General features: G+C 54.8%; 45 protein-coding genes and 1 riboswitch (1 of these 46 only partly in view). Of the genes, 30 read left to right on the forward strand and 15 right to left on the reverse strand.

Annotation, left to right across the window (positions count from 1 at the left end):
- Nucleotides 1-556: 556 nt before the first annotated feature.
- Nucleotides 557-991 (forward strand): hypothetical protein, encoded by a 435-nt coding sequence (locus tag KE671_RS19795; protein WP_206164271.1) that lies wholly within the window; start codon nucleotides 557-559, stop codon nucleotides 989-991.
- 157 nt (nucleotides 992-1,148) lie between these two features.
- Here the strand turns inward: KE671_RS19795 and KE671_RS19800 are convergent, their stop codons facing one another.
- A complete protein-coding gene (locus KE671_RS19800; protein ID WP_206164272.1) occupies nucleotides 1,149-1,982 on the reverse strand; it encodes a YadA C-terminal domain-containing protein in 834 nt (277 codons plus the stop codon).
- A gap of 507 nt (nucleotides 1,983-2,489) precedes the next feature.
- Nucleotides 2,490-2,587, forward strand: a riboswitch (TPP riboswitch).
- Nucleotides 2,588-2,618: 31 nt separating this feature from the next.
- Between KE671_RS19800 and thiM the strand changes: the two genes are divergently transcribed.
- From thiM to KE671_RS19815, 3 genes are read left to right on the forward strand one after another with little or no spacing between them, the layout of a single operon-like run.
- Nucleotides 2,619-3,407, forward strand: coding sequence for a hydroxyethylthiazole kinase (thiM, locus tag KE671_RS19805; RefSeq protein WP_206164273.1), 789 nt, complete (start codon nucleotides 2,619-2,621; stop codon nucleotides 3,405-3,407).
- Nucleotides 3,404-4,204, forward strand: coding sequence for a bifunctional hydroxymethylpyrimidine kinase/phosphomethylpyrimidine kinase (gene thiD, locus KE671_RS19810; protein ID WP_206164274.1), 801 nt, complete (start codon nucleotides 3,404-3,406; stop codon nucleotides 4,202-4,204). The genes thiM and thiD overlap by 4 nt, the downstream gene beginning before the upstream one ends.
- A gap of 41 nt (nucleotides 4,205-4,245) precedes the next feature.
- The gene (locus KE671_RS19815; RefSeq protein ID WP_206164275.1) at nucleotides 4,246-4,992 is read left to right on the forward strand and encodes a GntR family transcriptional regulator; all 747 of its coding nucleotides are present in this window, start codon (nucleotides 4,246-4,248) and stop codon (nucleotides 4,990-4,992) included.
- Here KE671_RS19815 and KE671_RS19820 read toward each other — a convergent pair.
- The 3 genes from KE671_RS19820 to KE671_RS19830 are packed head-to-tail and all read right to left on the reverse strand — an operon-like array spanning nucleotide 4,966 to nucleotide 8,200.
- Nucleotides 4,966-5,931, reverse strand: a complete 966-nt coding sequence (locus KE671_RS19820) for a PfkB family carbohydrate kinase (protein ID WP_206164276.1) — start codon at nucleotides 5,929-5,931, stop codon at nucleotides 4,966-4,968. The genes KE671_RS19815 and KE671_RS19820 overlap by 27 nt on opposite strands.
- Nucleotides 5,928-6,932 (reverse strand): ADP-ribosylglycohydrolase family protein, encoded by a 1,005-nt coding sequence (locus KE671_RS19825; protein ID WP_206164277.1) that lies wholly within the window; start codon nucleotides 6,930-6,932, stop codon nucleotides 5,928-5,930. Before KE671_RS19825 ends, KE671_RS19820 begins: the two co-directional genes overlap by 4 nt.
- Entirely contained in the window at nucleotides 6,929-8,200 is a 1,272-nt protein-coding gene (locus KE671_RS19830) for a nucleoside permease (protein WP_206164278.1), read from the reverse strand. Before KE671_RS19830 ends, KE671_RS19825 begins: the two co-directional genes overlap by 4 nt.
- Before the next feature lie 250 nt (nucleotides 8,201-8,450).
- Between KE671_RS19830 and fbaB the strand changes: the two genes are divergently transcribed.
- Nucleotides 8,451-9,503 carry a class I fructose-bisphosphate aldolase gene (gene fbaB / locus KE671_RS19835; RefSeq protein WP_206164279.1) on the forward strand — a complete coding sequence of 351 codons (1,053 nt, stop codon included), beginning with the start codon at nucleotides 8,451-8,453 and terminating at the stop codon, nucleotides 9,501-9,503.
- Here the strand turns inward: fbaB and yegS are convergent.
- The 8 genes from yegS to KE671_RS19875 form a co-directional block, all read right to left on the reverse strand.
- Nucleotides 9,500-10,399: a lipid kinase YegS gene (gene yegS / locus KE671_RS19840; RefSeq protein WP_206164280.1), complete on the reverse strand. Its 900-nt coding sequence runs from the start codon at nucleotides 10,397-10,399 to the stop codon at nucleotides 9,500-9,502. The two genes, fbaB and yegS, sit on opposite strands and share 4 nt — an antisense overlap.
- Nucleotides 10,400-10,794: 395 nt before the next feature.
- A complete protein-coding gene (gene yegQ / locus KE671_RS19845; protein WP_206164281.1) occupies nucleotides 10,795-12,156 on the reverse strand; it encodes a tRNA 5-hydroxyuridine modification protein YegQ in 1,362 nt (453 codons plus the stop codon).
- A gap of 166 nt (nucleotides 12,157-12,322) precedes the next feature.
- A complete protein-coding gene (gene baeR / locus KE671_RS19850; protein WP_206164282.1) occupies nucleotides 12,323-13,045 on the reverse strand; it encodes a two-component system response regulator BaeR in 723 nt (240 codons plus the stop codon).
- Entirely contained in the window at nucleotides 13,042-14,445 is a 1,404-nt protein-coding gene (gene baeS, locus KE671_RS19855) for a two-component system sensor histidine kinase BaeS (RefSeq protein ID WP_206164283.1), read from the reverse strand. The genes baeR and baeS overlap by 4 nt, the downstream gene beginning before the upstream one ends.
- Nucleotides 14,445-15,857, reverse strand: coding sequence for an MFS transporter (locus KE671_RS19860; RefSeq protein WP_206164284.1), 1,413 nt, complete (start codon nucleotides 15,855-15,857; stop codon nucleotides 14,445-14,447). The genes baeS and KE671_RS19860 overlap by 1 nt, the downstream gene beginning before the upstream one ends.
- Nucleotides 15,854-18,934 carry a multidrug efflux RND transporter permease subunit MdtC gene (gene mdtC / locus KE671_RS19865; protein ID WP_206164285.1) on the reverse strand — a complete coding sequence of 1,027 codons (3,081 nt, stop codon included), beginning with the start codon at nucleotides 18,932-18,934 and terminating at the stop codon, nucleotides 15,854-15,856. The genes KE671_RS19860 and mdtC overlap by 4 nt, the downstream gene beginning before the upstream one ends.
- Nucleotides 18,935-22,057, reverse strand: coding sequence for an MdtB/MuxB family multidrug efflux RND transporter permease subunit (mdtB, locus tag KE671_RS19870; RefSeq protein WP_206164389.1), 3,123 nt, complete (start codon nucleotides 22,055-22,057; stop codon nucleotides 18,935-18,937).
- Nucleotides 22,057-23,304 carry an MdtA/MuxA family multidrug efflux RND transporter periplasmic adaptor subunit gene (locus tag KE671_RS19875; protein WP_206164286.1) on the reverse strand — a complete coding sequence of 416 codons (1,248 nt, stop codon included), beginning with the start codon at nucleotides 23,302-23,304 and terminating at the stop codon, nucleotides 22,057-22,059. The genes mdtB and KE671_RS19875 overlap by 1 nt, the downstream gene beginning before the upstream one ends.
- Nucleotides 23,305-23,582: 278 nt before the next feature.
- Here KE671_RS19875 and KE671_RS23125 point away from each other — a divergent pair, with 278 nt between their 5' ends.
- Nucleotides 23,583-23,642, forward strand: coding sequence for a type I toxin-antitoxin system Ibs family toxin (locus KE671_RS23125; RefSeq protein WP_125368594.1), 60 nt, complete (start codon nucleotides 23,583-23,585; stop codon nucleotides 23,640-23,642).
- A 98-nt stretch (nucleotides 23,643-23,740) separates the two neighbouring features.
- Here KE671_RS23125 and yegD read toward each other — a convergent pair whose 3' ends face one another.
- Entirely contained in the window at nucleotides 23,741-25,093 is a 1,353-nt protein-coding gene (gene yegD, locus KE671_RS19885; RefSeq protein ID WP_206164287.1) for a molecular chaperone, read from the reverse strand.
- A gap of 136 nt (nucleotides 25,094-25,229) precedes the next feature.
- Between yegD and alkA the strand changes: the two genes are divergently transcribed.
- Complete coding sequence (gene alkA, locus KE671_RS19890) at nucleotides 25,230-26,099, forward strand: DNA-3-methyladenine glycosylase 2 (protein WP_206164390.1); 870 nt, start codon at nucleotides 25,230-25,232, stop codon at nucleotides 26,097-26,099.
- Here the strand turns inward: alkA and KE671_RS19895 are convergent.
- Entirely contained in the window at nucleotides 26,067-29,396 is a 3,330-nt protein-coding gene (locus KE671_RS19895; RefSeq protein WP_206164288.1) for a diguanylate cyclase, read from the reverse strand. The genes alkA and KE671_RS19895 overlap by 33 nt on opposite strands.
- 326 nt (nucleotides 29,397-29,722) lie before the next feature.
- Here KE671_RS19895 and udk point away from each other — a divergent pair, with 326 nt between their 5' ends.
- The 3 genes from udk (at nucleotide 29,723) to asmA (ending at nucleotide 32,912) form a co-directional block, all read left to right on the forward strand.
- Complete coding sequence (gene udk / locus KE671_RS19900) at nucleotides 29,723-30,364, forward strand: uridine kinase (RefSeq protein WP_042318055.1); 642 nt, start codon at nucleotides 29,723-29,725, stop codon at nucleotides 30,362-30,364.
- A 91-nt stretch (nucleotides 30,365-30,455) separates the two neighbouring features.
- Nucleotides 30,456-31,037 carry a dCTP deaminase gene (dcd, locus tag KE671_RS19905; RefSeq protein WP_043000174.1) on the forward strand — a complete coding sequence of 194 codons (582 nt, stop codon included), beginning with the start codon at nucleotides 30,456-30,458 and terminating at the stop codon, nucleotides 31,035-31,037.
- A 21-nt stretch (nucleotides 31,038-31,058) separates the two neighbouring features.
- On the forward strand, nucleotides 31,059-32,912 hold the full coding sequence (gene asmA, locus KE671_RS19910; protein ID WP_206164289.1) for an outer membrane assembly protein AsmA: 1,854 nt from the start codon (nucleotides 31,059-31,061) through the stop codon (nucleotides 32,910-32,912).
- 105 nt (nucleotides 32,913-33,017) lie between these two features.
- Here asmA and KE671_RS19915 read toward each other — a convergent pair whose 3' ends face one another.
- The gene (locus tag KE671_RS19915) at nucleotides 33,018-34,601 is read right to left on the reverse strand and encodes a TerC family protein (protein WP_206164290.1); all 1,584 of its coding nucleotides are present in this window, start codon (nucleotides 34,599-34,601) and stop codon (nucleotides 33,018-33,020) included.
- A 675-nt stretch (nucleotides 34,602-35,276) separates the two neighbouring features.
- Here KE671_RS19915 and KE671_RS19920 point away from each other — a divergent pair.
- The 20 genes from KE671_RS19920 to wcaM all read left to right on the forward strand — a co-directional run.
- Nucleotides 35,277-36,413 (forward strand): polysaccharide export protein, encoded by a 1,137-nt coding sequence (locus KE671_RS19920; protein ID WP_206164291.1) that lies wholly within the window; start codon nucleotides 35,277-35,279, stop codon nucleotides 36,411-36,413.
- 5 nt (nucleotides 36,414-36,418) lie between these two features.
- On the forward strand, nucleotides 36,419-36,865 hold the full coding sequence (gene wzb, locus KE671_RS19925) for a low molecular weight protein-tyrosine-phosphatase Wzb (RefSeq protein ID WP_206164292.1): 447 nt from the start codon (nucleotides 36,419-36,421) through the stop codon (nucleotides 36,863-36,865).
- Entirely contained in the window at nucleotides 36,865-39,027 is a 2,163-nt protein-coding gene (gene wzc, locus KE671_RS19930; protein WP_206164293.1) for a tyrosine-protein kinase Wzc, read from the forward strand. The genes wzb and wzc overlap by 1 nt, the downstream gene beginning before the upstream one ends.
- 135 nt (nucleotides 39,028-39,162) lie before the next feature.
- A complete protein-coding gene (gene wcaA, locus KE671_RS19935) occupies nucleotides 39,163-40,005 on the forward strand; it encodes a colanic acid biosynthesis glycosyltransferase WcaA (RefSeq protein ID WP_206164294.1) in 843 nt (280 codons plus the stop codon).
- Nucleotides 40,006-40,007: 2 nt separating this feature from the next.
- The gene (gene wcaB / locus KE671_RS19940; protein ID WP_206164295.1) at nucleotides 40,008-40,496 is read left to right on the forward strand and encodes a colanic acid biosynthesis acetyltransferase WcaB; all 489 of its coding nucleotides are present in this window, start codon (nucleotides 40,008-40,010) and stop codon (nucleotides 40,494-40,496) included.
- Complete coding sequence (wcaC, locus tag KE671_RS19945; protein ID WP_206164296.1) at nucleotides 40,493-41,710, forward strand: colanic acid biosynthesis glycosyltransferase WcaC; 1,218 nt, start codon at nucleotides 40,493-40,495, stop codon at nucleotides 41,708-41,710. Before wcaB ends, wcaC begins: the two co-directional genes overlap by 4 nt.
- Nucleotides 41,685-42,902 carry a colanic acid polymerase WcaD gene (wcaD, locus tag KE671_RS19950; protein WP_206164297.1) on the forward strand — a complete coding sequence of 406 codons (1,218 nt, stop codon included), beginning with the start codon at nucleotides 41,685-41,687 and terminating at the stop codon, nucleotides 42,900-42,902. Before wcaC ends, wcaD begins: the two co-directional genes overlap by 26 nt.
- A gap of 5 nt (nucleotides 42,903-42,907) precedes the next feature.
- Complete coding sequence (gene wcaE / locus KE671_RS19955) at nucleotides 42,908-43,654, forward strand: colanic acid biosynthesis glycosyltransferase WcaE (RefSeq protein WP_206164298.1); 747 nt, start codon at nucleotides 42,908-42,910, stop codon at nucleotides 43,652-43,654.
- A gap of 16 nt (nucleotides 43,655-43,670) precedes the next feature.
- Nucleotides 43,671-44,237: a colanic acid biosynthesis acetyltransferase WcaF gene (gene wcaF, locus KE671_RS19960; RefSeq protein WP_206164299.1), complete on the forward strand. Its 567-nt coding sequence runs from the start codon at nucleotides 43,671-43,673 to the stop codon at nucleotides 44,235-44,237.
- 11 nt (nucleotides 44,238-44,248) lie between these two features.
- Nucleotides 44,249-45,370, forward strand: coding sequence for a GDP-mannose 4,6-dehydratase (gene gmd, locus KE671_RS19965; protein WP_061074652.1), 1,122 nt, complete (start codon nucleotides 44,249-44,251; stop codon nucleotides 45,368-45,370).
- Nucleotides 45,371-45,372: 2 nt separating this feature from the next.
- Nucleotides 45,373-46,338: a GDP-L-fucose synthase gene (gene fcl, locus KE671_RS19970; protein ID WP_206164300.1), complete on the forward strand. Its 966-nt coding sequence runs from the start codon at nucleotides 45,373-45,375 to the stop codon at nucleotides 46,336-46,338.
- A gap of 2 nt (nucleotides 46,339-46,340) precedes the next feature.
- Nucleotides 46,341-46,820 carry a GDP-mannose mannosyl hydrolase gene (locus tag KE671_RS19975; RefSeq protein ID WP_206164301.1) on the forward strand — a complete coding sequence of 160 codons (480 nt, stop codon included), beginning with the start codon at nucleotides 46,341-46,343 and terminating at the stop codon, nucleotides 46,818-46,820.
- Nucleotides 46,817-48,043 (forward strand): colanic acid biosynthesis glycosyltransferase WcaI, encoded by a 1,227-nt coding sequence (gene wcaI / locus KE671_RS19980; protein WP_206164302.1) that lies wholly within the window; start codon nucleotides 46,817-46,819, stop codon nucleotides 48,041-48,043. Before KE671_RS19975 ends, wcaI begins: the two co-directional genes overlap by 4 nt.
- Before the next feature lie 125 nt (nucleotides 48,044-48,168).
- Complete coding sequence (gene cpsB, locus KE671_RS19985; protein WP_206164303.1) at nucleotides 48,169-49,605, forward strand: mannose-1-phosphate guanyltransferase; 1,437 nt, start codon at nucleotides 48,169-48,171, stop codon at nucleotides 49,603-49,605.
- Between the two features lie 147 nt (nucleotides 49,606-49,752).
- Nucleotides 49,753-51,123, forward strand: coding sequence for a phosphomannomutase/phosphoglucomutase (cpsG, locus tag KE671_RS19990; protein WP_206164304.1), 1,371 nt, complete (start codon nucleotides 49,753-49,755; stop codon nucleotides 51,121-51,123).
- 54 nt (nucleotides 51,124-51,177) lie between these two features.
- Nucleotides 51,178-52,572, forward strand: coding sequence for an undecaprenyl-phosphate glucose phosphotransferase (gene wcaJ / locus KE671_RS19995; protein ID WP_206164305.1), 1,395 nt, complete (start codon nucleotides 51,178-51,180; stop codon nucleotides 52,570-52,572).
- A gap of 9 nt (nucleotides 52,573-52,581) precedes the next feature.
- Nucleotides 52,582-54,060 (forward strand): MOP flippase family protein, encoded by a 1,479-nt coding sequence (gene wzxC, locus KE671_RS20000; RefSeq protein ID WP_206164306.1) that lies wholly within the window; start codon nucleotides 52,582-52,584, stop codon nucleotides 54,058-54,060.
- A 109-nt stretch (nucleotides 54,061-54,169) separates the two neighbouring features.
- The gene (gene wcaK, locus KE671_RS20005; RefSeq protein ID WP_206164307.1) at nucleotides 54,170-55,450 is read left to right on the forward strand and encodes a colanic acid biosynthesis pyruvyl transferase WcaK; all 1,281 of its coding nucleotides are present in this window, start codon (nucleotides 54,170-54,172) and stop codon (nucleotides 55,448-55,450) included.
- Complete coding sequence (gene wcaL, locus KE671_RS20010) at nucleotides 55,447-56,667, forward strand: colanic acid biosynthesis glycosyltransferase WcaL (RefSeq protein ID WP_206164308.1); 1,221 nt, start codon at nucleotides 55,447-55,449, stop codon at nucleotides 56,665-56,667. The genes wcaK and wcaL overlap by 4 nt, the downstream gene beginning before the upstream one ends.
- Nucleotides 56,668-56,678: 11 nt before the next feature.
- Nucleotides 56,679-57,671 carry the 5' portion of a colanic acid biosynthesis protein WcaM gene (gene wcaM / locus KE671_RS20015; RefSeq protein ID WP_206164309.1) on the forward strand. The gene runs 411 nt beyond the window's last position, so only the first 993 of its 1,404 coding nucleotides appear in the window; its start codon is at nucleotides 56,679-56,681; its stop codon lies off the right edge, out of view.

A 57,671-nucleotide genomic window follows, 5' to 3' on the forward strand; every position in this document is an offset into this window, starting at 1 on the left:
CGGACCACTGGCTACCAGTGCCACGATCCCCAGATGCAGAAATGCAGGCGTTCGGCATACATCACGCCGGCAATGAAGCCCACAGAAATCAGAACGGAATACAGAAAAAAATAAAGGATGATTAACGTTAATGAGATGGATTTCATTTGCAAATACGCATGGTAAAATTGACCGCTAGAAAATGGATATAACAATTAATTAATGTCAGCATATAAATAATCTTGCACGGATACTATGGCGGAGTGAACGCTTTTCAATGTTGATAAATATTATATTATTAAATCTATTTAATAGCAGGAAACCAATAATAATTGATGACATTGTGTTTATGTACTGTCTACGTTAATTTTTTGCTAACTTAAGCTATCCAGAGTAAAGAGATTGCCAGGAGTACTCTTAATATTAACGGTAAGACCGTCTGTTTATCCCGGTAATACAGAAATTATATTGACAGGATGAAAGGGTAAAAATATCCTGCTCGTTCAGTATTGATATAAAATTCACGGCTAGCCAGCTGTGTTATTCTTTTTGTTAATTAATGATGGTGATGGTAGTTATGAAATGGTTAAGCATAAAAAAGAGTGTTTATGTTCTGGTTATAGCCAGCGTATTGTCTGGTTGTGCTTCGGAAAAAGAACGTCTCGCGCGCTGTGAAGCAAAAGGCGTGAGCCGCGATGTATGTTATCAGGTCGATCAGGCTAATCAGCAGACGATCATCAACAACGCGCAACAAAACGCTTATGCGAACGCGCGTGAAGCGGTAAAACAGCATGCGCAGACAGCGAAGAAAAAAACAGTATATTCCTTTGAAGGAATGGAAATTAAAAAGGTCAATACCGGTATAAATATTAACGGGTTGCCCGCTGCTGTTGTGGAGAAAGAAGAAAATGCGACGGTGTATCAGCAGGGGTTACATTATTTTATCGTATATAAAACGGGACGATTAGCGGTACTTAACGAGCAGCGTCAGATGCTGGGCTGGGCAAAATAAAAAATCATTGCCTCCTAATCTGCTGTTCTTACCCCGGATAAGACAATGTTGATATCTGCCGCGCCAGGAATAAGCTAATAAACGCCGACGGTATCATTATTCATGTGGCGCTTCAGGTTGAAGCGCCACCGTTTTAACCGATACCTTAGCGTCGTTCTTACCAGCCTAATGAAGCAGAAGCCGCTACGACGGAATCACCATCAGACGTTCCGGCATAGCTAACCGTTGCAGCGACATTCTCTGCGAATTTATGGCGATAGCCCATCGCATAACCTTGTTCACTTTTAAAGTCAGCAGCGCCAACAGCAATAGCATTATCAGTATCTACATAGTGAAGCCCGGCGATAGACGCGGCCCCTGCAATGCCACTACGATATTCTTTACGATCGTCGTTTTGCTGTTTTTCCATCGAAGAGAAGCGCGAATTATTTTGATTTTCCAGGGTTGTAATACGCGTTTCATGGTTAGCTAACTGCGTGGTGTGAGTCTGAATGACGCCATCTTGCGCTTTTTGTTTAGTTTGCACGTTAGTCACAGCGATCTGATTAGTCGCTGCATGCTGTAAAGCCGTGTCTGCTTTACTACCATTAGTGCTAATTAACACGTTTTGATCGTTATCGACAATTTTCTGGTTTGCTTTGTTAGTGGCAATATCATCACGATTTTTAATGATTGCCTGACCGTCATATTGTTCATCCAGAGTGACACGTTGTACCAGGTTATCATGATCGGTACGAATTTGTTGTGCATAAGCGGCAACATTATTCACCTGAGTTACATCCGCTTTACCCGCTTCCAGAGCGGATATTTGCCCTTCATGCTTTTGTAAATCATACGTAGCGCCATCAATACCAGAGACAAAAAAAGCCCCTTGGGTCGTGGGATTCGTGACCACTGCTTCAACGTTAGCCGCCTGGGCTGCAGGGGCAAGGGAAGCAAACAGAGCAGAGAAAACGGCAACAGCAATAATGGATTTATTTACAGATTTCATTTCAAAGTCTCACATTCAAAACACGATATAAAAACAGCGATCTCCACTCTATTTAATGGTGAGTGTGATTTAACAGTTGTTAATAAAAATGGATGTCAACATTAATAATACGTTCAGAGCATCCTGATTGAGAATTACCTTAATTCGTGAGGCGAACTATCCACTAATGGCAGTCGAATAATCTTGACTTGGATCACATTTGAATTTAATAAGTAAAGAGGTGTTTCGAGTTATAGTTGGATTATTTTAATGTAAACATTAATAACCCATGCGGCGTAAGGCATCGTCAGGAAAAATATAGTTATGAAGAGGCGCAAATATTTTTCATGCTCGGTTCAAATAATGGATTTCTTACATTAATAAAGATTGCACTGCTTATAAGCGTTTGGCGCCTTTTGTTATGAAGATGCTGTTGCTGTTACGCACTGAAAAACTCCTTGCACCAGCTCGGTACAGGCGGTTACACTAAATATCGATATTTTGAAATGTAATTTATTGTTTTATAAGTAATTTGACTCGGGGTGCCCCTTTTCACGAAGGGCTGAGAAATACCCGTACCACCTGATCTGGATAATGCCAGCGTAGGGAAGTCAGACACTGCTCGTGTCCCTTCTTCACGCGGGCAGGAGCGTAGATATGCAACCTGACCTGCTCAGTCGCAACCTTGCGGCGCGTACTCTGAAACATTTTCGAACCCTTTCTCCGTTAACCCACTGTATGACGAATGACGTTGTTCAGGGTTTTACCGCCAATACGTTGCTGGCGCTGGGCGCGTCCCCGGCAATGGTGATAGAACCTGAAGAAGCCCGGCAATTTGCTGCCATTGCCGGCGCGTTACTCATCAACGTCGGTACGCTAACCCAGCCCCGGGCGCAGGCAATGCGCGCGGCGGTTGAGCAAGCGAACAGCGCCAAAACGCCCTGGACGCTGGACCCTGTTGCCGTGGGGGCGCTCGAGTACCGCCGCCGTTTTTGTGTTGAACTTCTTGCCTTAAATCCGGCCGCTATTCGCGGTAACGCCTCCGAGATCCTGGCATTAGCCGGTGAAAGCGCCGGGGGACGTGGAGTGGATGCCACTGATGCGGTCGCAACGGCCCTGCCAGCGGCAAAGATTCTGGCACGTCAGACTGACGCTATTGTGGTGGTCACCGGCGAAGTGGATTACATCACGGATGGCGCACGCACTCTTCGTGTCACCGGAGGCGATCCGCTAATGACGAAAGTTGTTGGCACTGGCTGCGCGCTTTCAGCAGTCGTCGCCGCCAGCAGCGCATTAACCGGAAACCGGCTGGAAAATGTGGCATCAGCCTGTTCATGGATGAAACAAGCGGGAGAACGCGCTACGCAAATTAGTCACGGACCTGGCAGTTTTATGCCGGCGTTTCTCGACGCGCTCTACACCCTGGATACGGAGGTCGCAGCATGAAGCGGATTAACGCCCTGACCATTGCCGGTACCGATCCCAGCGGCGGCGCTGGTATTCAGGCCGATCTGAAAACTTTCTCGGCGCTCGGCGCTTACGGCTGTTCGGTGATTACCGCGCTGGTGGCGCAGAATACGCGTGGCGTGCAGTCGGTATATCGCATTGCGCCGGATTTTGTCGCCGCGCAGCTCGATTCGGTGTTCAGCGATGTGCGCATTGACACCACCAAAATCGGCATGCTGGCGGAAACCGATATCGTCGAGGCGGTAGCGGAGCGACTGGAACGCCATCAGGTACAGAATGTGGTGCTCGACACGGTGATGTTGGCGAAAAGCGGCGATCCGTTGTTGTCGTCCTCCGCCGTTGAAACCTTGCGCAATCGACTGCTGCCACAGGTTTCTCTGATTACGCCCAACCTGCCTGAAGCGGCGGCGCTGCTGGATTGCCCGCACGCGCGGACGGAAAAAGAGATGCTGGAACAGGGACGGGCGCTGCTGGCGATGGGCTGTGGTGCCGTGTTGATGAAAGGTGGTCATCTGGACGATGCGCAAAGCCCTGACTGGCTCTTTACCGCGACCGGCGAGCAGCGTTTTACCGCACCGCGGGTGATGACCAAAAACACCCACGGCACCGGTTGCACGCTCTCTGCGGCGCTGGCCGCGCTGCGTCCACGGCATACTGACTGGGCCAAAACGGTGCAGGAGGCGAAAATCTGGCTGTCGGCGGCGCTGGCACAGGCGGATACCCTGGAGGTCGGGCACGGCATTGGGCCGGTTCATCATTTCCACGCGTACTGGTAGCGTATATACTGGCAGCAGACTGGCTGTCAGGAAAAAGACTCATGGAACAAGCGCATACCCAGCTTATCGCGCAACTGAACGAACGTATTTCAGCGGTGGATAATACGCCGCTCTATATTAAGTTTGCCGAAACGGTGAAAAATGCCGTGCGCAGTGGTGTGCTTGCACATGGCAACATTTTGCCCGGCGAGCGCGATCTCAGCCAGTTGACCGGCGTTTCACGCATTACGGTACGTAAAGCGATGCAGGCGCTGGAAGAAGAGGGCGTCGTGACGCGAGCGCGTGGCTACGGCACGCAAATCAACAACATCTTTGAATATTCGTTAAAAGAGGCGCGTGGATTTTCTCAGCAGGTGGTCTTGCGGGGGAAAAAACCGGACACCTTATGGGTCAACAAGCGGGTCGTTAAGTGTCCGGAAGAGGTGGCGCAACAGCTGGCGATTGCCGCCGACAGTGACGTATTTCTGCTTAAGCGCATCCGCTACGTTGATGAGGATGCGGTTTCTATCGAAGAGTCGTGGGTACCTGCACATCTTATTCATGATGCCGATGAGATTGGCATTTCGCTGTACGACTATTTCCGCAGTCAGCACATCCATCCCCAGCGCACCCGCTCGCGGGTAAGTGCCACAATGCCGGATGCCGAGTTCCAGTCGCATATCCAGATGGACAGCAAAGTGCCGGTGCTGGTGATCAAACAAGTGGCGCTTGACCAGCAGCAGCGGCCTATCGAGTACAGCATCAGCTATTGCCGAAGCGATTTATACGTCTTTGTGTGCGAGGAGTAACTCCTCGCGAAACGGCGCGCAGTCGCCGCCGCGATGTCCAACTACCCACGATGCCACAGCGTTGCCGAGCAACACGGCATCCGCCAGCGACCAGCCCGACGCCAACCCGGCCAGCATGCCGCCCGCGTGGCTGTCACCGGCCCCGATCGTATCAACGACCGTGGTCGGGAAGGCCGGAACATGTCCCGAGGCATCCGGGCTGAAATACCACGCGCCTTCTTTGTCATGGCGAACGATTAATGGCGCAGCAAATTGCGCCACCCATTGTGCACCTAAGCTTTCCACATCCTGGCTCAAACCAAACCGTTCCGCCGCGATTTCGGCTTCCTGACGATTGAGCGACACCAACGGGCGACAGGCCAGAATCCGTGACATCAGCGCATCAGGAATATCGCCGATGCGCGGGCCAAAATCGATAAACGCCATCACGCGATCCAGACCTTCCAGCCACTGCACCAGCAGCTCGCCGCAGGGCGAAGACAGTTGATAACCCGAGAGATAAATCAGGCTGTCACGCGGGATGGTCAACTGAGACAGCCAGTCGGTATTCCATTGGTTCTCTACGCCGCTAAATGACATGAACGTGCGCTCACCATCCGGTTCGACCAGCGCCAGGCACCAGCCGTTATCAGCTTGGGCGGTCTCAATGAGGCTGTGTAATCCTTCTTTCGCCATCCGGTTACGAATGATCTCCGCCCACACGCCCTGGCCCAGCGGCAGGGCATTTCCGGCATCAATGCCCAGCCGTTTCAGTGCCACGGCGATATTCAGCGCACAGCCGCCGACGTTAACGCCTTGCTGTTTCAGCTCAATGTCACAACCGCGCCAGGGTAGGGCATAGGCATCAGCGATGACATCGATGACCGCCGCGCCGACAACCGTGACCGGCTGGCGAGTCGTTAAACCCGGTAACAGTTCGGCTAAACGTGAAGTGTTCATGACGCCTCCCGACGTTGGCGCAGACCGGCAAGCGCCGTAGCATAGCGGCTGAAATCGAGCTGATTGACCGCATCCAGCGCCTGTTTCCATTCCGTATTGATGGCGCTTACTCCCCGCAATGCGCCGCATATGGCCGTTGCCATCGCCCCAATGGTATCGGTATCGCCGCCAAGATTGGCACACAAAATGGCGCAGCGATTGGGGTCCGTTTGCGCCAGTTCGACCATCGCGATGGCGCAGGCCACCGATTCGATCGTGCTGGTTCCGGCGCCGATCACCTGATACAACTGTTCGCTGGCTGCTTCGGCACCGTCCGCATTGCGCACAATTTTCAGCGCAATCTCCAGACGCGCACAGAGCGATGCGCTAAAGGTGGTGATCCGCTTCTGTTGGGCGTGCAATGCGATAGCGGGAAGCGAGTCAACAATCGCGGTCCAGGAGTCACCCTCGATCGCCCGTGAAATCGCCCATGCCACCACCACCGCACCGGCGATAGCCAGATCCGATTTATGCGTCGGGCTGGAGGCCAGCGCAACGTCATCAATAAACGCATCCAGGTCACGGGCGGGCAGCAGACATCCTAACGGCGATACGCGCATGGCCGCGCCGTTGGTGACGCCGTTATTTTCCAGTTCCGCCACCGGTTTCCCGTTGCGAATCGCGTTCAGGGCGATTTTCGACGTCGGTCCGAGGACATTTTTATTGAAGGCGTCAAAGCGCAACGCCCACGCGAGAATATTACGTCCAATCAGATCCGGGTCGATCTCGCCGTCGCGCTCCAGCAGTGCATCCGCCAGACAGAGCGCCATTGAGGTATCGTCGGTAAATTCTGCGCGGCCAAAATAACAGGCCGCATTATTGTCTTTTGGCCCCGGCAGAAAGCGGTCAATCCAGCCAAAGTGTGCTTTGACGCGGGTTCTTGGCCACAGTTCTGACGGCATACCCATCGCATCCCCTAACGCCTGCCCGTAAAGAGCACCGAGAATACGTTCTGCTTTCATTTTACTTCCCCTTGTGTCAACGCAGTCTCGCGAACCTCAATAGCGGTAATGTCTTTATCCGATTCGCGAAAGAAAATCATAAATAGTACGGCTATCACGGCGATCATCACCGCCCCGAATGTCCACATGCCAGCCCAGTTAAAGGTCAGGCCATTGACCGGCTCCGGATAAGCAAACATTTTTTCCATCATCACGCCGCCGAGGCGGTAGCCCAGCAGGCTGCCGAAACCCTGACAGCAGAGTGTAATCAACCCCTGTGCGGCGGTACGCATATGTACTGGCGCTTTTTTATCGACGTAGATATAGGCCGTGACGTAGTAGAAGTCATAGCTCACGCCGTGCAGCAATATACCGAGGAACAGCAGGGCATAAGTGAAGTATTCGTCTGCGCCGCCGTAGATGAAAAAGCCGTAGCGGATCGCGGCAGTGATAAGACCAAGCAGCAATACCTTTTTGATACCAAAGCGTTTCGTAAAGAAGGGCAGCGCCAGCATAAAGAAGATTTCGGAGAACTGGCCGAGGGTCATCCAGCCGGTGGCGTTTTTCATCCCAACTTCGGTCAGATACCCATTGGCGAAGATGTAATAGAACGCCAGCGGCATCGCGAACAGGAACGAGCAGAAGAAAAAGACGAGAAAGTTTTTATCACGTAGCAGGATAATCGCGTCCAGCCCCAGCATGACTTTGACATCCATCTTGCCGGTGCTTTTCGGCGGGGTATCCGGCAGGAAGAAGGCAAACACGCCTAACAGGGCGGAACTACCTGCGGTTATCAGAAGCGGAATATTAGTTGGCGAGATATCGCTGTAGCCCAACATCTGCGGCAGGAATCCGCAGGCGAGACCAGAGGCGATCCAGCCGATAGTGCCCATCACGCGGATGCGCGGGAAGTCACGTTCCACGTCCGGCACGTTGGCAAAAGCGATGCTGTTGGTCAGCGCAATGGTGGGCATATAGGTGAGCGAGTAGGCCAGCAGCAGCGGGAAGAATCCACCGAACGTCGTCTGCTGAGCGGCAAAATACATCAGCACCGCACCGGCGAACATCAGAACTGCCAGCACTTTCTGTGCCGAGAAGAAGCGGTCGGTCAGCGAGCCCACGAGGATCGGCGACAGAATCGCAGCGATCGCCGTACAGGCATAAGACCAGCCAATTTCACCGGCGGTAAAACCACTTTTGCTCAACCAGAGCCAGAGCGGAACAAACCAGGCCCCCCAGATAAACCATTCAATGAACATCATGAACGACAGCTTCACTGTAGTTTTCATCTTTAAATCCTTCATGACAGGTAAGGTACGTCATGACAGTACCACTTAATAATACCTTTTAAATACCTTTGAGGCGAAACCTTGACCTTCTTAACACTTTTCCGTCGGTGAATCGTGCCAGCGGATAACGCTGAAAAATCCCCGAAAGATGGAAAAAATGGCCGGTCGGTACCAGACTTATGGCTGCCCGCAAAACGCGGGTCAGGACAATCCACATTCCGACGCCTTCGGAACTTACGGGAGCATAACTATGACTGATATTGCGCAGTTGCTTGGCAAAGACGCCGACAGCCTCTTACAGCATCGTTGCATGACCATATCCTCTGACCAACTCTATCTGCCCGGACATGATTACGTCGACCGTGTGATGGTGGACAATAACCGTCCGCCTGCGGTACTGCGTAACATGCAGACGTTGTATAACACCGGGCGTCTGGGGGGAACGGGTTATCTGTCCATTTTACCGGTCGATCAGGGGGTGGAGCACTCGGCAGGTGCGTCGTTTGCCGCCAACCCGCTCTATTTCGACCCAAAAAACATCGTTGAACTGGCGATCGAAGCCGGATGTAACTGTGTGGCTTCAACCTATGGCGTACTGGCTTCCGTCTCGCGCCGTTACGCGCATCGCATTCCGTTTCTGGTAAAGCTCAACCATAACGAAACCCTCAGCTATCCGAACACTTACGACCAGACGCTGTACGCCAGTGTGGAGCAGGCGTTCAATCTGGGGGCGGTGGCCGTAGGCGCAACCATCTACTTTGGTTCTGAAGAGTCACGTCGCCAGATTGAAGAGATTTCCGCTGCTTTTGAACGAGCGCATGAACTGGGCATGGTCACCGTGCTGTGGGCCTATCTGCGAAATTCCGCGTTTAAGAAAGATGGCGTCGATTACCATGTCTCCGCCGACTTAACCGGGCAGGCGAACCATCTGGCGGCAACCATTGGCGCGGATATTGTCAAACAGAAAATGGCGGAAAATAACGGCGGATACAAGGCCGTAAATTATGGCTATACCGACGATCGCGTCTACAGCAAACTGACCACGGAGAACCCGATCGATCTGGTGCGCTATCAACTGGCAAACTGCTATATGGGTCGTGCCGGGTTGATCAACTCCGGTGGTGCCGCGGGCGGCGAAACTGACCTGAGCGACGCGGTGCGCACGGCGGTCATCAACAAACGTGCGGGTGGAATGGGGTTGATCCTCGGACGTAAAGCCTTCAAAAAATCGATGGCTGACGGCGTGAAACTGATCAACGCCGTGCAGGATGTCTATCTCGATAACAAAGTGACGATTGCTTAACGCAATAGCGGACAGTCCGGTGGCAGTCGACACCGTAACGCGGCGGGCAGGATTTCGATATGAAACTCCTGTCCGCTCAACGGTTCGCCATCGAGATTAAAGGTAATGTCATGCGGTGCCTGGATTTCAAACCAGGCCGAAGCACCGTCGATGATATTGGGGTTTTCCTCCTGCGGTTTCAGGGTGGAAAACAGCGCGGGCAGAATCTCTTCCCCGGTGAAAATTCGCAGTTGCAGTAAACCGTCGTTGATCAACGCATTCGGACACAACTGCTGACCGCCACCGGCCTGACGTCCATTACCGATCCCAATCACCAGCGCATCACCCTGCCAGTGGAAATTTTCACCACGAATTTCACAGCGATCCGGTTTCAGGGTATCCATGCGCATCAGGCCATGAATGATGTATGACACGCCGCCCAGCGCCGCTTTCAGTTTTTCCGGCGTCTCGGTGGTGATACGCGTACCAAAACCGCCGGTCGCCATATTGATAAAACAGGTCTTATCGTTGACCTGCGCCATATCAATCTCAATGGCGTTACCGACAATCGCCAGCTTCAGCGCTTTATCTAACTCTTCGGGGATCCCGACGCTGGTGGCAAAGTCATTGGCGGTACCCAGTGGCAGAATACCCAGCGCCGGAATATGGGGGCCCTCGCACTGAATCAGCGCCGTCGACACTTCATTAATGGTGCCGTCGCCGCCGCCGGCGATCACCGTTTTAACGCCCAGACGGCGGGCCTCTTCGACATAGCGCCCGGCATCGCCTTTTTCCCAGGTGACGCGAACGTGGATCTCTACCCCTTCGTCGCGGAGCAGCCCAATGGCGTCACGCAGCACGGGGTTATCAGCACTTTTACCATTCAGAATCAATACGCTTGAGGGGAAATGATCCATTCCTTTTTTGCCTGTTTGTTTTTGAAAGCCCTGAAGAAAGTGTATAGCAGAAACGAAAAGGGGAGGTCAGAACAGGCTTAAAATACGCACACAATATACTATTTTTGCAAACTAAATCGCGGTACAGGAAGGCGGCAAATGAACGAATCCCTGGGAGCATAGAATGACTATGTGACCAGGGTGAGTGAGTGCAGCCAACGCATCAGTACCGCGATTAGGCCGCAAAAAAATAAGCCTGCGTAAGGGAGATTACGCAGGCTAAGGAGGTGGTTCCTGGTACAGCTAGCATTTATGGGTTATGTTTTTCAGCGAAACGGATAATACCCTTAATGAACGAAGCGGTATGTGATCGGTTTCTAAGATTCATCCTGGCGTGAAAAAATAACCCTGATTAACTATTTAGCGTGCGGATTACGCGTCGATTCGCCGGAGAAATTACGCATTAACAGCGCATAATCCAGCATCAGATCCTGCGGGACAGGGATCCATACGGTATAACCGTCACCCGGCGCCACCGGCATTGGTTCGCCTTTGGCATTTGCCATCTGTTCTAACGTGAAGTTCACGTTGCCCTGCGGGGTCATCAGTTCCAGGCTGTCGCCGACGGAGAATTTATTTTTCACCGCCACGGCGGCGAGATCACCTTTGCGCTCACCGGTAAACTCGCCCACAAACTGCTGACGCTCGGAAACCGAGTAGCCGTATTCGTAGTTCTGATAATCGTCATGAGTGTGGCGACGCAGAAACCCTTCGGTGTAGCCACGGTGCGCCAGACCTTCCAGCGTTTCCAGCAGTTGCGGGTCAAACGGTTTGCCGGCAGCGGCATCGTCAATCGCTTTACGATACACCTGTGCGGTACGCGCGCAGTAGTAGAAGGATTTGGTACGGCCTTCGATTTTCAGCGAGTGCACGCCCATCTGCGTCAGGCGTTCAACGTGGGCGATGGCGCGCAGATCTTTCGAGTTCATGATGTAGGTGCCGTGCTCGTCTTCGAACGCGGTCATGTATTCACCCGGACGCTGGGCCTCTTCAATCATAAACACTTTGTCGGTGGGCGCGCCGATACCCAGCGTCGGCTCCACATTTTGTACCGGGATCGGCTCGTATTTGTGGACGATATTGCCGACCACATCTTCTTTACCTTCCTGAACGTTATATTCCCAACGACAGGCATTGGTGCAGGTGCCCTGGTTCGGGTCGCGCTTATTGATGTAACCGGAGAGCAGACAGCGGCCGGAATAGGCCATGCACAGCGCGCCGTGAACGAAGATCTCAATCTCCATCTCCGGTACCTGGTTGCGGATCTCTTCAATCTCTTCCAGCGACAGCTCGCGCGACAGAATCACGCGGGTCAGCCCCATCGAATGCCAGAATTTTACCGTCGCCCAGTTCACGGCGTTTGCCTGGACGGAGAGGTGAATCGGCATGTCCGGGAAGTGCTCGCGCACCAGCATAATAAGCCCTGGATCAGACATGATCAGGGCATCCGGGCCCATTTCCACCACCGGCTTCAAATCGCGGATAAAGGTTTTCAGCTTCGCGTTATGCGGTGCGATATTGACCACCACGTAGAATTTTTTCCCCAGCTCGTGGGCTTCATTAATGCCGCGCTGTAGATTCTCGTGATTGAATTCGTTATTGCGCACACGCAGAGAGTAGCGCGGCTGGCCAGCGTAAACGGCATCTGCGCCATAGGCGAAAGCGTAACGCATGTTTTTCAGCGTTCCCGCCGGGGAAAGGAGTTCCGGTTTAAACATAATGTTCTCGTTCTGATGACAGGTCAGATCCGCTTCACCTGATGAAGCGGCTAGAGGAGAGTCCTCACGTTAAGGGCGGGCATTGTAGCGCTGCGGAGCAGGGAGGTAAAGGGAAACGCCGGGCCCGATGAAGGGGCGTTATCGGGCCACTTTTTGCGCTGCCGCGTCAGGCAATCCGGCAGGCATCTGCTTCCCAGCGATACCCGACACCATACACCGCGCGGATGAACGACTGTTCTTCGTCAAGCGCTTCCAGCTTGCGGCGCAGGTTCTTGATATGGCTGTCGATGGTGCGGTCGGTGACCACGCGATAATCATCATAGAGATGATTCAGCAACTGCTCGCGGGAAAACACTTTTCCCGGCTCGTGAGACAGCGTTTTAAGCAAGCGGAATTCTGCGGGCGTCAGGTCGAGCATTTTACTGCGCCAGGAGGCCTGAAAACGGCTTTCATCGACAATCAACGGACTTTCTGCGTCTAACTGCTGGAGTTCACGCTGTGGCTTACAGCGGCGCAATATGGTTTTCACGCGGGCGACAACTTCACGCGGACTGTAGGGTTTGCAGATGTAATCATCCGCGCCAATTTCCAGCCCCAGCAGGCGGTCAATCTCCTCGATTTTAGCGGTGACCATCACGATCGGCACCTCGGAGAAGCGACGGATTTCGCGGCACAGCGTCAGGCCGTCGGTACCCGGCAGCATCAGATCCAGCAGGATCAAATCCGGCGGCGTCTGGCGCACATAAGGCAGGACCTGATCGCCATGGCCGATCAGCGTCGGGGCATAGCTTGCGGCACGCAGATAGTCGATAAGTAACTGTCCCAGCTTGGGTTCATCTTCCACAATCAGGATGCGTGGCGTGTTTTCATCAATGGGTAACTCAGTCATACGTCTCTCTGTAAATCGCGTTCCAGCGGTAGCTCTACTGTAATGCTAACCCCGCCAAAAGGCGAATGGGCAGCGTGGATATGACCATTATGCGCGTCGACAATGTTGACGCAAATTGCCAGTCCCAGTCCGGAGCCCCCACTGGCGCGGTTGCGCGAACCTTCGGTGCGGTAGAATCGTTCGAACAGCTTCTGCAACTGCTCGTCGCTGACCCCTGGTGCGGAGTCGGCGAAGGTGATCAGGACGCGTTTGTCGCGCTGCTCTGCGCTGATACGTAAGCCGCCGCCGCTATCAGTGTAACGAAGGCTGTTTTCCAGCAGATTGTTGAACAACTGCATCAGGCGATCGCGGTCGCCGAACACGGTGGCGCTATCAGGCAGGGAAAATGCTAACTTCAGTCCACGGCTGGCAAAACGTTCGCGAAATGCGCCGCCCGCCACTTCCAGCAGTGGGATCAAATCGACAGTGGTTTTTTGGTAGGCCAGCGCGCCTTCGTCAGACATCGAAAGCTGATGCAAATCGTCGACCAGTTTGGTCAGCGTACCCACTTCCGCCTGTAACGAGGCCACTGACTCCGGCGTGAATTTTCGCACCCCATCCTGAATCGCCTCCAGCTCACCGCGCAAGACGGCCAGCGGCGTGCGCAGCTCATGCGAGATATCGGCCATAAAGTCCCGACGCATCTGCTGGTTCTTTTCCAGCGTGCTGGCGAGCTGGTTGAAATCCTGCGCCAGTTTGCCCAGCTCATCGGCGCTGGTGGCAGCAACACGGGTGGTGAAATCCCCCGCAGCCAGTTTGTGCGTGCCTTCGACCAGTCGTTTGACCGGGGCCAACAGTCCGCGCGCGAGTGGAAAGGTCGCCAGCGCCGCCAGCAGGGTTGAGAGCGCCACAATAAGCCAACTGGTGCGTCGCTGCTGTTTATCAAAATTGATGTCGGTGTTACGCGTCAGGCGTTCAACAGGGGAGGCAATGACGGCGCCGACCTCCTGGCCGTTCACCAGAATGGGCCGCCGCGTGCCGTCTCCAGGAACCGGACCGCGCGGACCGACCATGACATGTGCATCCTGATCCACCACCCAGAACTGGGTGCGCCAGCCGTGTGGCGGCATGCCGGGCCCGGATTTGTCGTCGTCTTTGTCATGTTCAAAGGAGCGGAGGATCTGAAACACAAAGCGGTCGTTATTGCGTAGAAAACGCCAGCTGCCGTGCTGTTGGTACTGTTCGCCTAACGCGTCGCTGAGCATGGTCAACCGCTGCTCGTTGCCGTTTTTGATGTAATCAATGAACCCTCGTTCGAAGCTGATGCGCACCGCCCAGTGCATACTGATCAGCAACACAATGCAGGTGGCGAAAATCGCCAGAAACAGTTTGCCGGTAATACCGGGTCGCCAGAGCTTCATCAGGTTCTCCTTTTGCGTCGCGCGATGACGACATTTTTGTGGGTATCATTCGGGACGCGGGCAAAGATCACGGCGGGTAAAGCAATGATAAAGGCCATACACAGCCAGGTGTACATAAAGACGGTATGCGACGTTCCGCTGTCCACCGTTATATGCTGCTGTCCAAACATCCCCAGCAGCAGACCGGCAACGGTGACGCCGATACTCATCGAGAATTGCATGATCATCGACAGCAGGCTGTTCCCGCTGCTGGCTAACTCATCCGGCAGATCTTTCAGGGTCAGGGTGTTCATGGAGGAGAAACGCGTCGAGTTGACCATGCCCTGAACAAACAGCACCAGCGGCAGCACGTAATACCAGCCAAGCAGGGCGGTGGACATAAACAACAGAGTGACCACCGACAGTCCCAGCGTAGTGGCGACCAGCACCCGTCGATAGCCAAAACGGTTAACCACCTGGACGACAATCCGTTTCATACCCATACTGCCCAGTACCATGGGGATCATCATCAGGCCAGCGTGAAACGGGGAAAAACCGAGGCCGATCTGCAAAAATACTGGCGTCATAAAAGGCAACATTCCGCTGCCGATGCGTCCGGCAAAGCTGCCAAACAGCCCCAGCGAGAAGGTCGGCGTGCACAACAGGTGAAGACTGAACAACGCCCGAGGGTTATCTTTGGCGTGCTTCAGGTAGAGCAAAATGGCCACCACGCCGCACACCACCAGCGCGCCGAGCGCGAACGACGAAATTCCCATCCCTTTGCTGCCATCCAGCGCAATAGTCAACATCGCCATCCCCGCCGCCAGCAGCAGAAAACCCGAGAGATCAAAGCGCCGGGTTTGCATGGTGTAGTTGGGCATCAGCATTAGCGTGGCGATAGCGCCAATAATACCGACCGGGAGATTGATCAGGAAAATCCAGTGCCAGGAGGCGTATTCCACGAGGATACCGCCCAGCGCTGGACCGAGCAGCGGACCGACCTGACCGGGCAAGGTAACAAAGGTCATCGCCGCCATGTACTGCTCGCGTGGGACAATCTTCATCACCGTCAGCCGGCCAACCGGAACCATCATGGCACCGCCGACGCCCTGTAACACCCGCGCCATGACCAGTTCATTCAGCGTGCTGGACCCAGCACAAAACAGCGAGCCCAGTGTGAACAGCACAATGGCGGTGAAGAAAATATTCCGCACACCCACTTTGTCCGCCAGCCAACCGCTGGCAGGCAGCATGACCGCCACGGTCAGCACATACGAGACCACGACCATGTGCATATGCAGCGGGCTTTCCCCGAGGCTTTTCGCCATCGAGGGAAGCGCGGTATTGACGATGGTGGTATCCAGCGACTGCATAAAGAAGCCGAATGCCACAATCCACAGTTGCCAGCGGGTGCTGTTGGGAAGTTCTGTCATGTCTCTGTTATCGGTTTACGGCGTCTACGCGCAAAACGCAGCCGCAGACGGTCGAAAAAGAGGTACACCACCGGGGTGGTATAGAGCGTTAACAACTGGCTCATCACCAGACCGCCAACAATAGTGATCCCCAGCGGCTGACGCAGTTCAGAACCGTCACCGCCGGAAAGCACCAGCGGCAGCGCGCCAAACAACGCGGCCAATGTGGTCATCATAATCGGGCGAAATCGCAGCAGACAGGCCTGGAAAATCGCCTGTTCCGGAGTGAGATTGCCATGCCTCTGCGCTTCCAGCGCAAAATCGACCATCATGATGGCGTTTTTCTTCACGATGCCAATCAATAGCATGATCCCTATCAGCGCGATTAGGCTGAACGGGGCATCGAAAATCTCCAGTGCCAATAGTGCGCCCACCCCAGCAGAAGGTAGGGTGGAGAGGATAGTCAGCGGGTGGACATAACTTTCATACAGCATGCCGAGCACAATATAGACCGTGGCGATCGCGGCAATAATCAGGATCACCTGGGAATTCATTGTTTCCTGGAAGACCTGCGCGGTCCCGGCAAAACTGCCGCGCACGCTGGACGGCACGCCAAGTTGGGTCATCGCCCGATGAATGGCGTCACTGGCTTCTGATAACGAGGAGCCCGTAGGCAGGTTGAAGGAGACGGTCGACGCCGCCGACAGCCCCTGATGATTCACCGACAGCGGCGCGTTCGCCGGTTGCCATTTGGCAAACCAGGAGAGCGGAATCGCTTTGCCGTCGCTGTTAATGACGTACATTTTTTCCAGCGCACTGATGTCCTGGGTGTAGCGCGGATCGACTTCCATCACCACTTTATACTGGTTCATCGGCTGATAGATGGTGGAGATCTGCCGTTGACCAAAGGCGTTGTTCAACAGGCTGTTAGCCGCCTGCACGTCAATGCCCAGTCGCGACATGGTTTCACGATCGTAGATGAGATTCATCTCCGCCCCGTTGTCCTGTTGATCGGAATTGACATCCGCCAGTTGGGGGAGGGCGGCTAAGGCTTTGCGGATTTTCGGTTCCCATTCGCGTAGCGCGGCCAGATCGTCTGACAGTAGCGTGTACTGATAGCTGGCATTGGACTGGCGGCCGCCGACGCGAATATCCTGTACCGCCATCAGGAACAGATTGGCGCCAGGCTCTTTTGCCAGTTTCACTCGCAGACGGTCGATCACCTGCTGCGCGGTCTCCCGACGTTCGTCGCGGGTCTTAAGGGTGATGAACATCATCCCGCTGTTGACCCGTGAGCCGCCGGTAAAACCGGTGACATTATCCACCGCCGGGTCGTCGCGAATGATCTTCATAAAGTCCTGGAGCTTGCCGCGCATCGCCTGAAACGAGATGCTCTGGTCAGCCTGAATCCCGCCCATCAGTACGCCGGTGTCTTGCTCCGGGAAGAAGGTTTTCGGAATCGAAATGTAGAGCCAGATATTCAGCGCGATGGTGCTGAGCAGCACCACGCCGACCAGTCGCGTATGGTTGAGCACCCATTTCAGCGATTTACCATAACCCTGTTGCAGCGCGACCAGTATGCGGCCAAATCCGCGCAGCCGTTTCTGCTCCCGCGGCTGGCTGGATTTCAGCATCCAGCCGCACATCATCGGGGTGAGCGTGAGCGACACCAGCAGTGAGATACCAATTGCTACCGAAAGCGTGACGGCAAATTCTCGCAGTAATCGCCCTGGCAGTCCGCCCATCAGCAGTAGCGGCAGGAACACGGCGACCAGCGACAGGCTCATGGACAACACGGTAAAGCCGACTTCGCGAGTCCCCTGAAGCGCAGCCTGCAAGGGTTTCATTCCGGCTTCCAGGTGGCGCGAGATATTTTCCAGCACCACGATGGCGTCATCCACCACAAAGCCAGTCGCGATGGTTAGTGCCATCAGAGACAGGTTATTGAGGCTGAATCCGCACAGATACATCGCGGCAAAGGTGCCAATTAACGAAACCGGAACCGCCACGGCGGGGATAAGCGTAGCGCGTCCGGAGCGCAGGAATAAGAAGACCACCAGAATGACCAGCGCTACGGAAATGATTAGCGTCTGCTCAACCTCTTCCAGTGAGGCGCGGATGGTCGGCGAGCGATCCTGGGCAATTTGCATATCAATCGACGCCGGGATGGTGGACTGCAATTCCGGGAGTCTGGCCCGAATGCTGTCGACCGTCTGGATAATGTTGGCTTCCGGCAGTTTGCGGATCATCAGCAAAATCGCCGGTTTGGCGTTGGTCATCCCGGCGTTTCGAACATCCTGCACCGAATCTGTCACCGTGGCGACATCACCCAGCCGTACGGCACCACCATTGTTGTAGTGAATCACCAGTGGCTGATATTCCGCCGCCGTTTTGAGTTCATCATTGGTCTGGATCTGCCAACGATGCGTGTTATCTTCCAGCGCCCCTTGCGGTTTGCGCACGTTAGCGTTGCTGATGGCGGTACGGACATCATCCAGCGAGACGCCCTGGTTAAACAGCGCCTGTGGATTCAACCCGACGCGCACGGCGGGCAACGAGCTGCCGCCTACATCAACGTCGCCGACACCGTCGATTTGCGCGATGGTCTGCGCCAGTTGGGTTGAGGCGAAGTCGTATAGCTCACCTTGCGAGTATGTCTCCGAGGTCAGCGTCAGAATCATGATCGGCGCGTCCGACGGGTTGGCTTTGCGGTAAGTTGGTCGGCCAGGCATGCCGCTTGGCAGCAGACTTTGCGCCGCATTAATCGCCGCCTGCACATCTCGCGCCGCCCCGTTGATATCGCGATCGAAATTAAACTGTAGAATGATGCGCGTGCTGCCCAGCGAACTGCTGGAGGTCATCTCACTGACACCGGCAATGCGTCCCAGCGAGCGCTCCAGCGGCGTTGCGACGGATGACGCCATTGTTTCCGGCGAGGCTCCCGGCAGCGACGCGCTGACCATGATCACCGGAAAATCGACCTGCGGCAGCGGGGCGACAGGCAACAGTCGAAACCCCAGCACGCCGCAGAGCGTGATGGCGAGAGAGATTAAAATCGTCGCCACCGGACGGTAAATGAAGAGGGCGAAAAACTTCATTTACGCCTCCTCTTCCCGGCGAGAGAATCGGTGTTTCATGTACAGCGACAGGCGGTCAAACAGCAGATAGATAACTGGGGTGGTGAACAGCGTCAGCACCTGGCTGACCAGTAATCCCCCCACCATACCGATCCCCAGCGGACGGCGCAGCTCTGCCCCCACGCCGGTACTCAGCATCAGCGGCAGTGCGCCCAGCAGCGCCGCTAGCGTGGTCATCAGGATCGGACGAAAACGCAGCAGACAGGCCTGGAAAATTGCCTCGCGTGGTGCCATCCCCTGTTCGCGCTCGGCGGCAAGGGCAAAGTCGATCATCATGATGGCGTTCTTCTTCACGATGCCTATGAGCAAAATGATGCCAATAATGGCGATAACGCCCAGTTCACTACCGGCAATCATCAGCGCCAGAAGCGCTCCGACGCCAGCCGTGGGTAGCGTAGAGAGAATGGTGATCGGGTGTATAAAGCTTTCATACAGTACGCCGAGCACGATATACATCGCCACCACCGCCGCGACAATCAGCCAGATGGTGCTGCTCAGCGCCGCCTGGAAGGCGAGGGTACTGCCCTGGAACTGGGTGGTGATATCCACTGGCAGATTCAGCGTTTTTTCGGTATCCAGAATCGACTGAACTGCATCGCCCAGCGAATAACCGTCCGGGATGTTAAACGAGATAGTGGTGACCGGGAACTGATCCAGATGGTTGATCGAGAGCGGTGCAAAGCGCTGTTCAATTTTGGCGATGGCGCTGAGTGGCACCATGCCGCCGTCGCTGCTGGTCAGACGTACCGAATCGAGCGCCGCCAGCCCAGGCGTGTTGTCGGTATTGTGTTCCAGCACCACGCGATATTGATTCGCCTGGGTGTAGATCGTGGAAATCAGACGCTGACCGAAAGCGTTATACAGCGCGTTATCGACATCCGCCATGCTGATCCCCAGCCGGCTGGCGCTGTCACGATCGACATTCACATAGGCCACCAGGCCCTGATCCTGCCAGTCGCTGCTGACGTCAGAAAGCTGCGGCAACGCCTGTAGTTTCTCCATCAACTGTGGCACCCACGTGCTGAGGGCATCCAGCGAAGTGGCCTGTAGGGTGAACTGATACTGGGTGCGGCTGACCTGGGTATCGATCGTCAGATCCTGCGTCGGTTGCAGATACAGCTCGACACCCGGCACTCTTGCTACCGCCTCCTGTAAACGGGCGATCACTTTCTGGACGCGGTCATCACGTTCGTCGAGCGGCTTCAGGTTGATTTGTAGACGCGCGCTGTTCAGCGACGGGTTGGTACCATCGACGCCGACGAAAGAGGTCAGACTTTCAACCGCCGGATCTTTCAGTATTACGTCCGACACCTGCCGCTGGCGCTGGGCCATACTGGTAAAGGAGCTGGACTGTGGCGCCTGCAACGTGCCCTGAATGATGCCGTTATCCTGGATTGGGAAGAAGCCTTTCGGAATGAACACCCACAACATGATGCTTAACAGCAGGGTGCCCAGCGCCACGCTCAGCGTCAGCCACGGATGGTTCAGCACTTTCGCCAGCCAGTGTCCGTAACCGGCAATCACACGGTCAAACATTTTCTCCGACGCGCGGGAGAAGCGGTTTTGCTTACGCAGTGACTCCTGGCTCAGCATCCTGGCGCACATCATTGGCGTCAGGGTTAACGACACCACGGCAGAGATTAAAATCGCCACCGCCAGCGTTACGGCAAATTCGCGGAACAGACGTCCCACAATATCGCCCATAAACAGCAGCGGGATCAGAACTGCAATCAGCGAGAAGGTCAGCGAGATAATGGTAAAGCCGATTTCTCCCGCCCCTTTGAGGGCTGCCGTCAGCGGTTTTTCCCCTTTTTCGATGTAACGCGAAATGTTTTCGATCACCACAATCGCATCGTCCACCACAAAGCCAGTGGCAATGGTCAGCGCCATTAACGTAAGGTTGTTGATGGAGAAATCGAGAAACACCATGACGGCAAAGGTCCCTATCAGCGATAGCGGGACGGCAACGCCGGGAATAATGGTGGCGGGAATATTACGCAGGAACAGGTAGATGATCATCACGACCAGCGCGATAGCCAGCATTAACTCGAACTGGGTGTCGCTCACCGAGGCGCGGATATTGGTGGTGCGGTCAGACAGTACCGTTACGTTCACCGATTTCGGCAGGCTCTCTTTGAGCTGTGGCAGCATCTGATGAATGCTGTCTGCCGTTGAGATGATGTTAGCGCCAGGCTGGCGCTGAACGTTCATCACAATGGCCTGTTCTTTATTTGCCCATGCACCGAGCCAGCTGTTTTCCGCCCCTTGTTCAACGGTAGCAACATCGCCCAGACGAACCGGCGCGCCGTTCTGGTAAGCAATGATGAGTTGCCGGTATTCGTCGGCAGACTGCATTTGATCGTTCGCCGAGAGCGTCACCGCCCGCATGGGGCCATCAAGACTACCTTTGGCGGAGTTGACGTTGGCGCCGGTAATCGCCGTGCGGACGGTTTCACTGCTCAGGCCCAGCGCGGCAATGGCCTGCGCATTGAGCTTCACGCGGACCGCCGGACGTTGACCGCCGGAGAGCGTCACTAACCCGACGCCGGAGACCTGGGAGATTTTCTGCGCTACGCGGGTCTCGACCATGTCTTCCACCTGGGTCATCGGCATGGCGGTAGAGGTCACCGCCAGGGTCATGATCGGCGGATCGGCAGGGTTGACCTTGCTGTAGACCGGCGGGTTCGGCAGGTCGCCCGGCAGCAGGTTGGTGGCGGCGTTAATGGCCGCCTGAACTTCCTGTTCGGCTACATCCAGCGGCAGGGTTAACTGGAACTGGAGCGTCACCACCGACGCGCCGCCGGAGCTTTGCGACGACATCTGTTTCAACCCAGACATCTGACCGAACTGGCGTTCCAGCGGTGCGGTGACCGCAGAGGTCATCACATCCGGGCTGGCGCCTGGATACAGCGTCACCACCTGAATAGTGGGATAGTCCACCTCTGGTAGCGCGGAAACGGGCAGGAAACGATAGCCGATAATCCCGGCGAGGAGAATCGCCACCATCAGCAGCGTGGTGGCGACAGGACGCATAATAAACAGGCGCGACGGGCCGCCAGTGCTGCCTGGAGGTAATACCTGCATCACGAGCGTACTCCTTTCTTACCGTAATCGCGGCTGGTGGCTTTTGCATCGGTTGTGGTGGCGGTCTGTGCTTCCACCACTTCCACTTTCGCCCCTTCCGTCAGGCGGTCAATTCCGTCGGTGACGACGCGGTCGCCTGCTGAAATCCCGGCGCTGATTACCACCTTCTGGCTGTCCTGAATGCCCGTTTTGACCAGATGCTTACTGACTTTGTTTTCATCGTTCAGCACCCAGACGAAATGCCCCTCGTTGCCCATTTGTAGAGCGGCAGTCGGGATCACCACGGCGTTTTGTTCTGTGTCGACCAGCATCCGCGCGTTCACAAACTGGTTCGGGAACAGCGCGTCATCCTGGTTATCAAAGCGAGCTTTGATTTTGATCGTCCCGGTTGTGGCATCGATCTGGTTGTCCAGACTCAACAATACACCTGCGCTGAGCTTTTTCGAATTGGTTCGATCCCAGGCTTCAACAACCAGCGGCTGTCCGCTTTTTTGGGCCTGCACCACGGTGGCGATATCGCTTTCCGGTAGAGTGAACACCAAATCGATGGGGTGCGTCTGGGTGATCACCACAATACCGGTGGTATCGCCGCTGGAAATCTGATTGCCGATATCGACCTGTTTCAGGCCGACGCGACCATCGACCGGCGCAGTGATGCGGCTCCAGTCGAGTTGCAGTTGTGCGCTGGCGACACTGGCTTCATCGGCCTTAATCGTACCTTCTGACTCGCTCACCAGTGCCTGCTGGGCATCCAGCTCCTGTCGGGAGACTAAGTTGCTCTTGACCAGTTGCTGGTAACGGGCCAGATCGCGGCGCGCGTTGGCGAGGGTGGCTTTGTCTTTCGCCAGGACTCCCTGCGCCTGTGCCAGTGCCACTTTAAACTGGCTGGGATCGATCTCCGCCAGCAGGTCACCGGCTTTAACCTGTTGACCCTCCTGGAAATGAAGCGCCAGCAGTTGTCCATCCACGCGGCTACGTACGGTGACAGTGTTGGCAGCGGTGATCGTGCCCAGTCCGGTGAGATAACGCGGAACGGCCTGCTCCGTGGCGGTCGCGGCCTGCACCGGCGCGAGTGGACCCGAGCGCATACCGCGACGACCTGCGCCAGCCGTTGGCTTCGCTTGCCCGGTAGCGCCGGGGGCGGTGCTCTGCGGTTCGCCCCGGTTTTGCCAGAACCAGAATGCGGCAATGGCGGCGATGACCACCACAATGGCTATCACCCAGCGGGATTTGTTACTGCCTTTCATCGTTATGAGTTTCTCATCCTGAAACGTTTCGCGGAATGATACTAGTTTAGTCAGCCATCAAGGGAGAAAAATGGAGGAATTATGAAACCCGGTACGGATTCATCCGAATGGCGGCGCGCTTTGCGAGGCGTTACGCAACAATCATCGCTGAAAAAATCGCATGAGAAATTGTGCGCTACAGTGGCGGCACGGCAAAAAGGAGGTAAGCCACGGATTTCAGCAGGACGCTGAAACGGGAAAACCCCTCCCGAGGAAGGGGCCAAAATAAGGAAAGGGTTATGATGAGGCCAGTCATCATACTGGTGATACTCTTAGTCATTAGCTTACCAGCTTACTAAGACACCAGGGGGAGGGGAAACCCTCCCTTACCCTCACTCCTGAAACTAAGCCACATGAACCTTAATGTCAATCCATCCGCGTTCAGCTTGCGAGGCGTTTAGCGGAATACCACCTCCGCCCAGCGCGCCAGACCGGCGGTGACGGAACCGAAGTCATCGCCACCGGCAATGGGAATACCCGGCAGTTTGGCGGCCAGCGCTTTTTTGATCAGCGGCGAGCGTGCGCTGCCACCGGTCAGATAGATGACCTCCGGCTTTTCCTGAGCGTTATCCAGCGCCAGTTGTACCTGTTCCAGTATCCGGGAAAGCGGCTGATCCAGCGCGCCCTCCAGTGCCTTCTGACTCACAATGGTCGCCAGATCGTCACGGATAAACGGGAGCGTCGCGTTAACCTCGGGCTGCGATGACAGTGCAATTTTGCTCTCTTCGGCGCTGCGAACCAGCCGATAACCGAGACGCTGACGCCAGACTTTCTGCAACAGCGCCACCTGTTCTGGTTCGCGGGCATCGCGTACCAGGTCGTTCAGCAGACGCCCCGTGGCGCTACTGTAGAACTCACTTTGTGCCGGGACATCGTTGATCGCCACCGCGTTCCACCACGGCAGCACCGGCAAGGCGATCCCTTTTTCGGTTTCACCCCCCATCCCCAGCAGCGGCATCAGGTGTTTAAACGCCAGCGCGATATCCAGATCGTTTCCGCCAACGCGACAGCCGCTGTGTCCCAGCAGGCTGGATTCGCGGTCAGCGCGATGATGCCACTGTGGCCCCATCAGCAGTAATGAACAGTCGGTAGTTCCTCCGCCGATATCCACCACCAGGACGCGTTTTTCTTCCTGCAATGTTGCTTCGTAGTCCAGTCCCGCCGCCACCGGCTCGTACTGGAAGACGACATCCTGGAAGCCGGCTCGTTTTGCTGCACGGTCCAGAATGCCCTGCGCCTGGCTGTTCGCCTCATCGCCGCCTGTTCCCTGGAAGTTAATGGGGCGTCCAATCACGGCCTGAGTGATGGCTTCCGGGAGCTGGTTTTGTGCCTGCTGACGGATGTGTAGCATCATGGCACAGACCAAATCTTCGAACAGCGCGACCTGCTGCGGCTTTAACCCGCTGGCGCCGAGGAAGGATTTCGGCGATTTAACGAAGTACACCTCTTCCGGGTCGTCAATATAGTGTCCAAGCGATGACAGGCCAAACTGGACGCTGTTGGCGTGAACGTCAATGTCTTCGTCACGATTGAAGCGAATGGCCCGGCGCAACAGCGCCTGCGTTTCATCGTCTGGTGTAGGAACATCATGATGGCGGTAGAGCCATTCACTCACCGATTCACGCGTCGGCGCGCAAAGCATGGAAGGCAGCAACGTACTGCCATTTTCCATTTTCAGCAGTTGCGGCTTGCCCGCGCGCATGATGGCGACGGAACAGTTAGCGGTACCGTAATCAAATCCAATAAACACCCTGAAAATCCCCATGCCAGTGAAGAAGGGGCGTGACTTTAGCGAAATGTCGTCGTCGCGACAACTGGAATATGAAAGCAAAGCACAACGCCTGAATAGCGTTTATGCTGAAAGTTTGCAGAAAAAGGAGAAATTGATGTTTACCCTGAGCTGGCAACCGCCTTATGACTGGTCATGGATGCTAGGTTTCTTTGCCGCCCGTGCGGTCAACGGGGTGGAAACCGTAGAGGCATTACGCTATACGCGGAGTCTGGCGATAGGGCAACATAAGGGAATCATTGCCGTCGTTCCTGACACGATGACAAACACGCTTCAGGTGACGCTGAGTGAGGGGCTGTTGCCGGTTACCGATATTTGCCTTGAAAAAATGGAGCGCCTGTTCGATTTGCGTTGTAAACCGCAACAGATCGGCCATGTGCTCGGTGAACTGGGCGCGGCGCGTCCGGGGCTGCGCCTGCCGGGTTCGGTGGACGCCTTTGAGCAAGGGGTGCGGGCGATTCTGGGGCAACTGGTGAGTGTAGCGATGGCGGCAAAGCTGACGTCGAAGGTTGCGCGATTGTATGGCGACGTGTTAGCAGACTCCCCGGAGTACGTCTGTTTTCCAACGGCTGTACAGCTTGCCGCAGCCGATCCACTGGAACTGAAAGCGTTGGGCATGCCGCTGATGCGCGCCAACGCGCTTATCCATCTGGCGCAGGCGGCGCAGGAGGGGATATTAATAAACCAGCCGCCGGAAGATATTGAACAGGGGATTAAAACGCTGCAGGGGTTTCCGGGTATTGGTCGCTGGACGGCAAACTATTTTGCTCTGCGCGGCTGGCAGGCGAAGGATGTGTTTTTACCAGACGATTATCTGATCAAACAACGTTTCCCGGGGATGACTCCCGCACAGATCCGTCGCTATGCGGAGCGCTGGAAACCCTGGCGCTCCTACGCGTTATTGCACATCTGGTATACCGAGGGTTGGCAGCCGTCAGTTGATGGCGAAATAACTGGTGTTGAGTAGTAAATCCAGTGGCTGAGCCTCTGCAATGATGTCGCCATAGATCTGATCGACACCGATACCAGACAGCGTATCCATGACAATGGGAGTTTGCACCGGTCCGGCGATGGTTTTGAAACCCAGACGCTGGGCGTGCCCCTGTATAATGGACACCAACATCTCATCCATCATGTTGCCGTGAATACTGGCACTCAGCTCGCTATCCAGCAGCAGGTAATCTGCCATACCTTTGGTCATCAGGTTGAAAATCTGTAGATCGCGGCCAATCTGGCTCACGATGATTTGGCAACCCGCTGCGCGTAATTGATGAATCGCCGCGACACTTTCCTGCGGGTGGAGCAACAGCGCGTCAGCAGGCAACACCAGGTGCAGCAGGCGTCCCGGAAGGGGGCCCTGTTCCAGTTGACTCAGGAGTTCATCGATCAGCGTGCGGCTGGTCAAGCCGGCTGCGGAAAGGGGCAGGGCGACGCTGAGCCCTTTGCTGGCAACCGCCGGCGCCGCATGATGGAAAAATTCATGGAACACGCGACGATCCAGCGCATGACTGAGCGCCGGATCGGCTAAGCTTGCCCGGAAGGCTTGCTCTTCCATGACTTCTCCTTCACTGGTCCACAGCCGCAGTGAGATCAGCCAGAAAGTACGGGCTTCGGGAATGCGCGGTGACGCTACGCCGCGGGCGACCATCAGCAAGTGGTTATCTTTAATCATCCGCCACTGCTCATCCAGTGACATCATCGCGCGCTCGTGATGCGCCAGCTCCTGCTGCGGTTCATACACGGTCACCTGACCACGGCCACCGTTTTTAGAGGCATAACAGGCAATATCCGCCTGCGACATCACCTCAATCGCCTGACAGTTGTTCTCGTCAATGAGCGTGATCCCGGCGCTGGCACCAATGCGGTGCAGGCGACCTTCCCACATAAAGTGGTAGTCGTTGACGGCGTTAATGATCCGCGTGGCGATAAAGCGCGCGCTTTCGATATTGCACTCCGGCAGCAGCAGGCCGAACTCATCACCGCCCAGACGCGCCAGCACGTCGCTGGAGCGCAGCATGCTGAGCATCAGCTGCGCCAGTTCGCGCAGCAGCGCGTCGCCCGCCGCGTGACCGGCACTGTCATTTACCGCTTTAAAACGATCAAGGTCGATAAAGACCAGCGCGTGACGCTGATGCGCACTGCGCACGGTTTGCAGTAGTTGCTTCAGTTTGTTTTCAAAGCTGGCCCGGTTGGTCAGGTGAGTGAGGGCGTCGTGTGTGGCGCTGTAGCTCAACTGGCGCAACATCTTACGTGATTCGGTGACATCCTGAATCACCAGCACCGAACCGATATTGCCGCCGTCCAGGGTACTGAGCGGGGTTATGCTGTAGTGAATATCGTAACTTCCGCCGTTGCGACAATGGAGAACCACATCCTGTTCGATGGCGGAGCGGGACATATCGGCGCTGTAGATGTTTTCCATCAGCGGGCCGTTATCGCCAAAGGTGATCCGCAGTACCGTCAACAGCGGCACGCCAATGGCATTCTCTTGCTGCCAGCCGCTCATCTTTTCAGCGACCGGGTTCATAAAGGTGACTTTCATATCAACGTCGATACACACCACCGCTTCCCCGATGGAGTCCAGCGTAATGTGCAGACGTTCTTTTTCCTGAAACAGCGCTTCATTCAACTGTTTCACTTCGGTCATGTCCATATTGATACCGAGCAGTCGCTCGACTTCGCCGTCTTTATTTAACACCCGATTCGCCAGCGAACGGATATGGCGAACACCATCTTTTACCGCAATGCGGAATTCCATTTTAAAGGGCAGGCGCGCGGCTAATGAGTCGCGAACCACCTTTTCCGCATACTCTCGATCTTCCGGGATAACACAGTCGTACCAGACCGACCAGGTGGGCTTAACATGGGCAGGGACCTCATACAGTTCGAACATACGCTTATCCCAACTGATGATGTCGGGTTCCAGTTCCCATTCCCAAATCCCGATGCCGCCGGCTTCGTTTGCCAGCGTGATACGCTCCATCAGCCGCTTATTAACCCATTCGGTATGTTTGAGATCGTTGATGTCTTCAATTTGCGCAATAAAGTAAAGCGGCGTGCCATCAGGATGGCGGACCAGAGAGACGGCCAACAGCGCCCAGACGACCTCGCCCGCCCGGGTATAATAGCGTTTCTCCATCGAATAACTATTAATGTCACCGCTCACCAGCATGGTGAGTTGTTCCAGATCTTTATTCAGATCTTCCGGCCAGGTGAGTTGTTGAAAGGTCAGGGCGCGTAACTCATCCTGGTTGTAGCCCAGAAACTGGCATAATGCTTTATTGGCCTGCAACCATTGTCCTTCCGTACCGACCAGCGCCATGCCGATCGCCGAATACTCCATCGCATTGCGAAAACGTTCTTCGCTTTCCGTAATGTGCTTACGTTCGGCGCGAAAAGCATACATCACCATGGTCATGATGTTTGCCGGCAATAAAATCATTAAGAACGGCAGCCACGGCAGGTTGCTCATGACATACACTTTAGGGGTGACCAGCAGTGACGGGTCGGCCGCCATCATCAGCGATACCATCATGACGGTGGCGAGAAAAATGAGGAAGGCTTCCATTCGTGGTAACCGCACGGCACTCCACATCAGCAATACGATCACTAATGTGAAGGGCCATGGAACGTACTTCATGGCAAACCAGCTGAGGGCCAGGGTCACTGTCAGCGTGAGCAGTGTTTCAAGGAGCAGCCGTGGATCGCGGTGGCGCAACAGGTAGTGTGGTTTGAACAATAAACCTAACGGCACCAGCGCCAGAGCGCCAATCGATTCCGACAGTACCCAAATCAGAAAGGCTTTCAGCGGCGTCTCATGTGGCGATAACATCCAGACCAGAATTCCGCCCAATAGCGGCGGAATAACCGCACTGCCGAAGGCGAGACGTATCCAGTCATTGAGATTCTGCAACGGGTTGTACCAGGGTAACAGCTTACGCAGTAGCATTGCGCCGACGGCAGCTTCAATGATGTTAATCGCCGTGTAGGTAAAATTCAGTGCGCTGGGCGGAAACAGAACCAGCGATGCGCCAATGCTCCCTAACGAACAGGCGAGCGCAATGCCAGGCCACATTCGACCGGCGTGGCGGTAAAAGGCCACCATCATGATCGACGTCGGGAACCAGAGCGGGGCGAGCTGGGTTCCAAACTGGGATAATTCCAGAGAAAAAAGAGTAAAAATAAACGCCGTCAGCCCTAAACTGACGAAGCGCAGCAGAGGATGCGGCAAGGTAACTAAAACATGTTGGGATGGTTTACTCATTACCCTGTATCCGAGTGGCCGGAACGTCGCGGAACGCCCGGACGCATCGTAGTATTCTCTGTTTATGCTAGTACAAACAATTTACAATTTATATCCCGGTTGCTCATAATTTGACATTATAAGGTGATTAATTACTGCAAAATCGGGTTAATTCCGCGGGTTGCTCCAAATCTGAACAAATAAATTTGCGACAGGGAAAGATGGGGCGCGAAATTCACGCCCTGCTATCTCGACTGGTATCGCACGCGCGAAATCCCTATAATTGCCGCGTTTGACGCCCCTGCGGCGTCGTCCTTCCTAATCAGGTTATTCAGGTCGCTAAATTTATGACTGATCAGTCCCATCAGTGCGTCATTATCGGTATTGCTGGCGCATCGGCTTCCGGCAAGAGTCTTATTGCCAGTACCCTTTATCGCGAGTTGCGTGAACAAGTCGGTGATGAACATATCGGCGTTATTCCCGAAGACAGCTATTACAAAGATCAAAGCCATCTGTCGATGGAAGAACGCGTGAAAACCAACTACGACCATCCGAATGCGATGGATCACAGCCTGCTGTTTCAGCACTTGCAAGCCCTCAAACGGGGTTCGGCGATCGAGTTGCCGGTTTATAGCTACGTCGAACACACCCGCATGAAAGAGACGGTTCGCGTTGAACCGAAGAAAGTCATCATTCTTGAAGGGATTTTACTGTTGACCGATGCGCGTTTGCGCGAAGAGATGAACTTCTCTATTTTTGTCGATACCCCGCTGGATATCTGCCTGATGCGCCGTATCAAGCGGGATGTGAACGAACGTGGCCGTTCGATGGACTCCGTCATGGCACAGTATCAAAAGACCGTTCGTCCGATGTTCCTGCAATTTATTGAACCGTCTAAGCAGTACGCCGATATTATCGTGCCGCGCGGTGGGAAAAATCGCATCGCCATTGATATTCTGAAAGCGAAAATCAGTCAGTTCTTTGAATAAGCCCGGCGAATTGTGTACCGTTCAGTGATAACCTGGTTTGCCCTTAATGCACAATGTGTTAAGCGCCCGATGCACGAAAGGAGAAAGTGCCATGCGTCTGTGTGACCGAGATATTGAAGCCTGGCTTGATGAAGGCCGTTTGTCGATCAACCCGCGTCCTCCCGTTGAGCGCATTAATGGCGCGACCGTGGATGTGCGCCTGGGCAATAAATTTCGTACATTTAGTGGACATACCGCAGCCTTTATCGATTTAAGCGGGCCGAAAGCGGAAGTCAGCGCCGCACTGGATCGCGTAATGAGCGATGAGATCGTCCTGGCGGAAGGGGATGCATTTTACCTGCATCCGGGCGAACTGGCGCTGGCCGTGACCTATGAGTCAGTGACCCTGCCGGCGGACCTGGTGGGGTGGCTGGACGGACGCTCTTCACTGGCGCGCCTTGGTCTGATGGTTCACGTGACCGCGCACCGTATCGATCCGGGTTGGTCTGGCTGTATCGTGCTGGAATTCTATAATTCCGGTAAATTACCGCTGGCTCTGCGCCCGGGAATGCTGATCGGCGCGTTGAGTTTCGAGCCGTTATCGGGGCCCGCGCTTCGACCTTACAATCGTCGTGAAGATGCGAAGTATCGCGATCAGCAGGGCGCTGTCGCCAGCCGGATTGATAAAGACTGAGTCTAATCCATTGAGGATAGCATGAGACGATTTCTGACGACGCTGATGATTTTGCTGGTCGTGTTAGTGGCCGGCTTCTCCGCGTTAGTATTGTTAGTCAATCCGAACGATTTCCGCGCCTATATGGTGCAACAGGTGGCCGCGCGAAGCGGTTATCAACTGCAACTGGACGGCCCACTGCGCTGGCACGTCTGGCCACAGCTCAGCATCCTCTCCGGGCGCATGGTGTTAACGGCGCAAGGCGCCAGTGAGCCTCTGGTTCGTGCGGATAACATGCGCCTGGATGTCGCACTGTGGCCGCTGCTGAGCCATCAGCTCAGCGTCAAACAGGTGATGCTCAAAGGGGCGGTGATTAAGCTGACGCCGCAAACGGAAGCGGTACGCCGTGAAAATGCCCCGGTGGCACCGAAAGACAATACCTTGCCGGACGTTGCCGAAGATCGCGGTTGGTCGTTTGATGTCGCCAGTCTGCGTGTGGGGGACAGCGTCCTGGTCTTCCAGCATGAAGATGATGAACAGGTCACCGTTCGCGATATTCGCCTGCTGATGGATCAGGATGCGCAGCATCGCGGCTCCTTCGAGTTTTCCGGCCGCGTGAATCGCGACCAGCGCGATCTTACTCTTGCCGTCACCGGCACCGTTGACGCTTCCGATTATCCGCATAATTTAACCGCCGGGATACAACAGTTAAGCTGGCAGTTGCAGGGTGCCGATTTGCCGAAACAGGGCATTCAGGGGCAGGGGCAACTGCAGGCTCAGTGGCAGGAAGAGAAGAAAACGCTTACCTTCAGCCAGCTCAATGTGACGGCGAACGACAGCGCCCTGACCGGAAACGTCCAGGTGACGCTGAAGGAACAACCGGCGTGGCTCGTCAATCTGCAATTTGCCAGGTTGAATCTGGATAACCTGCTAGCGCCGCCTGACAATGCCAGCCTGACCAACGGTGCGGTGGAACTGGGGGGAAGTCAGCCGCCGCTGGCGCGTCCGGTGATTTCAAGTCGCGTGGATGAACCCGCCTATCAAGGGCTGAAAGGCTTTCGTGCGGATATCGCGCTGAAAGCGGATACCGTGACCTGGAGGGGGATGAATTTTAGCCACGTCAGTAGTCGTATGACGAATCAGTCCGACGTGCTGACGATTGCCGAACTACAAGGCAAGCTCGATGACGGGATGATATCGCTGCCAGGGACACTGGATACGCGGGCGCAAACCCCACAAGTGATGTTCCAGCCGCGTCTGGACGACGTCGAAATCGGCACCATCCTCAAGGCGTTCAACTATCCCATTGCCCTGACCGGCAAAATGTCGCTGGCGGGGGATTTCTCCGGTGCGGATATTGATGCTCAGTCATTCCGCCACAGCTGGCAGGGGAAAGCCCATGTTGACATGCGCGATACACGGATGGAGGGCATGAACTTTCAACAGCTGATTCAGCAGGCTGTGGAACGCAGCGGCGGTGATGTTCAGTCGATGCAAGACGTTGATAACGCGACGCGTCTGGCGCGCTTTGTGACGGACCTGACGCTGGATCACGGTAAACTGATGCTGGATAACATGGAAGGGGAGTCCACGATGCTGAGCCTGACGGGCCAGGGCACGCTTGATCTGGTCGGACAAACCTGTGATACGCAGTTTAACGTGCGGGTTCTGGATGGCTGGAAGGGCGAGGGCAAGCTGATCGATTTCCTGAAGGCAACCCCGGTTCCGCTACGGGTCTACGGTAACTGGCAGGCGCTGAATTACAATCTGCAGGTTGATCAGCTACTGCGTAAGCATATGCAGGATGAAGCGAAGCGTCGCCTGAACGACTGGGCGGATCGTAATAAAGATTCCCGCAACGGCAAAGATGTGAAGAAGCTGCTGGATAAACTCTGATTCGGCAGGGCGTGTGTGCCGGATAGCGACGCTCCGCGTCTTATCCGGCCTGGAAACGGGATTGTAGGCCGGATAAGCGATAGCGCCATCCGGCACCGTTTAGCGTTAAACCTCGTAGTCCATCTCATCGTCGTTACGTAACGGAACAATTTGCACCTTCTGTACGCGATGGCTTTCCACCTGCAATGTTTTGAGCAGGTAATCGCCCACCTGAACTTCTTCTCCCGGCTTCGGTATGCGCTGCAATTCTTCCATCAGTAGACCCGCAATGGTGTGGTACTCTCGTTTTTCGTCGAGCGGCAGCGGGATATATTGCACCAGATCTTCCAGCGGCATATGGCCATTGGCGGTCCATGAACCGTCCGGATTTTTCTGGATGTCATGGCGGGCATCGATCTCTTCCGCCTCGTTCGGCAGATTGCCGGCAATGGTTTCCGTGACGTCACTGAGCGTCACAATCCCTTCCACCGAACCGAATTCATCGACGACAAAGGCAAAGTGCGTCCGCGCATTACGGAACTGCTCCAGCGCCGGAAGCAGCGGCAGCGTCTCCGGGAACACCAGCGGCTGGCGAATTAATACCCGCAGGTTGAGCGGTTCGCCGCGCAGCGACTGCTGCAGCAGGTCAATAACGTGCACCACGCCCAGCAGATCTTCTTCATCGTGACCACCGGTCACTACCAGGCGCGTATGCTGGTTTTTTTCCAGCAGCGCGCGAATCTCTTCTTCCGGCGCGGTGAGGTCGATATGTTCGATGTCGTGGCGCGAGGTCATAATACTGCTGACCGTGCGCTGATTGAGGTTGAGCACGCGCTCAATCATCCGGCGCTCTTGCGGGTTGAAAATCTGGCTGTCGTCATGGTCCAGGAGCAGCGAGGCGGTTTCCGCATCCAGTTCGGCTTCTTCTTTCTGCCCGCTCAGCAAACGCATGACCGCCTCGGTCGTCCGTTGGCGCAGGGTCTGATTGGCCGACAGGAAACGACGCCGATTAAAGATAGCCAACTGGTTCAGCGCTTCGATCATCACCGAGAAGCCAATGGCAGCATACAGATAGCCTTTCGGGATCCGGAAGCCGAAGCCTTCCGCCACCAGGCTGAAGCCTATCATCAGCAGGAAGCTGAGACAGAGGATGACAATGGTTGGGTGGCTGTTCACAAAGCGGGTAAGCGACTTACTCGCCAGTAGCATCAGGCTGATGGCAATGATCACGGCCGCCATCATCACCGCCAGATGATCCACCATACCGACGGCGGTGATCACGGAGTCGAGCGAGAAGATGGCATCCAGCACCACAATTTGCGCCACCACGCCCCAGAATTTCGCTCCTTTACGCTGAGTGGGGTTATTGCTGTCTTTCCCTTCGAGTCGTTCGTTCAGCTCCATCGTGGCTTTAAACAACAGGAAGAAGCCACCAAACAGCATGATCAAGTCGCGGGCGCTAAAGCTCAGTCCGTGCACGCTAAACAGCGGTTTGGTGAGCGTGACCAGCCACGAGATCGATGCCAGCAGCAGCAGGCGCATCAGCATTGCCAGGATAAGCCCGGTCACGCGCGCACGGTCGCGCTGCGCAGGCGGCAGTTTTTCTGCGAGGATGGCAATAAAGACTAAGTTATCAATGCCGAGGACTAATTCGATCACGACCAGCGTGACCAGTCCGGCCCAGATTGACGGATCGGCGATCCATTCCATAGTAAACGTAATACCTTTCGTTATATGACAATTGTCACAATTCGATCATGGATAAAGCGGGCGGAAAATGCAATGGCGACGAAGAATTTCTCATCTGTTCACCTTGCTGATTGCGCTGAAAATAACCATAAAGTTTCTGTCGGGAATAATTAAATACGCTAAAAATTATTTAGGAAATATCGCAGGGTGGATCAAGGAAATAGATTCTGTCAACATCAAGTAATTCCTAAAAACAGCCCAATATATCGCTTAATATTAATCTTAAAAACAGAGAATAGCAGGCTTGTTACCTTGCCTGTAATTACGTTAGCTGTAACAATTCTTCCAGCGTTAATGACGGACGAGTAAATATATTAAGTCGGATCACGGTTCATTAATGGCTGACATTCAGAATGCCTTAACGCCTTCCCTGTTTCGACATAATGCGAAATGACAAGGCTTACAAAAACATAACCTAATCAGTGTATTGGTAGCTAAAAAGCCAGGGGCGGTAGCGTGCCTGAACGCCTGATGACGAGCCAGCATTATTCTGTCAATAGCTTACGGATGAATTCAATTTTTTTAGGACTGATGCCAGTTAAATTTCTTTTCAATTAACTGCAATGTAAATGTGTACGGCGAAGTCGCTATTTAAATTGCACAGGATAATTACTCTGCCAAAGTGATAAATAATCAATGATGAAATCCAAAATGAAATTGATGCCATTATTGGTGTCGGTAACCTTGATAAGCGGTTGCACAGTACTTCCGGGCAGCAATATGTCTACGATGGGCAAAGACGTGATTAAACAGCAGGACGCTGATTTTGATCTCGACCGGCTGGTGAATGTGTATCCACTCACCCCACGACTGGTTGAACAATTACGTCCACGTCCGAATGTCGCCCAGCCGAATATGTCGCTGGACCAGGAGCTTGCCAGCTATCAGTATCGCGTCGGGGCGGGGGATGTGCTGAGCGTGACCGTCTGGGATCACCCCGAGCTCACCACCCCTGCGGGGCAATACCGTAGCTCCAGCGATACCGGCAACTGGGTTCAACCCGATGGCACCATGTTTTATCCCTACATTGGCAAGGTCAGCGTGGTCGGAAAAACGTTGGCAGAAATCCGCAGTGATATTACCGGGCGCTTAGCGAAGTACATTGCTGACCCGCAGGTGGACGTTAATATCGCCGCTTTCCGTTCGCAAAAAGCCTACATCTCCGGGCAGGTGAATAAATCCGGACAGCAGGCGATCACCAACGTGCCGCTAACCGTGCTGGACGCCATTAACGCCGCCGGTGGCCTGACGGAGGTGGCTGACTGGCGCAACGTGGTGCTGACGCACAAAGGTAAAGAACAACGTATTTCGCTCCAGGCGCTGATGCAAAACGGCGATCTCAGCCAGAACCGTCTGCTCTATCCGGGCGATATTCTCTATGTGCCGCGAAATGACGACCTGAAAGTGTTCGTGATGGGTGAAGTGAAAAAACAGAGCACCCTCAAAATGGACTTCAGCGGCATGACGCTGACCGAAGCGCTGGGTAACGCCGAAGGTATCGATCTGACCACCTCCAACGCCAGCGGCATCTTCGTGATCCGTCCGCTGAAAGGCAAAGGCCCGGGCGGCAAGATTGCCAACATCTATCAGCTCGACATGTCTGATGCGACCTCTCTGGTCATGGCGACGGAATTCCGGCTGCAGCCCTATGACGTGGTGTATGTCACCACGGCGCCGGTTGCGCGCTGGAACCGTCTGATCAATCAGTTGCTGCCGACCATCAGCGGTGTCCGTTACATGACGGATACGGCCAGCGACCTTCATAACTGGTAATCGTCATGTTTAACAAAATATTAGTGGTTTGCGTGGGGAACATTTGCCGTTCCCCAACGGCAGAACGCCTGCTCAAACAGTATCACCCGCAGATAACGGTGGAATCTGCCGGTCTGGGCGCGTTGGTGGGAAAAGGCGCTGACGCCTCGGCGATGAGTGTGGCCGCCGGGCATCAACTCTCCCTGGAAGGGCACTGCGCACGACAGGTCACCGGACGGCTGTGCCGGGACTATGACCTGATCCTGGCGATGGAAAAAAGACATATCGCCTCTCTGCACGAACTGGCGCCCGAGATGCGTGGCAAGGTCATGCTTTTTGGTCACTGGGACGATGAGCGCGAAATTCCCGATCCGTATCGCAAAAGCCGCGAGGCGTTTGAAGCGGTGTACGCATTACTTGAACGGTCTGCTCGCCAGTGGGCGCAGGCATTGAACGCAGAGCAGGTAAAATAATGACAGAAAAAGTAAAACAGTCTGCCGCTCCGGTAACGGGCAACGATGAAATTGATATCGGTCGCCTGGTGGGAACCGTCATTGAAGCACGCTGGTGGGTGCTGGGCATTACGGCGGTTTTTGCGCTGTGCGCGGTGATTTATACGCTCTTCGCCACCCCGATTTACAGCGCGGATGCGCTGGTACAGATTGAACAAAATACCGGCAACTCGCTGGTGCAGGACATCGGCTCGGCGTTATCCAACAAACCGCCCGCCTCGGAAGCAGAAATTCAGCTGATCCAGTCGCGTCTGGTTTTAGGTAAAACGGTGGACGATCTGGATCTGGATATTGCTGTCACCAAGAACACTTTCCCACTGTTTGGCGCGGGCTGGGAACGGTTGATGGGGCGGCAGAATGAATCGGCGAAAGTCACCACCTTTACGTTGCCGAAAGGGATGAATGAGCAGGTCTTCACCCTCAAAGTGCTGAACGATAAAAGTTATGAGCTCAGCAGCGACGGTGGTTTCAGCGCGCGCGGCCAACTCGGTCAAACCCTGAGTAAAGACGGCGTCACGATAGTGGTCAGTGAAATTCATGCCCGCCCGGATACTGAATTTACCGTCACCAAATTCTCCACGCTGGGGATGATCAATAACCTGCAAAACAACCTGACGGTGACGGAAAACGGTAAAGATACTGGTGTGCTCAGTCTGAGCTTTACCGGTGAGGATCGCGAACAGATCCGCGACATCCTCAACAGCATTACCCGCAACTATCTGGAACAGAACGTTGAGCGTAAATCGGAAGAGGCGGCGAAGAGTCTGGCCTTCCTGGCGAAACAGTTGCCGGAGGTGCGAAACCGTCTGGACGTGGCGGAAAATAAGCTGAATGCCTTCCGCCAGGATAAAGATTCCGTTGATTTGCCGCTGGAGGCTAAAGCGGTACTGGACTCGATGGTTAACATCGACGCGCAGCTCAACGAACTGACCTTTAAAGAAGCGGAAATTTCTAAGCTCTTCACCAAAGCGCACCCGGCGTACCGCACGCTGCTGGAAAAACGTCAGGCGCTGGAAGATGAAAAGGCCAAACTGAACGGACGCGTGACGGCGATGCCGAAAACACAGCAGGAGATTGTGCGCCTGACGCGTGACGTTGAGTCGGGTCAGCAGGTCTACATGCAGTTGCTGAATAAACAGCAGGAGCTGAAGATTACCGAAGCCAGCACCGTGGGCGACGTACGTATTGTTGACCCGGCCATTGCTCAGCCAGGCGTGCTGAAGCCGAAAAAAGCGCTGATTATTCTTGGCAGCATCATTCTCGGCCTGATGCTTTCCATCGTTGGCGTGCTGCTGCGTTCACTGCTCAACCGTGGTATCGAAAGCCCGCAGGTGCTGGAAGAGAATGGCATCAGCGTGTACGCCAGTATTCCACTGTCGGAATGGCAGAAAGCGCGGGATAGCGTCAAGACCATTAAGGGCGTTAAGCGTTACAAGCAGAGTCAACTGCTGGCAGTGGGCAACCCGACCGATCTGGCGATTGAAGCCGTGCGCAGCCTGCGCACCAGTCTCCACTTCGCGATGATGCAGGCGCAAAATAATGTGCTGATGCTTACCGGGGTTAGCCCTTCAATCGGGAAAACCTTTGTCTGCGCCAACCTGGCGGCGGTGATCAGCCAGACCAACAAGCGCGTGTTGCTGATCGACTGCGATATGCGTAAAGGCTATACCCACGAACTCCTCGGCACCAACAACGTCAACGGTTTGTCCGAGATTCTGGTCGGCAAAGGGGATATCGTCTCCTGCGCGAAACCGACGTCAATTCCAAATTTTGACCTTGTACCACGCGGTCAGGTGCCGCCAAACCCGTCTGAGCTGCTGATGAGTGAACGCTTTGCCGAACTGTTGCGTTGGGCGAGTAGCCACTATGACCTGGTGCTGATCGATACGCCGCCAATCCTCGCCGTCACCGACGCAGCGATTGTCGGACGTCACGCGGGCACGACCCTAATGGTGGCCCGTTATGCGGTCAACACCCTGAAAGAGGTTGAAACCAGCCTGAGTCGCTTTGAGCAAAACGGTATTCAGGTGAAAGGCGTGATCCTCAACTCTATCTTCCGCCGCGCTACCGGGTACCAGGATTACGGGTACTACGAGTACGAATACAAGTCAGACACAAAATAATAAATCGTGAGTGGCCTGCTAATTGAGTAGGCCTGATAAGCAAAGCGTCATCAGGCATCGCTGCCGGATGGCGGTGTAAACGCCTTATCCGGCCTACACGTTCGGCCCTCCGGCAAGACTTCCTGGGAAATGAAGATGAATACAGACAAGCCATTGATTTCGATTTATATGCCAACCTGGAACCGGCAGCAGCTCGCCATTCGGGCGATTAAATCGGTGTTGCGCCAGGACTATCCCCACTGGGAGATGATCATTGTCGATGATTGTTCCTCCTCCTACGAGCAACTACAGCAGTTCGTTGAGGGATTAAATGACCCGCGCGTACGCTATACCCATAATGAGATCAACTCTGGGGCCTGTGCGGTACGTAATCAGGCCATTGTCCAGGCGCAAGGGCATTACATCACCGGCATTGATGATGATGATGAGTGGACGCCAAACCGTCTGAGCGTGTTCCTTGCACATAAACATCAACTGGTGACTCACGCATTTCTGTACGCCAACGATTATGTCTGCGAAGGTGAGGTTTACTCGCAGCCGGCAAGCCTGCCGCTGTATCCGAAATCCCCTTACTCGCGTCACCTGTTCTACAAGCGCAATATCATTGGCAATCAGGTCTTTACCTGGGCGTGGCGTTTTAAAGAGTGCCTGTTCGATACCGAACTGAAAGCCGCACAGGATTACGACATTTTTCTGCGAATGGTGGTGGAGTACGGCGAACCGTGGAAAGTGGAGGAGGCGACGCAGATCCTGCATATCAATCATGGAGAGATGCAGATCACGTCGTCGCCGAAGAAATTCTCTGGATACTTCCATTTTTACCGCAAGCACAAAGATAAATTTGACCGCGCCAGCAAGAAATATCAGCTGTTTACACTCTATCAGATCCGCAACAAGCGCATGACCTGGCGCACGCTGCTGACGCTGCTTTCACTGCGCAACGGCAAGCGTCTGGCTGACGGACTGCGAGGACGTTAAGCATGCTGGAAGATATCCGTGCAAACAGCTGGAGTCTGCGCCCGTGCTGCATGGTGCTGGCTTACCGGGTGGCCCATTTCTGCTCTGTCTGGCGTAAAAAAAATGTGCTCAACAATCTCTGGGCCGCGCCGGTGCTGGTGCTGTATCGCGTTATCACTGAATGTCTGTTTGGCTATGAAATTCAGGCGGCGGCCACCATAGGACGACGCTTCACCATTCATCACGGCTATGCCGTCGTGATCAACAAAAACGTGATAGCCGGTGACGATTTCACGATCCGCCATGGCGTCACCATCGGCAATCGCGGGGCAGACAGCCTGGCCTGCCCGGTGATTGGCAACGGCGTGGAACTGGGTGCCAACGTGATTGTGCTGGGTGATATCCGCATCGGCAATAACGTGATGATTGGCGCAGGCAGCGTGGTGCTCGACAGCATCCCGGACAACGCGCTGGTGGTGGGCGAGAAGGCCCGGATTAAGGTAATTAAATGAATATTCTGCAATTTAATGTGCGACTGGCGGAAGGTGGTGCGGCTGGAGTGGCATTAGATCTGCATCAGCGTGCGCTGCAACACGGGCTGGCTTCGCAATTTATCTACGGCTACGGCAAGGGCGGGAAAAAGAGCGTCAGCCATAGCCACTATTCTCATGTCATCAAACAGACGCCGCGTCTGACGTCAGTGGCGAATATTGCCTTGTTTCGTCTGTTCAATCGCGATCTGTTTGGCAATCTGAACAATCTCTACCGTACCGTAACCCGCACGTCAGGCCCTCTGGTGCTGCATTTTCACGTCCTGCACAGCTACTGGTTGAATCTCGCGGAGGTGGTGGCGTTCTGCGAAAAGGTGAAAGCCCACAAGCCGGACGTGACGCTGGTCTGGACGCTACACGATCACTGGAGCGTCACCGGGCGCTGCGCTTTCACCGACGGCTGCGAGGGGTGGAAAACGGGCTGTCAGAAATGCCCGACGCTGAGTAATTACCCGCCGGTAAAAGTGGATCGTGCGCATGCGCTGGTCGACGGGAAACGCCAACTGTTCCGCCAGATGCTGGCGCTGGGCTGCCAGTTTATCTCCCCAAGCCAACATGTTGCCGATGCGTTTAACAGCCTGTACGGCGCCGGGCGCTGCCGGATTATCAATAATGGTATTGATGTGGCGACCGAAGCGATTCTGGCGGAGCTGCCTGTGGTCAATGAGACGCAGGGGAAACCGAAAATGGCGATTGTTGCCCATGACCTGCGCTATGACGGAAAAACCAATCAGCGTCTGGTGCGCGACATGATGGCGTTGGGCGATAAGGTTGAGCTGCATACCTTTGGCAAGTTCTCGCCGTTTGACGGGGCAAACGTGGTGAATCACGGCTTTGAAACCGACAAACGCAAACTGATGAGCGCGCTCAACCAAATGGATGCCCTGGTGTTCAGTTCTCGCGTGGACAACTACCCGCTGATTTTATGTGAAGCGTTGTCAATCGGCGTGCCGGTGATCGCTACGCATAGCGACGCGGCACAAGAGGTGCTGCACAAGTCGGGCGGAAAAACATTTGCCGCCGAAGAGGTGCTGCAACTGGTGCAGATGGGCAAAACCGGGATCGCCCAGGCCGTGTTTGGCACATCGCTCAGCGCTTTCCGCGAGCGCAGTCGTGCGGCATACAGTGGTCAACAGATGCTGGAGGAATATGTCTCGTTCTATCAGAATCTGTAGCTATCTGCTGCTGCCGCTGATCTACCTGCTGGTCAACGTCAAAATTGCCCAACTGGGCGAAAGTTTCCCTATTACCATCGTCACTTTTTTACCCGTTTTGTTGTTGCTGTTCGTTGAGCGAATCAGCATTAAGAAGCTGATGATTGCGTTAGGGATTGGGGCAGGGCTCACGGCGTTCAACTATATGTTCGGTCAGTCGCTGGACGCCAGCAAGTATGTCACCTCGACGATGCTGTTTGTCTATATCGTCATCATTATTGGCATGGTCTGGAGCATTCGTTTCAAGACCATTTCACCGCACAACTACCGTAAGATCCTGCGCTTTTTCTATCTGGTGGTGGCGTTGGTGGTGATGCTGGCGGCAGCGGAAATGGCGCAAATTATCCTCACCGGCGGCAGCAGCCTGATGGAAGGCATTTCGAAGTATCTTATTTACAGTAATAGCTATGTACTGAACTTTATTAAATTTGGTGGCAAGCGAACCACAGCGCTCTATTTCGAACCGGCATTTTTTGCTCTGGCGTTAATCTCAATTTGGCTCAGCATCAAACAGTTTGGTATCAAAACGCCCAAAACCGATGCTATGATTCTGGCAGGGATAATATTATCAGGATCGTTTTCAGGGGTAATGACATTTATCCTGTTTTACCTGCTGGAATGGGCGTTTCAGTATCTGAATAAGGACGCGATAAAGAAAAAGCTACCGCTGGCGATAATCTCATTAACCATGTTTTTAATCGGGATAATATTCGCATTTCCTTATATCTCCACGCGTCTGGGAGATTTAGGTACGGAAGGGTCGTCTTCATATTATCGTATTGTCGGTCCGTTAGTGATGGTCGGTTATTCTTTAACCCATATTGATGGCGTAGTCAGATTCGGCTCACTTTATGAATATGTCGCATCATTCGGAATCTTTAACGGTGCGGATGTCGGGAAAACAATAGACAATGGTTTGTATCTGCTGATTATTTATTTTTCCTGGTTCGCTGTGTTAATGACGCTGTGGTACATGTGGAAAATCTTAAAAATGACGTTAAACGCATTTGGCGATAATCGGAATTTTCGGGTGCAACTTTATCTTTTTACACCGGTGTCACTGTTTTTTACCGGCTCGATATTTAGCCCGGAATATGCATTTTTAATTGTTTGTCCGTTTATTTTGCGCAAAGCGCTAAATATCACGAGGTAATTCTCATGCTGCTCAGTATTATCACCGTCGCATTTCGCAATCTGGACGGTATTGCCAGAACCCATGCGTCTTTGGCGCATCTGGCGAAGGCAAGCGACATTCGCTTTGAGTGGATCGTGGTGGATGGCGGCTCACAGGATGGTACGCAGGAATTTCTGGAAAACCTCTGCGGAAACTACCACTTACGCTTTGTCAGTGAACCGGATAACGGTATCTATGATGCGATGAACAAGGGCATAGAAATGGCGCGTGGAAAGTTTGCGCTGTTTCTGAATTCTGGCGATATTTTCCACCCGGATATTGCCCACTTTGTGCGTCAGTTACAGACACAAAAAGATGACGTGATGATTACCGGTGATGCACTACTCGACTTTGGTAATGGTCATAAGGCGAAACGTAGCGCGAAACCCGGCTGGTATATCTATCACAGCCTGCCGGCAAGTCACCAGGCGATCTTTTTCCCGCTGGTGGGACTGAAAGCCTGGCACTACGACCTGCAATATAAAGTGTCATCCGATTATGCGCTGGCCGCCAGATTGTATAAAGAAGGCTATAAGTTTAAAAAGCTGGACGGTCTGGTGTCTGAATTTTCCATGGGCGGTGTGTCAACGACGAATAATCTGGAATTATGCGAAGACGCCAAAAAAGTGCAGCGTCACATATTACGCGTGCCAGGTTTCTGGGCTGAATTATCGAAGCTATTACGGTTGCGCACAACCGGTAAAACGAAAACGCTATATAACAAAGCCTGAGATATAAGGATTTATTATGCAGGATTTAAGCGGTTTCACCGTGCCCAAAGGATTCCGGGGCGGTAATGCAGTTAAAGTGCAATTGTGGTGGGCAGTTCAGGCAACCTTATTTTCCTGGTCGCCACAGGTGTTGTATCGCTGGCGTGCTTTTTTGCTCCGTCTATTTGGCGCAAAAATAGGAAAAAACGTAGTCATTCGACCGTCGGTAAAAATTACCTATCCATGGAAATTAACCATTGGTGATTATGCCTGGGTGGGTGATGACGTCAATTTATATACGCTTGGCGATATTACGATTGGCGCTCATGCGGTGGTTTCGCAGAAAAGTTATTTATGTACCGGCAGTCACGATCACACAAGTGCGCATTTTGATATTACTGCCACCCCGATTGTGATTGGCGAGAAATGTTGGTTGGCAACGGATGTGTTTGTGGCACCTGGCGTCACGATAGGCGATGGCACCGTCGTTGGCGCACGCAGCAGTGTTTTTAAATCGCTACCGGCAAACACGATTTGCCGTGGTAATCCCGCAGTGGCAACGCGCGAACGCGTTACAAAGTTACACCCTAATGGGATCAATTAAGAGGTAATAAAATGTCAAAAGTCGCTCTCATCACCGGCGTAACCGGGCAGGATGGTTCTTACCTGGCAGAACTTCTGCTGGAAAAAGGTTATGAAGTTCATGGTATTAAGCGTCGTGCGTCTTCATTTAACACCGAGCGCGTGGATCACATCTATCAGGATCCTCATGCGAGCAACCCGAAATTTCATTTGCACTACGGTGATCTGACGGACTCTTCAAACCTGACGCGTATTCTGCAGGAAGTGCAGCCGGACGAAGTTTATAACCTGGGGGCAATGAGCCACGTGGCGGTTTCTTTCGAATCGCCGGAGTATACCGCCGATGTGGATGCGATGGGGACGCTGCGTCTGCTGGAGGCTATCCGCTTCCTCGGTCTGGAAAAGAAAACCCGTTTTTATCAGGCTTCCACTTCCGAGCTGTACGGTCTGGTGCAGGAAATCCCGCAGAAAGAGACTACGCCGTTCTATCCGCGCTCGCCGTATGCGGTCGCCAAACTGTACGCCTACTGGATCACCGTCAACTATCGTGAGTCCTACGGTATTTACGCCTGTAACGGCATCCTGTTTAACCACGAATCGCCGCGCCGTGGCGAAACCTTCGTGACCCGCAAAATCACCCGCGCGATTGCCAATATCGCTCAGGGGCTGGAGTCCTGCCTGTATCTCGGCAACATGGATTCCCTGCGTGACTGGGGCCATGCGAAAGACTACGTCAAAATGCAGTGGATGATGCTGCAACAGGAACAGCCGGAAGACTTCGTGATCGCCACCGGCGTGCAGTACTCCGTACGTCAATTCGTCGAAATGGCGGCGGCTCAACTGGGGATCAAACTGCGCTTCGAAGGCGAAGGCGTGGAAGAGAAAGGGATTGTGGTTTCTGTCACCGGTCATGACGCGCCGGGCGTGAAACCCGGTGATGTGATGGTGGCCGTTGATCCGCGTTACTTCCGTCCGGCGGAAGTGGAAACCCTGCTGGGCGACCCGACAAAAGCGCATGAGAAGCTGGGCTGGAAACCGGAAATTACCTTGCAGGAGATGGTCTCCGAGATGGTCGCTAAAGACCTGGAAGCGGCGAAGAAACACTCCCTGCTAAAATCTCACGGCTACGAGGTCGCCATCGCGCTGGAGTCCTGAGAATGAGCAAACAACGTATCTTTATTGCCGGTCATCGCGGAATGGTGGGTTCCGCGATTGCCCGCCAGCTTGAGCAGCGCGGCGAGGTGGAACTGGTGCTGCGTACGCGCGATGAGCTGAACCTGCTGGACAGCAAAGCGGTGCTGGATTTCTTTGCCGCTGAGCGGATCGATCAGGTTTATCTGGCGGCGGCAAAGGTGGGCGGTATTGTCGCTAACAACACGTATCCGGCAGATTTCATCTTTGAGAACATGGTGATGGAAAGCAACATCATTCACGCCGCGCATCTGCACAACGTGAATAAGCTGTTGTTCCTCGGCTCATCCTGTATCTATCCCAAACTGGCAAAACAGCCGATGGCGGAGAGTGAACTGCTGCAGGGCACGCTTGAACCGACCAACGAGCCGTATGCCATTGCCAAGATTGCCGGTATCAAACTGTGTGAGTCTTATAACCGTCAGTACGGGCGTGACTACCGGTCCGTAATGCCGACTAACCTGTACGGCCCGCATGACAACTTCCATCCGAGCAACTCGCATGTGATCCCGGCGCTGCTGCGTCGTTTCCATGAAGCGACCGTGCAGAATGCACCGGACGTGGTGGTGTGGGGAAGCGGGACGCCAATGCGTGAGTTTCTGCATGTCGATGATATGGCTGCCGCCAGTATTCACGTGATGGAACTGGACAGCGAAGTCTGGCAGGAGAACACCCAGCCGATGCTGTCGCACATCAACGTGGGAACGGGCGTAGATTGCACCATTCGCGAACTGGCGCAGACCGTCGCTCAGGTAGTGGGTTACAAAGGTCGCGTGGTGTTTGATGCCACGAAGCCGGACGGTACGCCGCGTAAACTGCTGGATGTGACGCGTCTGCATCAGTTGGGCTGGTATCACGAGATCTCACTGGAAGCCGGTCTTGCCAGCACATATCAGTGGTTCCTTGAGAATCAGCATCGGTTCCGGGGGTAAACATGTTTTTACGTCAGGAAGATTTTGCCACCGTCGTGCGTTCCACGCCGCTTGTATCCATCGATTTGATCGTGGAAAACGCGCAGGGGGAATTTCTGCTGGGTAAACGACTGAACCGTCCGGCGCAGGGCTTCTGGTTTGTGCCCGGCGGACGGGTGCAAAAAGATGAGCCGCTGAGCGCGGCCTTCGAACGCCTGACTGAAGCCGAACTGGGGCAACGTTTGCCGCTGTCCGCCGGGGAATTTTATGGCGTCTGGCAGCATTTCTATGACGACAACTTTTCCGGCGAAGACTTCTCAACGCATTACATCGTGCTCGGTTTCCGTTTGCGGTTACAGGCGGGCGATTTGTCTTTGCCAGACGCGCAGCACGACGCTTACCGCTGGCTGACGCCTGCGGCGTTACTGGCGAGCGACAACGTCCATGACAACAGTCGGGCGTATTTTTTGCCGGAATGTCAGGCTAAGGCGCCGGGATTATGAGGATCCTCGTTTATGGCATCAACTACTCACCGGAGTTAACCGGTATCGGTAAATACACCGGTGAAATGGTGGAGTGGATGGCGCGCGAAGGCCATGACGTGCGGGTGATCACCGCGCCGCCGTATTACCCGCAGTGGAAAGTGGGCGAGCGTTACTCAGCCTGGCGCTATCGCCGGGAAGAGGGCGACGCCACCGTCTGGCGCTGCCCGCTGTATGTGCCAAAGCAGCCGTCAACACTGAAGCGATTACTGCATCTGGGCAGCTTTGCGCTCAGTAGCTTTTTCCCGCTGATGGCGCAGCGTCGCTGGAAGCCGGATCGCATTATTGGCGTGGTGCCTACGCTGTTTTGCACGCCGGGGATGCGTCTACTGGCGAAACTCTCTGGTGCCCGCACATTGCTGCACATTCAGGATTATGAAGTTGATGCGATGCTGGGGCTCGGTCTGGCGGGCAACGGCAAAACCGGCAAAGTGGCGCAGCTGGCGACCGCGTTTGAGCGCAGCGGTCTGCATAACGTCGACAATGTCTCCACCATCTCCCGCTCAATGATGAATAAAGCCCAGGCGAAAGGGGTGGCGGCAGAGAAGGTGATCTTCTTTCCAAACTGGTCAGAAGTCGCTCGTTTTCAGAAGGTTAACGAAGACGAGGTTATCAGCCTTCGCCAACAGCTTGGTTTGCCGGATGACAAAAAAATCATTCTTTACTCCGGCAATATCGGCGAGAAACAGGGGCTGGAAAACGTGATTGCGGCGGCGGAACAACTGCGCGAGCAGCCGCTGGTTTTCGCTATCGTCGGGCAGGGCGGCGGCAAAGCGCGTCTGGAGAAAATGGCCCGCGAGCGCGGTCTGCACAACGTTCTGTTTTTCCCGCTGCAGCCTTACGAGGCGCTGCCTGCGCTATTGAAGATGGGCGATTGCCATCTGGTCGTGCAGAAACGCGGGGCGGCGGATGCCGTTCTGCCCTCCAAACTGACCAATATTCTGGCGGTGGGCGGCAATGCGGTGATTACCGCAGAACCGGAGACAGAACTCGGCCAGCTTTGCGACAGCTTTGCAGGTATCGCGGTGTGCGTTGAGCCGGAATCGGTCGATGCGCTGGTGGCGGGGATCGCTCAGGCGCTCGCCATGCCCAAAAACAACACGGTGGCACGTGAATATGCCGAACGCACGCTCGATAAAGAGAATGTGCTACGTCAATTTATGAATGATATCTCCCCAGAATAATTCGAGTTGCAGGAAGGCGGCGACGCAGTGAATCCCCAGGAGCTTACATGAGTAAGTGACTGGGGTGAACGAGGAAAAACAACACACCTGCAACTTGAAGAATGAAGGGGATTCGGGGATTAATTATGAGTCAGACAACACTCTATCCGGTTGTGATGGCCGGTGGCTCCGGTAGCCGCTTATGGCCGCTTTCCCGTGTACTTTATCCTAAGCAGTTCCTGTGCCTGAAAGGCGATCTCACTATGCTGCAAACGACCATTTGTCGTCTTAACGGCGTGGAGTGCGAAAGTCCGGTGGTGATCTGCAACGAGCAGCACCGTTTTATCGTCGCGGAGCAGTTGCGCCAGCTTAACAAACTGACGGAGAACATTATTCTCGAACCGGCGGGACGTAATACCGCGCCGGCGATTGCTCTGGCAGCGCTGGCGGCAAAGCGCCACAGTCCGGACAGCGATCCGCTGATGCTGGTGCTGGCGGCAGACCACGTGATTGCCAATGAAGATGCCTTCCGTGACGCGGTACGAAGCGCGATGCCGTACGCCGAAGCCGGAAAGCTGGTCACGTTTGGTATCGTTCCGGATCTGCCGGAAACGGGCTACGGCTATATTCGTCGCGGCGATGTTACCCCCGGCGTTAACGATGCCGTGGCGTTTGACGTTGCGCAGTTTGTGGAAAAACCGAATCTGGAAACGGCGCAGGCCTATGTCGCCAGCGGTGATTATTACTGGAACAGCGGCATGTTCCTGTTTCGCGCCGGACGCTATCTCGAAGAACTGAAAAAATACCGTCCCGATATCCTGGAAGCCTGCGAAAACGCGATGAGCGCGGTCGATCCGGATCTCGATTTCATCCGCGTGGATGAAGCAGCGTTCCTGGCCTGCCCGGAAGAGTCTGTCGATTACGCGGTGATGGAGCGCACGGCGGATGCGGTGGTGATGCCGATGGATGCGGGCTGGAGCGATGTCGGCTCCTGGTCCTCGCTGTGGGAAATCAGCGCCCATACCGCCGAGGGAAACGTCCACCACGGCGACGTCATCAGCCATAAAACCGAAAACAGCTACGTCTATGCCGAATCGGGTCTGGTGACGACCGTCGGTGTGAAGGATTTGGTGGTGGTGCAGACCAAAGACGCAGTACTGATCGCCGACCGTAATGCGGTGCAGGACGTGAAAAAAGTGGTTGAACAAATCAAAGCCGATGGCCGCCATGAACACCATATTCACCGCGAAGTGTACCGCCCATGGGGGAAATATGACTCCATCGACGCCGGCGATCGCTATCAGGTTAAACGCATCACCGTGAAGCCGGGAGAAGGGCTGTCGGTACAGATGCACCACCACCGCGCCGAACACTGGGTGGTGGTGGCCGGTACGGCCAAAGTCACCATTGACGGTGATATCAAACTGCTCGGTGAAAACGAGTCTGTCTACATTCCGCTGGGGGCGACCCACTGTCTGGAAAATCCGGGGAAAATCCCCCTCGATCTGATTGAAGTGCGCTCGGGTTCTTACCTCGAAGAGGATGACGTGGTGCGGTTTGAGGATCGCTACGGCCGGGTCTAACGCCTTTATTGCGCCCGGCGGCGCTGCGCTTACCGGGCCTGTGATTCTGTAGGTCGGATAAGCGAAGCGCCATCCGACAACGATAAAAAAACATTTTTTGGCCAACTACCGGTCAGGGCTAACTGTTGCCTGAAGAAGGGTAAAAACATGACGAAATTAACCTGTTTTAAAGCCTACGACATTCGCGGCAGGCTGGGCGAAGAGCTGAACGAAGAGATTGCGTGGCGGATTGGTCGCGCGTACGGCGAGTTTCTGAAGCCGAAAACTATTGTGCTTGGCGGCGACGTGCGTCTCACCAGTGAGGCGCTGAAGCTGGCGCTGGCGAAAGGGTTGCAGGACGCGGGCGTTGATGTGCTGGACATCGGCCTGGCGGGCACCGAAGAGATCTATTTCGCCACCTTTCACCTCGGCGTTGATGGCGGCATCGAAGTCACTGCCAGCCATAACCCGATGGACTACAACGGCATGAAGCTGGTGCGCGAGGGCGCGCGTCCCATCAGCGGCGATACCGGTCTGCGCGACGTCCAGCGTCTGGCAGAGGCCAACGACTTCCCTCCGGTGAATGAGGCGACACGCGGCAGTTATAAGCAAATCTCGCTGCGTGACGCCTATATCGACCATCTGTTCGGCTACCTCAACGTCAAAAATCTCACCCCGCTGAAGCTGGTCATTAACTCCGGTAACGGCGCGGCAGGCCCGGTGGTGGATGCCATTGAAGCGCGTTTTAAGGCACAGGGCGTGCCGGTGGAGTTTATCAAAGTGCACAACACCCCGGACGGCAACTTCCCGAACGGCATTCCTAACCCGTTGCTGCCGGAGTGTCGCGCTGATACCCGTAATGCGGTGATCGAACACGGCGCGGATATGGGTATCGCGTTTGACGGCGATTTCGACCGCTGCTTCCTGTTCGACGAGAAAGGGCAGTTTATCGAGGGCTACTACATTGTCGGCCTGCTGGCGGAAGCGTTCCTCGAAAAACAACCGGGCGCCAAAATTATCCACGACCCGCGTCTGTCATGGAACACGGTGGATGTGGTAACGGCGGCGGGCGGCACGCCGGTGATGTCGAAAACCGGCCATGCCTTCATCAAGGAGCGGATGCGCCGCGAAGACGCCATCTACGGCGGAGAAATGAGCGCCCACCACTACTTCCGTGATTTTGCCTATTGCGACAGCGGAATGATCCCGTGGCTGCTGGTGGCGGAACTGGTGTGTCTGAAGGGGCAGTCGCTGGGTGAACTGGTACGAGACCGGATGGCGGCATTCCCGGCGAGCGGCGAAATCAACAGCAAGCTGGACGAACCGGCGGCAGCGATTTCGCGGGTGGAACAGCACTTTGCCAGCGAGGCGCTGGCGGTGGACAGGACTGACGGCATCAGTATGTCGTTCGTCGACTGGCGTTTCAACCTGCGCTCCTCTAACACCGAACCGGTGGTACGCCTGAACGTGGAGTCCCGCGGTGATATTCCGCTGATGGAAGCGCGAACGCGCACTCTGCTGGCGTTACTGAATCAGTAAGGTCAGATCTTCCCTTACCCGCTGGCGGGTAAGGGGCTAATAACAGGAACAACGATGACAAATCTAAAAAAGCGCGAACGGGCCAAAACCAATGCATCGTTAATCTCTATGGTGCAACGCTTTTCAGATATCACCATCATGTTTGGCGGGCTATGGGTCGTCTGCGAAGTCAGTGGACTGCCTTTCCTGTATATGCACCTGTTGGTGGCGCTGATCACGTTGGTTGTTTTCCAGATGCTGGGTGGCATAACCGATTTCTATCGCTCATGGCGCGGCGTCAAAATTTCCACTGAACTGACTCTCCTGCTGCAAAACTGGACGCTGAGCCTCGTCTTTAGCGCCGGTCTGGTCGCGTTTAACGCCGATTTCGATAACCGCCTCGCGGTCTGGCTGGCGTGGTATCTGCTGACCAGCGTCGGGCTTGTCTTTTGTCGGTCATTTATTCGCTATGGCGCTGGCTGGCTGCGTCATCGTGGCTATAACACGCGCCGGGTGGCGGTTGCGGGCGATCTGCCTGCCGGACAGTCGCTGCTCGATAGCTTTCGCAATGAACCGTGGCTGGGTTTTGAAGTGGTCGGCGTTTATCACGATCCGAAACCGGGGGGCGTGACGTCAGACTGGGCCGGGAATTTCGAACAGCTGATTGAAGATGCCAAAGCTTCACGCATTCACAACGTCTATATCGCCATGTCGATGTGTGACGGCGCGCGGGTGAAAAAGCTTGTGCGCGAACTGGCGGATACCACCTGTTCGGTGATCCTCATTCCGGACGTGTTTACCTTTAACATTCTGCATTCCCGCATCGAAGAAGTGAGCGGCGTGCCGGTGGTACCGCTGTATGACACGCCGCTGTCGGGTATCAACCGTCTGCTTAAGCGGGCGGAAGATGTCGTGCTGGCGTCGCTGATCCTGCTGCTGATCTCCCCGGTGCTGTGTTGCATTGCGCTGGCGGTGAAGCTGAGTTCGCCGGGACCGGTTATCTTCCGTCAGACCCGTTATGGCATGGACGGTAAACCGATCAAAGTGTGGAAGTTCCGCTCAATGAAGGTAATGGAAAACGACAAGGTGGTCACTCAGGCGACGCAGAACGATCCACGCGTCACCCGGGTAGGTAACTTCCTGCGTCGTACCTCGCTGGATGAGCTACCGCAGTTTATTAATGTGCTGACCGGTGGGATGTCTATCGTCGGGCCGCGTCCGCATGCGGTGGCGCATAACGAACAGTACCGTCAACTGATTGAAGGCTACATGCTGCGCCATAAGGTCAAGCCGGGGATCACCGGTTGGGCGCAAATCAACGGCTGGCGCGGTGAGACCGACACGCTGGAGAAAATGGAAAAACGCGTGGAGTACGATCTGGAGTATATCCGCGAGTGGAGCGTGTGGTTCGACATCAAGATCGTTTTTCTGACGGTGTTCAAGGGCTTTGTCAATAAAGCGGCGTACTGAGGAACGGTCATGAGTTTACGTGAAAAAACCATCAGTGGCGCGAAGTGGTCGGCTATCGCTACGGTGATCATCATCAGTCTGGGGCTTATCCAGATGACGGTATTGGCGCGGATCGTTGATAACCATCAGTTCGGCCTGCTGACCGTGTCGCTGGTGATCATTGCGCTGGCCGATACGCTGTCTGACTTCGGGATTGCCAACTCCATTATTCAGCGTAAGGAGATAAGCCATCTTGAGCTGACCACGCTGTACTGGCTGAACGTTGGGTTGGGAATGATCGTCTGTGTGGCGGTCTTTCTGCTTAGCGATGTGATTGGCAATGTGCTGCATAACCCGGATCTGGCGCCGCTGATTAAAACGCTGTCGCTGGCGTTTGTGGTGATCCCGCACGGGCAGCAGTTCCGCGCGCTGATGCAAAAAGAGCTGGAGTTCAACAAGATTGGGATGATTGAAACCAGCTCGGTGCTGGCGGGCTTTACGTTTACCGTTATCAGCGCGCATTTCTGGCCGCTGGCCATGACCGCCATTCTCGGTTATCTGGTCAATAGCGCGGTGCGCACGCTGCTGTTTGGCTACTTTGGTCGCAAGATCTATCGTCCGGGTCTGCACTTTTCGCTGGCGTCTGTTTCGTCGAATCTGCGCTTTGGTGCGTGGCTGACGGCGGACAGCATCATCAACTACGTCAATACCAACCTTTCCACGCTGGTGCTGGCGCGTATTCTCGGGGCCGGCGTTGCGGGGGGCTATAACCTGGCGTACAACGTGGCGGTAGTGCCGCCGATGAAGCTCAACCCCATCATCACCCGCGTGCTGTTTCCGGCGTTTGCCAAAATTCAGGATGATACGGAAAAGCTGCGCGTGAACTTTTACAAGCTGCTTTCCGTGGTGGGCATTATCAACTTTCCGGCGCTGCTCGGCCTGATGGTGGTCTCCAACAATTTTGTGCCGCTGGTGTTTGGCGAGAAGTGGAACAGCATCATTCCTGTGCTGCAACTGCTGTGCGTGGTGGGGCTGCTGCGCTCGGTTGGCAATCCGATTGGCTCGCTGTTGATGGCGAAAGCCCGCGTGGATATCAGCTTTAAATTCAACGTCTTTAAAACGTTCCTGTTTATCCCGGCGATTATTGTCGGCGGACAGATGGCGGGTGCGATCGGCGTGACGCTGGGCTTTCTGCTGGTGCAAATCATCAACACCGTTCTGAGCTACTTCGTCATGATCAAACCGGTGCTGGGTTCCAGCTATCGTCAATACGTTCTGAGTCTGTGGCTGCCATTCTATCTCTCATTGCCGACGCTGGCGGTGAGTTATGGCCTGGGTGTTGCGTTGCAGGGGCATCTGTCACTGGGCGTACTGTTGACGACACAGATTGTCGCCGGCGCGCTGGCGTTCGCGGTGATGATTGTACTCTCGCGCCACCCGCTGGTTGTAGAGATGAAGCGCCAGTTTTGTCGCAGTGAAAAAATGAAAACCTTGCTTCGTGCAGGATAAGTTTTGCCGGATGGCGACGTTCACACGTCTTATCCGGCCTACGAAGTTAATGACCTGTAGGCCGGATAAGACGATAGCCGCCCTCCGGCAACGATTTTAAGAGGGTGAAATGAAATTATTGATTCTGGGTAACCATACCTGCGGCAACCGTGGTGATAGCGCGATTTTACGCGGCCTGCTGGATGCTATTCACCGCCTCGAACCAGAAGCGGAAGTGGACGTCATGAGCCGCTACCCGGTGAGTTCGTCCTGGCTTTTGAATCGTCCGGTGATGGGCGATCCGCTCTTTTTACAGATGAAACAGCATAACAGCGCAGCAGGCGTGGTGGGGCGGGTGAAAAAAGTCCTCCGCCGTCGCTATCAGCACCAGGTGCTGCTTTCCCGCGTGACCGATACCGGCAAGCTGCGGAACATTGCGATTGCTCAGGGCTTTACCGATTTCGTGCGCCTGCTCGCGGGCTATGACGCCATCATTCAGGTGGGCGGTTCGTTCTTCGTCGATCTGTACGGTGTGCCACAATTTGAACACGCACTGTGTACCTTTATGGCGAAAAAGCCGCTGTACATGGTCGGCCACAGCGTCGGCCCGTTCCAGGATCCGCAATTTAATCAGCTGGCTAACTATGTTTTCGGCCACTGTGATGCGCTGATCCTGCGCGAGTCGGTCAGTCTGGAACTGATGAAACGCAGTGAAATCACCACCGAAAAAGTTGAACACGGTGTGGATACCGCGTGGCTGGTGGATCATCACGACGCGGACTTTGAACCGGGGTATGCGGTTCAGCACTGGCTAAGTGTGGCGGCACAGCAGAAAACGGTGGCAATTACCCTGCGAGAACTGGCGCCATTTGACCAACGCCTGGGCACCACGCAGGCGGTGTATGAGAAGGCCTTCGCCGGTGTGGTAAACCGCATTCTGGATGAGGGATACCAGGTTATCGCGCTGTCCACCTGTACCGGCATCGACAGCTATAACAAAGACGATCGCATGGTGGCGCTGAATCTGCGCCAGTATGTCAGCGATCCGACGCGTTACCACGTGGTGATGGATGAACTGAACGACCTGGAGATGGGCAAGATCCTCGGCGCATGCGACCTGACGGTCGGCACTCGCCTGCATTCCGCCATTATCTCGATGAACTTCGCAACGCCTGCTATCGCGATTAATTACGAACACAAATCGGCGGGCATCATGCAGCAACTGGGGATGCCGGAGATGGCGATAGATATCCGTCATCTGCTGGATGGCAGTCTGCAAGCGATGGTGGCGGATACGCTTGGACAGCTACCGCAGATCAATGAGCGTCTTGCGCAGGCGGTGCGTCGCGAGCGTGAACAGGGATACCGCATGGTGGAGTCAGTATTGACGCGCATCGGGGAGGGGAAATGAAGGTCAGCTTCTTCTTACTGAAATTCCCGCTGTCGTCGGAAACCTTCGTCCTCAATCAGATTACCGCGTTTATTGATATGGGCTTCGACGTTGAGATTATCGCCCTGCAAAAAGGTGACACGCAAAATACGCACGCCGTCTGGGAAAAATATGGCCTGGCGGCCAGAACGCGCTGGTTGCAGGACGAGCCGCAGGGACGTCTGGCGAAGCTGCGTACTCGGGCAATAAAAACGCTGCCTGGGTTGCGCCGGACGGCGACATGGAAATCGCTCAACTTTTCTCGCTATGGCGATGAATCTCGCAATCTGATCCTTTCGTCGATCTGTGCGCAGGTGAGTAAACCGCTGCGTGCGGACGTTTTTATCGCCCACTTTGGTCCGGCGGGGGTGACGGCGGCGAAGCTGCGCGAGCTGGGGGTCATTCAGGGCAAGATTGCGACGATTTTCCACGGTATCGATATTTCCAGTCGGGACGTCCTTAATCATTACACGCCGGAGTACCAGCAACTGTTCCGCCGTGGCGACCTGATGCTGCCGATTAGCGAGCTCTGGGCTGGACGGCTGAGAAGCATGGGGTGTCCGCCGGAGAAGATTGCCGTTTCGCGAATGGGCGTAGATATGACGCGCTTTACGCACCGACCAGTGAAAGTTCCCGGTACGCCGCTGGAGATCATCTCCGTTGCACGTCTGACTGAGAAAAAAGGGCTGCACGTGGCGATAGAGGCTTGCCGTCAGTTGAAGGAGCAGGGTGTGGCGTTTCGCTATCGTATTCTGGGCATCGGTCCCTGGGAGCGGCGATTACGCACGCTGATCGAGCAGTATCAACTCGATGATGTGATTGACATGCCGGGATTTAAGCCCAGCCATGAAGTGAAAACCATGCTGGATAACGCGGATGTCTTTCTGCTGCCGTCGATAACCGGCGCGGATGGCGACATGGAGGGGATCCCGGTGGCGCTGATGGAAGCGATGGCGGTGGGGATCCCGGTGGTCTCGACGGTTCACAGCGGGATCCCGGAACTGGTGGATGCCGGAAAGTCCGGTTGGCTGGTGCCAGAAAACGACGCGAGAGCACTGGCGCAACAGCTCGCCTCGTTCAGCCAATTTGACCGCCATACGCTGGAACCCATTATTCAGCGCGCGCGTGAAAAAGTTGAACATGATTTTAATCAGCAGGTGATCAATCGTCAGTTGGCCAGCCTGCTGCAAACGATGTAAACCGAGGTTGTATGCCAGAGAAAATACTCTCCCGACGTACCTTCCTGACGGCAGGCTCCGCGCTTGCCGTACTTCCTGTCCTCCATTCACCTTTTGCCCGCGCCGTTGCATCCCGCAAAACCGTCACTATTAAGGATTATGATGCAAAAGACTGGATTGCCTCGTTTAAACAGGCCTTCAGCGACGCAGAGACCGTCGTCGTGCCGGCGGGTCTGGTATGTGAGAACATCAATACCGGCATTGTTATCCCAGCGGGAAGAACGCTGCGCGTTCTGGGTCGTTTAAGCGGCAACGGTCGCGGTCGCTTTGTGTTGCAGGATGGATGTCAGGTCAGCGGCGAAAAGGGCGGCAGCCTGCACAATATTACGCTGGATGTGCGCGGTTCCGACTGCGCAATTTCCGATCTTACGATGAGCGGTTTCGGGCCGGTGACGCAAATTTATATCGGCGGGAAAAAGCCGCGCGTGATGCGCAATCTGGTCATCGATAACCTGACTGTGACCCAGGCCAACTACGCGATACTGCGTCAGGGATTCCACAATCGGGTCGACGGCGCGCGTATTACCCACTGTCGTTTCAGTGATTTGCAGGGGGACGCCATCGAATGGAATGTCGCCATTAACGACAGCAATATCCTGATTTCCGACCATGTCATAGAACGGATCAACTGTACCAATGGCAAGATAAACTGGGGGATTGGCATTGGGCTTGCCGGGAGTACCTATGACAACGCCTATCCCGAACAGCAGACGGTCAAAAACTTTGTGGTCGCCAACATCACCGGATCCGATTGTCGCCAACTGGTGCATGTTGAGAACGGTAAACATTTTGTGATCCGTAATGTGAAGGCAAAGAACATCACCCCGGATTTCAGCAAGAAGGCGGGCATCGACAACGCGACGGTTGCCATTTACGGCTGTGATAATTTCGTGATTGATAATATCGATATGGTCAACAGTGCCGGGATGCTCATTGGCTATGGCGTGGTCAAAGGGAAATATCTC

Origin of the sequence: Citrobacter amalonaticus, from assembly GCF_018252635.1 — a bacterium.
Lineage (GTDB): Bacteria > Pseudomonadota > Gammaproteobacteria > Enterobacterales > Enterobacteriaceae > Citrobacter_A > Citrobacter_A amalonaticus_E.

Coding starts and splice junctions, on each gene's coding strand:
- KE671_RS19795 (WP_206164271.1), top strand. CDS start 557: ATGAAATGGTTAAGCATAAAAAAGAGTGTTTATGTTCTGGTTATAGCC.
- KE671_RS19800 (WP_206164272.1), bottom strand. CDS start 1,982: ATGAAATCTGTAAATAAATCCATTATTGCTGTTGCCGTTTTCTCTGCT.
- thiM (WP_206164273.1), top strand. CDS start 2,619: ATGCAACCTGACCTGCTCAGTCGCAACCTTGCGGCGCGTACTCTGAAA.
- thiD (WP_206164274.1), top strand. CDS start 3,404: ATGAAGCGGATTAACGCCCTGACCATTGCCGGTACCGATCCCAGCGGC.
- KE671_RS19815 (WP_206164275.1), top strand. CDS start 4,246: ATGGAACAAGCGCATACCCAGCTTATCGCGCAACTGAACGAACGTATT.
- KE671_RS19820 (WP_206164276.1), bottom strand. CDS start 5,931: ATGAACACTTCACGTTTAGCCGAACTGTTACCGGGTTTAACGACTCGC.
- KE671_RS19825 (WP_206164277.1), bottom strand. CDS start 6,932: ATGAAAGCAGAACGTATTCTCGGTGCTCTTTACGGGCAGGCGTTAGGG.
- KE671_RS19830 (WP_206164278.1), bottom strand. CDS start 8,200: ATGAAAACTACAGTGAAGCTGTCGTTCATGATGTTCATTGAATGGTTT.
- fbaB (WP_206164279.1), top strand. CDS start 8,451: ATGACTGATATTGCGCAGTTGCTTGGCAAAGACGCCGACAGCCTCTTA.
- yegS (WP_206164280.1), bottom strand. CDS start 10,399: ATGGATCATTTCCCCTCAAGCGTATTGATTCTGAATGGTAAAAGTGCT.
- yegQ (WP_206164281.1), bottom strand. CDS start 12,156: ATGTTTAAACCGGAACTCCTTTCCCCGGCGGGAACGCTGAAAAACATG.
- baeR (WP_206164282.1), bottom strand. CDS start 13,045: ATGACTGAGTTACCCATTGATGAAAACACGCCACGCATCCTGATTGTG.
- baeS (WP_206164283.1), bottom strand. CDS start 14,445: ATGAAGCTCTGGCGACCCGGTATTACCGGCAAACTGTTTCTGGCGATT.
- KE671_RS19860 (WP_206164284.1), bottom strand. CDS start 15,857: ATGACAGAACTTCCCAACAGCACCCGCTGGCAACTGTGGATTGTGGCA.
- mdtC (WP_206164285.1), bottom strand. CDS start 18,934: ATGAAGTTTTTCGCCCTCTTCATTTACCGTCCGGTGGCGACGATTTTA.
- mdtB (WP_206164389.1), bottom strand. CDS start 22,057: ATGCAGGTATTACCTCCAGGCAGCACTGGCGGCCCGTCGCGCCTGTTT.
- KE671_RS19875 (WP_206164286.1), bottom strand. CDS start 23,304: ATGAAAGGCAGTAACAAATCCCGCTGGGTGATAGCCATTGTGGTGGTC.
- alkA (WP_206164390.1), top strand. CDS start 25,230: ATGTTTACCCTGAGCTGGCAACCGCCTTATGACTGGTCATGGATGCTA.
- KE671_RS19895 (WP_206164288.1), bottom strand. CDS start 29,396: ATGAGTAAACCATCCCAACATGTTTTAGTTACCTTGCCGCATCCTCTG.
- udk (WP_042318055.1), top strand. CDS start 29,723: ATGACTGATCAGTCCCATCAGTGCGTCATTATCGGTATTGCTGGCGCA.
- dcd (WP_043000174.1), top strand. CDS start 30,456: ATGCGTCTGTGTGACCGAGATATTGAAGCCTGGCTTGATGAAGGCCGT.
- asmA (WP_206164289.1), top strand. CDS start 31,059: ATGAGACGATTTCTGACGACGCTGATGATTTTGCTGGTCGTGTTAGTG.
- KE671_RS19915 (WP_206164290.1), bottom strand. CDS start 34,601: ATGGAATGGATCGCCGATCCGTCAATCTGGGCCGGACTGGTCACGCTG.
- KE671_RS19920 (WP_206164291.1), top strand. CDS start 35,277: ATGATGAAATCCAAAATGAAATTGATGCCATTATTGGTGTCGGTAACC.
- wzb (WP_206164292.1), top strand. CDS start 36,419: ATGTTTAACAAAATATTAGTGGTTTGCGTGGGGAACATTTGCCGTTCC.
- wzc (WP_206164293.1), top strand. CDS start 36,865: ATGACAGAAAAAGTAAAACAGTCTGCCGCTCCGGTAACGGGCAACGAT.
- wcaA (WP_206164294.1), top strand. CDS start 39,163: ATGAATACAGACAAGCCATTGATTTCGATTTATATGCCAACCTGGAAC.
- wcaB (WP_206164295.1), top strand. CDS start 40,008: ATGCTGGAAGATATCCGTGCAAACAGCTGGAGTCTGCGCCCGTGCTGC.
- wcaC (WP_206164296.1), top strand. CDS start 40,493: ATGAATATTCTGCAATTTAATGTGCGACTGGCGGAAGGTGGTGCGGCT.
- wcaD (WP_206164297.1), top strand. CDS start 41,685: ATGTCTCGTTCTATCAGAATCTGTAGCTATCTGCTGCTGCCGCTGATC.
- wcaE (WP_206164298.1), top strand. CDS start 42,908: ATGCTGCTCAGTATTATCACCGTCGCATTTCGCAATCTGGACGGTATT.
- wcaF (WP_206164299.1), top strand. CDS start 43,671: ATGCAGGATTTAAGCGGTTTCACCGTGCCCAAAGGATTCCGGGGCGGT.
- gmd (WP_061074652.1), top strand. CDS start 44,249: ATGTCAAAAGTCGCTCTCATCACCGGCGTAACCGGGCAGGATGGTTCT.
- fcl (WP_206164300.1), top strand. CDS start 45,373: ATGAGCAAACAACGTATCTTTATTGCCGGTCATCGCGGAATGGTGGGT.
- KE671_RS19975 (WP_206164301.1), top strand. CDS start 46,341: ATGTTTTTACGTCAGGAAGATTTTGCCACCGTCGTGCGTTCCACGCCG.
- wcaI (WP_206164302.1), top strand. CDS start 46,817: ATGAGGATCCTCGTTTATGGCATCAACTACTCACCGGAGTTAACCGGT.
- cpsB (WP_206164303.1), top strand. CDS start 48,169: ATGAGTCAGACAACACTCTATCCGGTTGTGATGGCCGGTGGCTCCGGT.
- cpsG (WP_206164304.1), top strand. CDS start 49,753: ATGACGAAATTAACCTGTTTTAAAGCCTACGACATTCGCGGCAGGCTG.
- wcaJ (WP_206164305.1), top strand. CDS start 51,178: ATGACAAATCTAAAAAAGCGCGAACGGGCCAAAACCAATGCATCGTTA.
- wzxC (WP_206164306.1), top strand. CDS start 52,582: ATGAGTTTACGTGAAAAAACCATCAGTGGCGCGAAGTGGTCGGCTATC.
- wcaK (WP_206164307.1), top strand. CDS start 54,170: ATGAAATTATTGATTCTGGGTAACCATACCTGCGGCAACCGTGGTGAT.
- wcaL (WP_206164308.1), top strand. CDS start 55,447: ATGAAGGTCAGCTTCTTCTTACTGAAATTCCCGCTGTCGTCGGAAACC.